The 45,642-nt window shown below is 43.5% G+C and carries 38 protein-coding genes, 2 tRNA genes, 1 rRNA gene and 1 pseudogene; 28 read left to right on the top strand and 14 right to left on the bottom strand.

Features of this window, described 5'->3' with window-relative positions; genetic code table 11:
• From ACVBIO_RS15895 to ACVBIO_RS15880, 4 genes are all read right to left on the bottom strand, one after another.
• Positions 1 to 359 (bottom strand): IS3 family transposase (locus tag ACVBIO_RS15895; protein ID WP_447172968.1); only part of this gene is annotated, 359 nt, incomplete at its 3' end.
• Complete coding sequence (locus ACVBIO_RS15890; protein WP_447169227.1) at positions 296 to 595, bottom strand: transposase; 300 nt, start codon at positions 593 to 595, stop codon at positions 296 to 298. The genes ACVBIO_RS15890 and ACVBIO_RS15895, both read right to left, overlap by 64 nt.
• Before the next feature lie 253 nt (positions 596 to 848).
• Positions 849 to 1,313 (bottom strand): hypothetical protein, encoded by a 465-nt coding sequence (locus ACVBIO_RS15885; protein WP_447163882.1) that lies wholly within the window; start codon positions 1,311 to 1,313, stop codon positions 849 to 851.
• 52 nt (positions 1,314 to 1,365) lie between these two features.
• Positions 1,366 to 1,725, bottom strand: coding sequence for a hypothetical protein (locus tag ACVBIO_RS15880; RefSeq protein ID WP_447163883.1), 360 nt, complete (start codon positions 1,723 to 1,725; stop codon positions 1,366 to 1,368).
• A gap of 343 nt (positions 1,726 to 2,068) precedes the next feature.
• Between ACVBIO_RS15880 and ACVBIO_RS15875 the strand changes: the two genes are divergently transcribed.
• Positions 2,069 to 3,046 (top strand): transposase, encoded by a 978-nt coding sequence (locus ACVBIO_RS15875; RefSeq protein WP_447163884.1) that lies wholly within the window; start codon positions 2,069 to 2,071, stop codon positions 3,044 to 3,046.
• Between the two features lie 176 nt (positions 3,047 to 3,222).
• Here ACVBIO_RS15875 and ACVBIO_RS15870 read toward each other — a convergent pair whose 3' ends face one another.
• Entirely contained in the window at positions 3,223 to 4,206 is a 984-nt protein-coding gene (locus ACVBIO_RS15870; RefSeq protein WP_447168792.1) for an IS30 family transposase, read from the bottom strand.
• Between the two features lie 104 nt (positions 4,207 to 4,310).
• On the opposite strand from ACVBIO_RS15870, the pseudogene ACVBIO_RS15865 reads away from it, so the two are divergent.
• Positions 4,311 to 4,580: pseudogene (locus tag ACVBIO_RS15865) on the top strand (ISAs1 family transposase); the annotation flags it as partial.
• 142 nt (positions 4,581 to 4,722) lie between these two features.
• On the opposite strand, the gene ACVBIO_RS15860 reads toward ACVBIO_RS15865, so the two are convergent.
• The 5 genes from ACVBIO_RS15860 to ACVBIO_RS15840 form a co-directional block, all read right to left on the bottom strand.
• A complete protein-coding gene (locus ACVBIO_RS15860; RefSeq protein WP_447172967.1) occupies positions 4,723 to 5,802 on the bottom strand; it encodes a sensor histidine kinase in 1,080 nt (359 codons plus the stop codon).
• 215 nt (positions 5,803 to 6,017) lie between these two features.
• Positions 6,018 to 7,394, bottom strand: a complete 1,377-nt coding sequence (locus ACVBIO_RS15855; RefSeq protein WP_447172966.1) for a sigma-54-dependent transcriptional regulator — start codon at positions 7,392 to 7,394, stop codon at positions 6,018 to 6,020.
• A gap of 55 nt (positions 7,395 to 7,449) precedes the next feature.
• Positions 7,450 to 9,819 carry an ABC transporter permease gene (locus ACVBIO_RS15850; RefSeq protein ID WP_447172965.1) on the bottom strand — a complete coding sequence of 790 codons (2,370 nt, stop codon included), beginning with the start codon at positions 9,817 to 9,819 and terminating at the stop codon, positions 7,450 to 7,452.
• Positions 9,820 to 9,875: 56 nt separating this feature from the next.
• On the bottom strand, positions 9,876 to 10,589 hold the full coding sequence (locus ACVBIO_RS15845; protein WP_447172964.1) for an ABC transporter ATP-binding protein: 714 nt from the start codon (positions 10,587 to 10,589) through the stop codon (positions 9,876 to 9,878).
• A gap of 13 nt (positions 10,590 to 10,602) precedes the next feature.
• Positions 10,603 to 11,847, bottom strand: a complete 1,245-nt coding sequence (locus ACVBIO_RS15840; protein ID WP_447172963.1) for an efflux RND transporter periplasmic adaptor subunit — start codon at positions 11,845 to 11,847, stop codon at positions 10,603 to 10,605.
• A 488-nt stretch (positions 11,848 to 12,335) separates the two neighbouring features.
• Between ACVBIO_RS15840 and ACVBIO_RS15835 the strand changes: the two genes are divergently transcribed.
• The 19 genes from ACVBIO_RS15835 (at position 12,336) to ACVBIO_RS15745 (ending at position 34,109) form a co-directional block, all read left to right on the top strand.
• The gene (locus ACVBIO_RS15835) at positions 12,336 to 12,479 is read left to right on the top strand and encodes a hypothetical protein (RefSeq protein WP_447172962.1); all 144 of its coding nucleotides are present in this window, start codon (positions 12,336 to 12,338) and stop codon (positions 12,477 to 12,479) included.
• A gap of 204 nt (positions 12,480 to 12,683) precedes the next feature.
• On the top strand, positions 12,684 to 15,506 hold the full coding sequence (locus ACVBIO_RS15830) for a hypothetical protein (protein WP_447172961.1): 2,823 nt from the start codon (positions 12,684 to 12,686) through the stop codon (positions 15,504 to 15,506).
• Between the two features lie 718 nt (positions 15,507 to 16,224).
• A complete protein-coding gene (locus tag ACVBIO_RS15825) occupies positions 16,225 to 18,255 on the top strand; it encodes a multiheme c-type cytochrome (RefSeq protein ID WP_447160860.1) in 2,031 nt (676 codons plus the stop codon).
• Between the two features lie 72 nt (positions 18,256 to 18,327).
• Positions 18,328 to 18,756 carry a rhodanese-like domain-containing protein gene (locus ACVBIO_RS15820; protein WP_447160861.1) on the top strand — a complete coding sequence of 143 codons (429 nt, stop codon included), beginning with the start codon at positions 18,328 to 18,330 and terminating at the stop codon, positions 18,754 to 18,756.
• A gap of 60 nt (positions 18,757 to 18,816) precedes the next feature.
• A complete protein-coding gene (locus ACVBIO_RS15815) occupies positions 18,817 to 19,602 on the top strand; it encodes an FKBP-type peptidyl-prolyl cis-trans isomerase (RefSeq protein ID WP_447172960.1) in 786 nt (261 codons plus the stop codon).
• A 72-nt stretch (positions 19,603 to 19,674) separates the two neighbouring features.
• Complete coding sequence (locus ACVBIO_RS15810; protein WP_447172959.1) at positions 19,675 to 20,388, top strand: tetratricopeptide repeat protein; 714 nt, start codon at positions 19,675 to 19,677, stop codon at positions 20,386 to 20,388.
• Positions 20,389 to 20,450: 62 nt separating this feature from the next.
• Positions 20,451 to 21,161: a 4Fe-4S dicluster domain-containing protein gene (locus ACVBIO_RS15805; protein WP_447160864.1), complete on the top strand. Its 711-nt coding sequence runs from the start codon at positions 20,451 to 20,453 to the stop codon at positions 21,159 to 21,161.
• Between the two features lie 2 nt (positions 21,162 to 21,163).
• The gene (gene nrfD, locus ACVBIO_RS15800; RefSeq protein ID WP_447160865.1) at positions 21,164 to 22,111 is read left to right on the top strand and encodes an NrfD/PsrC family molybdoenzyme membrane anchor subunit; all 948 of its coding nucleotides are present in this window, start codon (positions 21,164 to 21,166) and stop codon (positions 22,109 to 22,111) included.
• A 189-nt stretch (positions 22,112 to 22,300) separates the two neighbouring features.
• Positions 22,301 to 22,765, top strand: coding sequence for a nitrous oxide reductase accessory protein NosL (locus tag ACVBIO_RS15795; protein WP_447160885.1), 465 nt, complete (start codon positions 22,301 to 22,303; stop codon positions 22,763 to 22,765).
• Positions 22,766 to 22,854: 89 nt separating this feature from the next.
• Entirely contained in the window at positions 22,855 to 24,171 is a 1,317-nt protein-coding gene (nosD, locus tag ACVBIO_RS15790) for a nitrous oxide reductase family maturation protein NosD (protein WP_447172958.1), read from the top strand.
• Between the two features lie 51 nt (positions 24,172 to 24,222).
• The gene (locus tag ACVBIO_RS15785) at positions 24,223 to 25,131 is read left to right on the top strand and encodes an ABC transporter ATP-binding protein (protein ID WP_447172957.1); all 909 of its coding nucleotides are present in this window, start codon (positions 24,223 to 24,225) and stop codon (positions 25,129 to 25,131) included.
• A 4-nt stretch (positions 25,132 to 25,135) separates the two neighbouring features.
• Positions 25,136 to 25,960 (top strand): ABC transporter permease, encoded by an 825-nt coding sequence (locus ACVBIO_RS15780; protein WP_447172956.1) that lies wholly within the window; start codon positions 25,136 to 25,138, stop codon positions 25,958 to 25,960.
• Positions 25,961 to 26,289: 329 nt separating this feature from the next.
• A complete protein-coding gene (locus tag ACVBIO_RS15775; RefSeq protein ID WP_447160869.1) occupies positions 26,290 to 27,573 on the top strand; it encodes a winged helix-turn-helix domain-containing protein in 1,284 nt (427 codons plus the stop codon).
• A 513-nt stretch (positions 27,574 to 28,086) separates the two neighbouring features.
• A complete protein-coding gene (gene rbsD, locus ACVBIO_RS15770; RefSeq protein WP_447160870.1) occupies positions 28,087 to 28,506 on the top strand; it encodes a D-ribose pyranase in 420 nt (139 codons plus the stop codon).
• Between the two features lie 18 nt (positions 28,507 to 28,524).
• On the top strand, positions 28,525 to 30,030 hold the full coding sequence (rbsA, locus tag ACVBIO_RS15765) for a ribose ABC transporter ATP-binding protein RbsA (RefSeq protein ID WP_447169481.1): 1,506 nt from the start codon (positions 28,525 to 28,527) through the stop codon (positions 30,028 to 30,030).
• On the top strand, positions 30,027 to 31,004 hold the full coding sequence (rbsC, locus tag ACVBIO_RS15760; protein ID WP_447172955.1) for a ribose ABC transporter permease: 978 nt from the start codon (positions 30,027 to 30,029) through the stop codon (positions 31,002 to 31,004). The genes rbsA and rbsC overlap by 4 nt, the downstream gene beginning before the upstream one ends.
• A 108-nt stretch (positions 31,005 to 31,112) precedes the next feature.
• Positions 31,113 to 32,012 (top strand): ribose ABC transporter substrate-binding protein RbsB, encoded by a 900-nt coding sequence (rbsB, locus tag ACVBIO_RS15755; RefSeq protein WP_447160873.1) that lies wholly within the window; start codon positions 31,113 to 31,115, stop codon positions 32,010 to 32,012.
• A 121-nt stretch (positions 32,013 to 32,133) separates the two neighbouring features.
• Complete coding sequence (gene rbsK, locus ACVBIO_RS15750) at positions 32,134 to 33,051, top strand: ribokinase (RefSeq protein ID WP_447160874.1); 918 nt, start codon at positions 32,134 to 32,136, stop codon at positions 33,049 to 33,051.
• A 53-nt stretch (positions 33,052 to 33,104) separates the two neighbouring features.
• On the top strand, positions 33,105 to 34,109 hold the full coding sequence (locus ACVBIO_RS15745) for a substrate-binding domain-containing protein (protein WP_447160875.1): 1,005 nt from the start codon (positions 33,105 to 33,107) through the stop codon (positions 34,107 to 34,109).
• Positions 34,110 to 34,248: 139 nt separating this feature from the next.
• Here ACVBIO_RS15745 and fre read toward each other — a convergent pair whose 3' ends face one another.
• Together fre and ubiD are read right to left on the bottom strand one after the other, a co-directional pair.
• Entirely contained in the window at positions 34,249 to 34,959 is a 711-nt protein-coding gene (fre, locus tag ACVBIO_RS15740; protein WP_447160876.1) for an NAD(P)H-flavin reductase, read from the bottom strand.
• A gap of 108 nt (positions 34,960 to 35,067) precedes the next feature.
• Entirely contained in the window at positions 35,068 to 36,549 is a 1,482-nt protein-coding gene (gene ubiD, locus ACVBIO_RS15735) for a 4-hydroxy-3-polyprenylbenzoate decarboxylase (RefSeq protein WP_447160877.1), read from the bottom strand.
• A gap of 231 nt (positions 36,550 to 36,780) precedes the next feature.
• On the opposite strand from ubiD, the gene ACVBIO_RS15730 reads away from it, so the two are divergent.
• The gene (locus ACVBIO_RS15730; protein ID WP_447172954.1) at positions 36,781 to 37,335 is read left to right on the top strand and encodes a hypothetical protein; all 555 of its coding nucleotides are present in this window, start codon (positions 36,781 to 36,783) and stop codon (positions 37,333 to 37,335) included.
• A 78-nt stretch (positions 37,336 to 37,413) separates the two neighbouring features.
• Positions 37,414 to 38,004 carry a hypothetical protein gene (locus ACVBIO_RS15725; protein ID WP_447172953.1) on the top strand — a complete coding sequence of 197 codons (591 nt, stop codon included), beginning with the start codon at positions 37,414 to 37,416 and terminating at the stop codon, positions 38,002 to 38,004.
• A 155-nt stretch (positions 38,005 to 38,159) separates the two neighbouring features.
• Here ACVBIO_RS15725 and ACVBIO_RS15720 read toward each other — a convergent pair whose 3' ends face one another.
• Both ACVBIO_RS15720 and ACVBIO_RS15715 read right to left on the bottom strand, forming a co-directional pair.
• A complete protein-coding gene (locus ACVBIO_RS15720) occupies positions 38,160 to 38,684 on the bottom strand; it encodes a GNAT family N-acetyltransferase (protein WP_447172952.1) in 525 nt (174 codons plus the stop codon).
• A gap of 36 nt (positions 38,685 to 38,720) precedes the next feature.
• Positions 38,721 to 39,212 carry a TlpA family protein disulfide reductase gene (locus tag ACVBIO_RS15715; protein WP_447160881.1) on the bottom strand — a complete coding sequence of 164 codons (492 nt, stop codon included), beginning with the start codon at positions 39,210 to 39,212 and terminating at the stop codon, positions 38,721 to 38,723.
• Positions 39,213 to 39,685: 473 nt separating this feature from the next.
• Here ACVBIO_RS15715 and tyrP point away from each other — a divergent pair, with 473 nt between their 5' ends.
• The 5 genes from tyrP to ACVBIO_RS15690 form a co-directional block, all read left to right on the top strand.
• Positions 39,686 to 40,888 carry a tyrosine transporter TyrP gene (tyrP, locus tag ACVBIO_RS15710; protein WP_447163896.1) on the top strand — a complete coding sequence of 401 codons (1,203 nt, stop codon included), beginning with the start codon at positions 39,686 to 39,688 and terminating at the stop codon, positions 40,886 to 40,888.
• Between the two features lie 164 nt (positions 40,889 to 41,052).
• Positions 41,053 to 41,143: transfer RNA gene (locus ACVBIO_RS15705), tRNA-Ser, on the top strand.
• A 657-nt stretch (positions 41,144 to 41,800) separates the two neighbouring features.
• Positions 41,801 to 41,891, top strand: a tRNA-Ser gene (locus ACVBIO_RS15700).
• Between the two features lie 1,058 nt (positions 41,892 to 42,949).
• Positions 42,950 to 44,293 (top strand): NADP-specific glutamate dehydrogenase, encoded by a 1,344-nt coding sequence (gene gdhA / locus ACVBIO_RS15695; protein ID WP_447162716.1) that lies wholly within the window; start codon positions 42,950 to 42,952, stop codon positions 44,291 to 44,293.
• A 1,281-nt stretch (positions 44,294 to 45,574) separates the two neighbouring features.
• Positions 45,575 to 45,642: ribosomal RNA gene (locus ACVBIO_RS15690) — 16S ribosomal RNA — on the top strand; the annotation flags it as partial.

Genomic DNA, 45,642 nt, shown 5'->3' with positions numbered 1-45,642 from the left:
TAACGATGTTTTCTGGGCTGGCTACTGATAAGCCCTGCATCTCTCATTAAACTTGCGGCCTTATAACGGCCAACATTTTCACCTAGTTGATTAAGCTGACCAGCTATCGTTCTAGCTCCCGCAGAGCCGCGACTATCACTATGTATATCAATCGCTTTTTTGAGCAATAATTCACGCTCTGGTTTTATTAATTCACGGTGTTTTAGGTGGTAATGATAGCTGCTTCTCGGGATTTCAAATAAGTCACAAAGTGGTTTAACACTGTTTTGCTCTCTCGATAACGATTCAATTAATGCTATCGTTTGATGCTGTCTTGCATTAAGAGAGCGGTAGCCTTTTTTAAGATGTCTTTCTCCCATTCAATCTTCTTAATTTGAGCTTCAAGCTCTTGAATGCGCCTTTGTTCTGGAGTGATTGCATTCGCAGATGGAGTAATACCTTCAAATTCTTGCTTTAGTTGAATAACCCAACGTCTCATCGCTGTTGGGCCAACACCGGTAGCCTGACAAGCTTCGCGAATGGTATAGCCTTGATTAATTACAAGGTTAGCTGCATCTATTTTAAATTCTGTTGAATAAGTTGGTTGAGTCTTCATTACGTTTACACCGTTCTATATTAAGGGCAGTTTACCTCATATCGGTGTACAAGTTTATTAAACCACAATACTAACGCTTCCGATGGGGCATCCTGCCCCGCGAAAGCTACGCCCACATCCATGTGGGCATCACGACTATTTCATCAACGCACTTCGGCAACTTCGATGGGGAAATGGTGTTTTCTGTTGGTGTAGTCAAAGGTTTGAGAAGAATACTTTTTATATTCAAGAGTTGCTTAATTGATTATCTATATCATTCAGTAGTATGAGTACTTATGATTAACTTAAAGGCTTTATCAATTGGTACTCCTGACGTTGATAGAGCTATAATTTTATCTCTATATTCAGAAACAGGTTTTGTAAGTAAAAATAGATTTTTGTTCTCTTTCCAGTACTCACTCATTAATTTAACTGCTGAATAGGAGGATTTACTTTGTTGATCAAATACTAGCTTTAAGTCGGATAAAGAAAATGCCTCTTCGGAAAGATTGTTGGAGTTATACTCATCAATAGAATCCTCTTTGTGACTAAGTCCTTTAAAGGCTTTTTTTGTCCCATTTACATATTTAATTAGGTAATTGGGAGCATATCCTTCTCCTTTTGTTCCGAAATACACAGCGTTCAATTCGTCTTCACTTGAGTTTTCTATCACTTTCCATAGGTAGTCTAGTTGTTCAATTGTTTTTAGTGTTTCTAATGTCCAAATGATACCACTCATGAATTTGTCCTTTTTTGACAAAAAAATCATTTATATTATTAGCGTAAATGTTTTATTTAATAGACTTATATCGTGAAGCAGTTTTAAAAACGCCCCCATTCAATACAGTCACAGAGTTTTTTTCAAGCTCATATCCCAACTCTTTCATTACCTGTTTAGTCATACTACCTGCTAACTGTTTGAATCTGTCAAAAGTTGCTTTTTCAGCCGATTCAACACGAAAAAATTCAAATTTTTCTCGTAAATAAGGTGATAAAGGCTCAAGTGCAGGCTTTCGCAAAAACGTTGCTGTTTCCATTCGTATTTGATTTTCTGGGGAACATAAAAAGTCCCAAAGAAGTTCAGCCTCAAAAGTTTTTGCTAGCTGAGTAAGAGCTGGTGAGGGTGTATAGTGAATCTCTAAGTTATTCATTTAATGTCTCTTATTTTATGACTGTAGTTAACCTTGTGTATATAATAGGTTTCTTTTGGTGGTATGGTCAATAAGTATTTTTAAAAAAAGAAAGGTTTTATATGAGATAGGTTACTCTTGCGTAGAGCCCCATCATAGACACCATCGTTAATGGCATGTTTGTAGGCCTCTTACTAAGCTTTAGTTATTGCTGAAGTAGGAGGTGGTTATGCCCCGTGCCAGAAGTACGTTAATTAGTTTGGAACCCTCTATTTAACAAAGCCCCATCATAGACACCCGTCGTTAATGGCATGTTTTGTTGCCTCTTACTAAGCTTTAGTTATTGCTGAAGTAGGAGGTTGTTATGCCCCGCGCTAGAAGTACGCTAATTAGTCTTGAAGACACGCCTTATTATCATTGCTGCAGTCGGGTGGTTCGACGGGCTTTCTTATGTGGTGATGATAAGTACACAGGCAAAAACTATGATCATCGGCGTGGTTGGGTAGAGGAACAAATACTCAAGTTAACAGAAGTATTTGCAATTGATGTAGCAGCCTATGCTGTGATGAGTAACCATCTGCATGTAGTGCTTTATATCGACTTAGAATCCGTTAATCGTTGGTCAGATAGAGAAGTAGTTGAACAGTGGCACAAACTGTTTAATGGTACTGATTTAACTCAGAAGTTTGCTAAAGGTGATGTGATAGAAGAATGTATGGTTGCTACACTCAAGCACCTGATAGCGACATACCGCTCACGCCTCTGTGATATCAGCTGGTTTATGAGGTGCCTTAATGAACCAATTGCAAGGCAAGCTAATTATGAAGACAACTGTACAGGTCATTTCTGGGAGGGGCGATTCAAGAGCCAAGCATTACTGGATGAAGCTGCAGTGCTCGCCTGTATGGCTTATGTAGAGCTTAATCCTATTAGAGCTAAGATGGTCAAAACACCTGAAAAGTCGGACTACACCAGCTTACAATTAAGAGTTAATGCGGCTCTAAAAGGTAAGCAGTCTGCTAAGTTACTGCCGTTTATCGGTAACGAGAGACAACACCAAACCAAAGGTATCAACTTCTCTCTTCAAGATTATCTAACACTTGTAGATGAAACAGGCCGAATCATTCGTGATGACAAGCGAGGAGCCATTTCTCATAGTGCAGAAAAGATATTGAATAGACTCAATATTCCAAGCGATAACTGGATAAAAGTCACCACCGAGTTTGGCAAGCTGTTTCATGGCCCCGTTGGCTCGTTGCAGGAGCTAACTCATTATTGCGAACATTTAGATAAGCGACGACGGCACTTCGCTAATAGCTGTCACCATCTACAAGTCGGCTAAGAATTTCTAAACAAATTACTCGTTATACCGTTCTAGTTCGGTTGGATTTTTACGCTCGTTTTTTAGCTTATTTACTCTAAATCCCTCAGTTTTATCCAGTTAATCACTAAATTATTTGCCTGCCATCAAATAATGCTACACCTCATGTTTATAGTTTGAGAAAGGGAACCCCTTATTCAAAGTAGAAGTGCACCACTCATTTCAGTATAGGTTTCAAAAGGTGTCTTGTAATTAAGACACTTTCTTGGCCTTGAGTTTAGTGCATTTTCAATTTTCAAAATTTGATTTTCAGTGATCGTTTCAAAGTCAGTTCCCTTAGGTAAATATCGACGTATTAGTCCGTTAATCTGCTCTACCGCACCTTTTTCCCAGCTATGGTATGGCTGGCAGAAGTAAGATTTACAGTCTAGATACTCATTCACAACTAGATGATGTGCATTCTCGACTCCATTGTCGTAAGTTATTGAATTAACCAGTCCAGGTGGGTGTTCTGAGAGTTTTTTGATAATTGCATTTTTCGTTACGATTGCTTTTTTTGAACTCAGCTTGGTGATGTGAGCTAACCTGGAAACCCTTTCAACTAAAACGTTCAATGCCAATTTACGTCCCTTTGACTCCACTGAATCGCTTTCCCAATGTCCGACTTCAGTTCTATTATCAACTTCAATAGGTCTCTCTAAGATGCTGGTTTTTAAAGTTGCTTTTCTAACATACTTTCGTGCTGGATATTTTTTACGACGCCTCTTATGCTTCCTGGGTAGGTGGCTAATTAGTTCTGGGGCCTGATGGTAAATAAACTGATAAATTGACTCGTGGCAGGCATATGGAGCCTCAGATTTAAGCTTCAGCCGTCCAGAGATTAGCTCTGGAGTCCAACCTATGCGTAGTTTATTTACGACGTAATTCCTCGTTTCACTACACTTTAACCGCTCTCGCGTGACTCTCCTTCTCATCCTTGACTTATAGGCTCTATGAGCAGGATTAGGGTAGTAAGTGGGTACATAATGAGTTGACATATTACGGTCAATCTCACGACTAATTGTTGAGTGTGAGCGATCTAATAGCCTTCCTATTTCGCGCATGGACTTCTTTTGGTAGTGATACCACTCAAATAACCTTTTACGTTCCCACTCTGTTAAGTGGTTATATTGCTGTCCCATAATCCCCTCCTAATCTTTTAAAAAAGTATAGGTGGTGCACTTCTAGGTTGAACGTGGCAACGGTTATATTGTTGATTATTAATGGGTGGCTTTGCTTAAAGCTAGCAGAGCAAGCCGCTAGTGCGGTTAGAGAGCATTGGGGCATTGAATCGATGCATTGGGTGCTTGATGTAAGTATGAATGAAGATGCGTGTCAGATATACAAGGATCATGGTGCAGAAAACCTAGCGTGCTTACGGCATATGAGTCTAAATATGCTTCGAGAAGAGTCAACTAAACTCAGTATCGTCGGAAAACAAAAGCGGTGCATGATGAATACATCAATGCTGGAGGCTGTTTTGAGCGCTGGTTTTAACGGTGCGATTAAAAACTAGTCACTCATGCGGCACCTTGGCCTGATACCCATTCAACCTTTTACCCAAATATCAAGCTCATGTAAGCGGAGAAGAGCCGTATTTCTAATGGAAAGTTAATATTGAATCTAATAGAAATGACTATCTATGCAAATGGAATGATTCAATCTAATTCAACATCATATTGTTCCAATATAGGTAAGGTAATCGTAACTTTTGCTCCAGATTCTTGAGTACGGTTACACAAACTTATTCCACCTTGGTGTAAATTAATTATTTGCAGGCATAAACTTAACCCGATCCCTTGTCCGTCTGGCTTAGTTGTATAAAAAGGAACAAATACGTCTTTTTCGTTAACTAAACCATGGCCGTTATCTTCGAAAGTCATACAAAGTTCATTTGAACGCCTGACAGCAGCTATCTTCATTATCGGATTAGTTACGCAAGCTTGCTGGGCATTAGTCAGAATGTTAATAACGACTTGCTCCATCAAAACCTCATCGAACTGTGCGTACTTAACATCGAAGTGACAGTGAAACTCGATATCACTAAATAATGGTAGTAGTTTTCCAATCAAGGCTTTCAAAGAGTGCCGTTGAATTTGAGGTGTTGGTATACGGGTTAATTCGCTATATCGAGAAACCAATGTATTTAAGTTTTGACTGCGACTGGAAATCAAATCTAACATGAGTTTTTGCTCGGTATCTTGATTAATACTGGACAGAGTTTCTGAGATTGATTGAATAGGCGTTAATGAATTGCGGATTTCATGGCTCAAGATACGAATTTGCTGTTGCCAAGATTCCTGCTGCGTTTTGGTGATTTGCTGACTAATGTCGTTCAGCATGATCAACTGGTATCGCTGACTTCCGTCATCAAAGTGGCTACTTAATAGCTTAATTTGATTATTTGACTCACTGAGCTTCCATTTTTCATCATCATGCATAAAGCCTAATAAAGAAATATGGCTCAACCTTAAGCTGTGCCAATCACGCTGTAAATAGTTACTGAGTGCCGAATTACCGTTAATCAACTGGCCTTTTTCATTAATTAATAATACCGGAGATTCAAGCAATTCGACCAATTGATACACTAATAATCTGTTTTTATCGACTTTATATTTATCTTGCCGCAGTTGCGTATTCAAATGACTCATTTCTTCCATTAACTGAGCGACAATTCCTTCTTTTTCAGTTACAAAAGCATTATGGCTATGTTCTTGATACTTTATGCTATCGAGCATCCCTAATAACTGTATATAAGGCCTAGTAAATTGCTTATAAATAGAGGCTCCAGCTATTAAAAAACACGGTAGGACAAATGAGAATATAGTCACCTGCATCAAACTTGATACATCAAGCAATATTAAAATAAACAGTAAAAAAAAACTGAGTGTTCCTACAACAATAACTAAGCCCGTTATCAATTTATGTTCTAGGCTAGAGTGTCGACCTAGCATTATTGATAGTCCTTCATCGAAATGTCGAACTTATCCAACCTTCGATATAAAGCACTACGACTGACTTCAAGTAATTTTGCAGCTTCATTGGTGTTGCCTTGGCATTGAGTTAAGGCTTTTATGAGTACACTTTTTTCTGTTTCATCGAGGCTCATAATAGAGGTGCATTGTTCTTCCAACACCGTTCCACTCACAGGAAAATCCAAATCTTTGGGTGAAATTTCGTCTGTCTCGGCAAATAAAACCGCACGCTCTAATAGATGATTAAGCTCTCTTAAATTCCCCGGGAACGAGTAATTAACCAAAGCATTAATTGCACTCTGCGATAAATAGATATTAGGTCGTTGATACTCTATTGATAGCTTTTCTAAACAATTCACAGCGAGTTCAGGAATATCTTCTCTGCGCTGCCTTAAACTTGGCACTTCAATTTCTACGGTATTGATCCGGTAATATAAATCCTGCCTGAACAGCCCATCTGAAATAGCACGGCTTACCTGCATGTTACTGGCACTGATTAATCTTAACTGAGCGCGCTGGGTTATGTTTGAACCTACGGCTTCAAATTCACCTGACTCTAATACTCTTAGCAACTTCACCTGTTGCTCAAGTGGTAATGTACCTACTTCATCTAGAAATAAACTGTTGCTTTGCGCCAATTCGAACTTACCAATTCTGTCTTGATAAGCTCCTGTAAATGCCCCTTTTTTGTGACCAAACATTTCACTTTCAAATAGGTTGCTAGGAATAGAACCCATATTGACACTGACTAATGATTTCGACTTATAGCTACTCTGCAAATGAACATAATTCGCTAAAGTGCTTTTGCCTGTGCCGTTTTCACCAAGTAGCAAAATATTGGCTTGCGTCTTAGCCACTCGATCTAACTGCTGCTTTACTTTATGCATGCTCGGCGAGTGACAAACTAATTCTGGTAAAACGTTCTTATCTTTCAGCTGTTGTGAAAGCTTCTTGTTATCTCGCACCAAGCTTTTAACGACTAAAGCTTGTTTAACCGTTTGTAAAATCCGCTGGTTTTTCCAAGGCTTTTCAATAAAATCGGTCGCGCCTAGTTTTAATGCATTGACTATTAATTCTGTATTTGCCCAAGCTGTCATCGCAACCACTGGAAGTTCTGGTTTTAATTGAAGCACTTTCTTTAAGCAGTAAAGCCCTTCTTCTCCCGACGTAGTATCCAAAGAAAAGTTCATATCTAACATGACCATATCGCAGTGATTGTTTTTTATCCAATCAAGAAAGCTGACTGGTGAGTCAAATTCAGTCACTTGATAATCATGTTGTTTAAGTAAGAACTTAAGGCTAAGTCGTACATCAGGCTTATCTTCAACGACTGCTATATTTACGCTTGTTTTCATTATTATTCTTATATTAAGACCGCTCAATAAACATTTTACTGAGCGGTCAGATCCTTTATTGGTTTCTTAGTGCTTCAACTGGATTGTTTTTAAGTAGTGAGTGCAGTGGCTTATAAGCTGATATGAGTGCGACAAGCAATAAAACCGCACTTGCAACCATAAGGCTATCCCAATTAGGCGACGAAAATTCAGCCAACTTTTTACCCAAAACTAGATATCCAACTAAGGCTATTGCAATGCTCAACACAAAACCAAACAACACTGGAGCTAGCCCTTGGGTTAACATCATTATTGTTAAGTTCCTCGGTGTTGCTCCAATCGCCATACGAACACCTAATTCAAACTTACGCAATTGCCCTGAGTAATTCATCACACCATAAATGCCGGTCGCGGCAATAATTAATGCCAACAAACTCATTCCTAATGTAAAGTAAGCTGCAATGCGGTGTTGGGCTACTTGCTGTTTCGCCCGTTCACTTATCACTATGAAATCGCCCATAACTAATCTTGGATCGATTTGTTTAAGCTCTGCAATGGCCTGTTGTTGTGTGATGTTTGAACCATCTTTAAATTTAAGTAACAAATTTAAGCGAAATGTTCCTATTGGAAAATACACTTGCTTAGCGAGATAACTTGCGTGTGTATGCGCGTTAAAATGATCGGCTGCCACACCTACAACCTCATAGGCGTCGCCAGCCATAGTGAAAATGCGTTTCCCTATTGCATTACTGTCACCAAAACGTTCTTTTGCTAAAGCTTCGCTAATCAAGGCTACGTTACTAGCATCTTCGATTTCAGCCTTTGAAAAATTCCGACCAAACAAAATGTCTTGTTCCAATATAGAAAAGTAATTTTCATCAACACTGTTAAATCCAACGGTTATCTGGTTTTGGCTATTTTCATCGGCCAGTCGCAGTCCAAAATCACCTTTTCGAATTGGAGGCATCGTATTTTTTGACACCATAGTGACAGAATCAAGTTCCAGAAAGTGCTGCTTTGCTAAGCTCAACAGTGAAATCTGCTCATCTTCAGTGACACCTTTAGGCGTATACATTTGCACGCTGATGATATTGTCACTGTTGAACCCTAGTGGTTTATTTATCGTCGTCAGTGCTTGGCCTAAAATCATTGAGCTAGCTAGCAGTATTAAACTGGCAAAGGTCACTTGTGAACCAGTAAGTATCTGTCTGGTTCTTTGGTTTGCCTGTTGAGATATCCCCTTACCACTACTAGATATATGTTCCTTTAAGCTTAGATAATCGATTTTCCTACTGCTTATGAAAGCTAATAGCATGGCTAAAACGAGACTAACGACAAAACTAAACAAAAGCGTTATCGAGTCTAACGCAAGTTCATCCAATCGAGCGAAACTATCTGCTGCAAAGGTTTGGATCAACCGAAATAACCATGCGGCTGTCAGCAATGAAAAAATCAATGCAATGCTAATCAGTACACTACTTTCTACTAATAACTTAATGAACAAATTGTTTGGTGATGCTCCCAAACATGCATGCACGGCTAAAGAGTATTTATTTGCCTCAGTATGTGAAAGATACAAATTACTAATATTGGCAAAAGCAATAAGCAGCAACATACCTGCGCCAGCTAGAATCATCCAAGTAACCTTATCTTGATCACCTTTAACCGCTTTTGCTAGCGGTGTTAGGAGGGCTTTAAATTGAATATCGCCATAGACTCCTTTAGCTTCTGAGTTCTCCATAAATCGACTAATAATTTGACTAAGTTCAGTTTCAACATCGTCTACTGACTGACTCGGATTTAATTTCAATAACGAACTGAATGAGCGACTGGCATTTCCCCACTCTGTTTTATTTAGCCCAGAAAAAGCAAAGGGTATTATTACTTGAGTGTCACCAAATACGGCAAAAGGCTTAGGTGTTTTTGTTTGCTCTGCGGCCAATACGCCAACGATACGATAAAATTGATCTTCTATCTTCACCGATTGCCCAAGTATATCATTACGCTGTGAGAACAATTCTTGCCATGTTTTATAGCTGATTACGGCTTCAGCTTTGGCTTCGGTGAATGTGTCGTTTCTATCTAGGCCATGTCCCAATGCAAACTTAGGTGCTAAAAAGTTAAAATACTGCCCTGTAGTATAAAGCGTAATAATACTTGGCTCTTGCGGGTGGTTTAATAACCTTCGTTTGTCTTGAAAAATAGGTACAGCATTAAGTTTACTGTGTTCATGAATCGCAAGTTGCGCCCCTTCGATTTGAGCTCCTGAATTAACTTTGTCTCCCTTTATAATTGATTGCTGTATATGGAATAATTGATTGGATTCTGGATAAGGTAGTGGTTTTAATACTATGGTTTGATGCAAACTAAACGCAGCAATCAAACCTCCCAAAGTAATCGCTATTGTAAAAATAAAGGTAAAACTGAAACCTTTAGCAGCGCTCAACCCAGCGAAAGCTTGCTTGCACTCATAAATGATACGGTTCAAGGCTAGACTTGCCATCAGCTTGCCTCCTGCATCGATAGGTTCGCTTTCTCAAGCTGACCGTCCATCAAGTAGTATTTTTTATTAGCAAACTCTGCGTATCTTGGATCATGAGTCACCATGCAAATACTGGTACCTTGCTGGTTTAACTCAGCCAATAAGTTCATTACCGCATCACTATTTTGCGAATCTAAGTTACCCGTTGGCTCATCAACTAATAAAATGGTTGGTTTATTGACCAATGCGCGTGCAATCGCAATGCGCTGTTGCTGTCCACCTGAAAGTTGATTAGGTTTATGGCTTGCCCTATGTCCCATATCGACTAATGATAATGCCCAATCGACTCTTTCTTTTATCTCACTTTTAGCCATAGCCTGTTTTTTGTATCGCAACGGTAAAGCGATGTTGTCAAAAACATTAAGCTGATCAATAAGATTAAATGCTTGGAATACAAAGCCTATTTTTTCATTTCTAACGTGAGCTTGTTCCGTTAAATTAAGATCAGTGACGAGGTTCCCATCGAGTTTGTATTGACCCGTTGAGGCTTGATCTAATAAACCCAGAATAGAAAGTAATGATGACTTACCGCAACCTGAAGGCCCTGAAATAGAGATAAACTCACCTTGATGTATCGTTAAATTCACATCTCGAAGCGCATGGCTTTCCAGTGTGTCTGTGTAAAAAACTTTACTTAAATTAATCAATTCAATACATGGTGTTATATTCGTCATAGTGTTTCCTTACTTAGATCGATTTTATTATTATTTCAGATGAGTCATTGTCTAAATCATCAAGAATGATGGTTTGTCCTAAGCTCGCACCATGTTTTAGCTCTATGTATTGGTTACTTATTTGACCAAAATGAAGCGTAGACAGTGTAGCTTGGGTACCATTAGGTTGTAAAAGATAAAGCCGATATTGTTTGTTAGCTTGTAAGCGAGATGTAAGCGGCAAATACAAAACGTCTTTTAATTGAGCCAGTTCAATACTGGCCTCTATGTTCAATTCTGGTTTGGCGTTAGATGGGAGCTTGCCCATCAGTTGCAATTCAATTTCGATATTTCCTTGATCAACTGTCGGGTTAATACGGCTAACAACGGCATCGGCAATACCTCCACGGGTATTCACTTTAGCCAACATCCCCTGTTGAACACTGTCTGCAATGCCTTGGGGGACTTTAACTAAAGCGATTAACTTATTTTTACCACCAAGTTGGACCAATTGCTGGCCTTGAAGCACGCTTTGTCCGAGCTTGACGGGTAACTCTTGCAGTGTCCCTTTAATACCTGCCTTTACGGACAACGCATTTATTTTCTTTTGTGCTAGTTCAACTAAAAGCTGTTTTTGCTTGATCGTTTCTTTTTCAATATTCATCGCTTCTTCATGAAGGTTTTGTATTTGCTGTAATCTTTTCTTCTGGCCTCTAAGTTTAGCGGTCACCTTTTTTAGTTCAGCTTGGCTTTTAAGAAACTCTAATTGTGAAACAATCCCAGCAGCGGCAAGCTTTTCTTTGGCTGAAAATGTCTTTACTAACACCTGATGATCTAGCGTCAATTCATCAAGAGATTGTGTTTCATCTAGCCATTCCCTTGCTTGCTGCAATTTGAGTTTTCTTAGGTTGGCTTGCTGTGATTGAAGGTTAATCTGAGAGGATGAGAGAGCTTGAGTCAAATCTGGATTGGATAAGGTTAATATGACACTTTCTGCAGTAACTTCAGCGCCAGGCATAAGATGAATATTCTCAACAACACCTCTATCTTGTGCTGTTATAAATCGCTGATCAGCAGATTTAAGTTTGCCAAAACCATTAATCAGTTGTGGTAAATTTCCCTTTTTAACTTTTACTAAGGTTAATTCACTTCTTATTTTCTCATCTGGTGCATTCCAATAAGCGGTTGTTACTCCAATACCAATAACAGTAGCAGTTAACATCCCAATCACTAGATTACGATGCTGACCTTTTGATTTTTTAGTTCGTAGTTGATCCATGGTGAGTCACTCATAAAATGTTTCTTTATATATGACTACTCAAGCTTTGTGCCAAAATCTATAATTCTGTTTTATAACGTTTTTTTGAATTCATTAATCTACTCTTTCTCAATAACACAAAAGTGGTTTTCGAAAATGGGATTGATTAATCGCTAGCTTGGACCGAACCATGGACACCCATCGTTAATGGCATGTTTTGTTGCCTCCTACTTAGCTATTGCTATTGCTGAAGTAGGAGGTTGTTATGTCCCGTAGATATGTAGGGGTGAGTAAGATCGTTATTCAGGGCTAATTCAGCACACAGAACTTACAGAAAACACCTAATTCCCCATCGAAGTTGCCGAGGTAGCCTTAGGTGAGCCATGGTCTTTCTCGTGCATCCATGCACTTCAAGACATTCAGGCTTCCTGCCTATCAGATGGCGAATATGAGGCGATAGCTATTTTCGAAAATGAATGAGGATCAACAACTTCGTCGGGGCGGCAGGGGTGATCCAAAAGGGGATTGCTGTTGATCCCCTCTTGGCCGAGTGTGAGCTGGAAGCTCACGACTTTGGTCAGGCGCAGCCTGATGCATTACCAATGTGGGACGAAGCGGCACGGCTTTCTTCGGCCGATATGTCGCACTGTTAGGTGTAGCCTCACGACCTTTATCAAGCGCAGCTTGATTGCTTAAAACAAAGTTCGTTAGACCTAGCCTAACGTCAAGGCGAAACCTGATCTGTGACACCTCCCCATATCCCATCACTTTGATTCGCATTCCCCTGTGCTACGGAGTACTCTTCTCTCCATCTATCTATTTGTTTTATAGTTCTATTCAATCGCCAAGGATGTTGTATGGCCCAGTTTGATAAGTATGTTGCTATCGTTGTCGATCCTAATTCTCCCGAGAGTATTACCAATGCATTAGCCGAGTATCGTCAGCGTCTAGCAGACGGTTCGGCGTTTCGCTTAACCATGAACCTGTTGCTCAATGTGCAATTTGTTAAGTCTGATGGCAGTACTCTGAGCTTGGACGATGCTGGCGATAACCGTGCTTTGGTTGAGCGGGCCATTAATACTTGCCGCTTTGACGAGAAGCTGAGTTATATCTCCGAGCCAGTTTTGTTTGGCGCAGCACTGAACTTCCCTGAGTTAATGCCTGCGGTGGCTGAAACGGTTACAGCTTTGGTTGAGTTTTCTCGTAGCCGCAATGATTCTAACGATCTTTGGATAGATGATTACCACGCATTCGGTATCGAAGCCTTGTATATGCTGATTGCAACCGAGGTTAGTTATAGCCCGATGCTCGCTCGTTTCCTGGTACCTTACTGGGATACGCAAACCATGGCGGCGCCGCTGTACTTACTTGCTGGTTTAGTTGCTAAGCATGGCTGGACGCAAGACCTGATCAAGGCTTATGTCTGGTGCGATAGTGCTGAGGTACGCCGTTATTTTTATGCAGAGACGTCGTCTGAAGAAGCGGATGCGGTGCAACCAGACTTATTGTCGCACCTGCAATCCAATCCTGACGATTATCGCTATTTTAAAAACGAGCTTTTAGCGCGACTGCAAACCAGTCCTATTTTAGCGCTTGCGGACGCAACGAACTCACTGACGCAGATGCTGTTTGAGTATTACGACAGCATGGGCGCTTGGCCTGTGGGATGCGATCGCTGGCAGCTTGAAGACGAGGCTGAATTCTCAAAAGAGGAATGGCAAGACAAGGTTAAACAACAGCTTATTTGTGGCGCTAAGGTTGAAGATGAGATTATCGCCTTAGCGGCAAGCCTTACAGAAACCCGCAGCGAATCGGATTTTTTTGCTATAGCCGAAGCGCAGCGCAATGGCGTTGATAACGTTTATCAAGCTTGGATGCAGCCCGCTGAGGCTGAGCAAGAGATTGATACTGCAGCAGAGCCAGAAGTTGAAGCAATCGAGTGGGATGAAGCAACTGGGCGTAGATTCTTTACCTGCTTGAACCCAAGAACAGATTTAATCAGCCAAAATCGACTTGAACGTCTCAGTGATGAGCTTGGCTATCGTGACGGCCAAGAAATCATTGAAGCCTTACCTTATATGCCGTTGCATCTGGGGAGTAGTACTTATCTTGCGCTACGGTTGCTTAATAACCCCAGTCTTGCCGAGCGTACAGCAATTGAGCAATGGCTTGAGCAGCACTTAAGTAAGCTACTCACTGACTTTGTCCTTAAGTATTGCGAAGTACCAGAAGAGGCTCGCGAGGCACTGCATCAGTGGCTTTGCTGTGCTGAGTTTGAAGCAGTTTCTGGAGCTGACTCTCAAGCTGACAATACAGAGAGTATTGACGCAGAAATGATCGAGATTGTGCGCGCAGGTATGGCAAAAGATGGGGGTAAGTCAGGGCCTGAAATCAGCGCTAAACAAGCGGCTTATTGGACCCTGTTTACCCATGATGCGGGTCAGCGCTGCATGTTAACCACCTTGTTTTTACAAAGCGCAAGTAAGCAAAATCAGGCTGAAACGAGTCAGCTCGATCCCTCTAGTCAGGTTGTACTGTTAGCTAAAAGGCATTGGCAACTCTGGCTGTCGCTAGCGCCCCAGCGAGTGATAAATCGCATTGTGAAGTTTAAGGCCGATTATTCGCTTTACGCGGCGATTGATGCTCAAGATGCCGAGGCCGGTTTATTCGATTTATTGCAGCAACACGGTGTAACAGATGCCATGCTTGAAGCCTTTACTTTAATGGTAGATCAACAAGTCGCTGACTATCGTCCTGCCGATCCCCGCTTTGCCCTGCGTTATGCTAGCAAGGTAGCGCAATATGCAGAGTTAGAACCAGCTGATACCTCTATGATAGGGCGTCAGCAGTGGCTGCAATTCGAGGCCTTATTGCAGCAGCTTGAGTACTGCCGTGAAGATCAAGTGCTGGAGTTTTTACAGCATATTAATGCTATCAACCCAGATATGCCGCTGCCGATAGTCCCCATGTTTGAGACCGCCTTGCTCAATACCTTAAAAGAGGATTTCGATGACGCGAGTGCGCAAACTCTGTATGACAAACTGATGGCCTATCTTGCCAGCGGTGAGGGATTAGAGACGTTGAGCCCAGAGGCGTTAAAAATGCCAAAACTGCAGGGCTGGAACCCATACCCAATGCACCGCAGTAAACTCGGGCCGGCTGATTTTATCTGGATGCTACCAAGCGAAATGGCGCAGCGCCTAGCGCTGTTTTTAGCGCAACTAGGTAAGCGTGGCTTACATTGGCTAGGAAGGAGTTCAGTAGAGAGCGCCTATGTTGCCTGTCTTATTCAACGTGGTGAGCTGCAAATGGCAGAGCGCTGGAGCCATTGTGAAGTTGGCAATGAGCGTCACCGAGACAGTGAGATGGGCGATGCGCTCGATATCGCCAAACAAAGCTGGGCACTCAACTGGCTTGATAACGCCGGCGTACCAGAGGCATCTTTGGTGTATTTCGCCGTGCATGAAGGCTATGAGCAACAGGCGTTTGTATGCAGATTAGCGGCAGAAAACCGCTTGCCGGATATGCAGAATTGGTTGACGGCTAATGAGCGGGGACAATTACTTGCGATGCTGCAAGGGGCTGGAACATTGCCACAGGCCACCACAGAAGGTTTTTTGCAAGATTGCTCCAGCGCTGTGAAGCAGTTGGCTAATAAGCTGTTTGGTAACCGAACTTAACAGCAATAGAACTGGGTGGCTGTGTTGCTGCCACCCTTACTCCTTTTTGCAAAGTAAAAGTGCAAGTTTAAAGTGCAAGCTCAAAGTACAAGCTCAAAATAGAAAACATTTTTCAAAGTAGAAGCTCATTACTCATTACTCATTGCTCATAACGGTTTTACACGTCGTATCTAAGCCAATTAGTCTAGATTCCAATTCTTAAAAATAGCCCCTTAAAAATAGCCCCTTAAAAATAGTCCCTTAAAACACGTTTTAAAGCCCTTTACCCTGGACTTGGGCGCTAGAGGGAGATCCGTTTATCATTTTGCTGCAATACACCAACATCAACCTACTCCCTTTATGATTATAACTGCGCTAGGCCTTATACCGCCTAAGCTTGCGAGACGTCCTTATTAATCGCTGCTTGGTTTTTAATTGCTGCTTTGTAACTTTTTTGCGCTTTAAGAAACGTTTAACGTGCATTTTTATATCTAAAAACATCTCTCTGGCTGTATTTATCTTTCTGTTTTTTAACGTAAATGTTGTTTTCACATCTAATCGCTTCTAATGCTTTTTTTAGTGTGCTGTAGCTCAGGTTTTTACTGTTTTTTATATGGAAAATAGACATCGCTCAGTTGTTTAGCTCAATCGGTGAACGGTTAGTTTTTAAAAAAGTGTGCTTATAAAAGCATGCAAAAACAGTGATAAAAAATAAAATAATGATAAGTAGGAGTGAATGATGAGACGGTGGAAACACAAGGTAGCATTAAGCATGCTGTTTTGTTTTGGTGCCATTGCCAATGCGAACGCTGCTGGAAAATATGACAGTATTCCCCAAATGGGTAAAACCGCTAAAGGGGCAATAGCTGAATACAACGGTATGCAACAAGTCAACGGCGTAAAAACGCTGCAAGACTATATTGTTCAAGAAGAAGAGTTATTTGATTATCTATTCGAAAACCACCCAGTATTCAAATATCAGCAAGCCGGTAATTTAATTGGTGATTACCATATTAGTGACCGTGGTGAAGAGTATTTAGATACAGGTAAGAGCCCAGATTATAGTGAACGTGTTGGCGCGCCTCGCGCAGTTCAATACCGTCTAGGTGCTAAATCAATTCTAGATTATCCAAACAACTTCGTTGGCCCTGAAAAGTGTGCTGAATGTCATGCGACTCAATATGAGAAGTGGCAGCGTTCGCGTCATGCTAAAACAATTCGTTTCCCTGGTGAACACCCAGAAGTGGATAACGATATTGAAAAAACCATGTACAACACTAAAGATACCTCAATCTTACCAGACGGTATTACCCCTGACATGATCTATGCAACTGTTGGTACACCTCGTACCAAATACGGTTTCATCGATGCGTGGCTTGTACGTGGTACTTACCACATCAGAGACGGTTTATTACGTGACGGTACCGGTAAAATGGTAGCGGGTGCTAACCAGTTCTCTCGTGGTTGGGCTGAATGGTTAACGCCTGAAATGTCAAAGAAAATTAACGATGTTATTCCTGAGTTCCCAACAACCCTTGAAGGTTTTGGTGGTTCAGGTTCGCACCAGCAAGGTATGAGCTCATACGGTGCTAAGTACGAAAAAGAGATGTTGTTCCAACCAGCAAGTTCTTACTGTGAAGTGTGCCATACGTTTAAGTTTGACTTCCAAAACAAGCAAGAGTTCTTCGATGCATTAGGCGATCCTAAGAAGCTTCAAGAGCACACGATTTCTCGTGGTATCGCTTGTGAAGAGTGTCATGGCGCGGGTGGTCACTTAGATGGTGGTACTGGCGGTATGCAGTCTAACTGTGAACGTTGTCACCAGCGTTTCCAGTATGACCCTACTCTTGCTGACACGCCTCAAGCACAAGAAAAGCGTGAGTACGCTTTCGGTGTGAAGATGAAGTCACTCTGTCCATCATGTGGTACTGAAGGTTCTCAGATGTATAACTCTGAGCACTACGAGAAGGGCATGCGCTGTACGACTTGTCACGATCCGCACGAAGTGACTGATGGTTCTTGGCAGTCTGGTTTCACTACACCAAAGCTGAAGAAAGACTGTAAAGACTGTCACGAAGCGCAGACTTTGATTGCTGAAAACTCAGATACACACAATAAGCAAACATGTCAAAGCTGTCACATGCCTAACATGGGTAGCTGTGAAAACTTCAAGGCACTGCAGTTCCCTGACCAAGCTGGTTTCGACGCAGTACGTAAGTCTCATATGTGGAAGATTCAAGTCGACCCAACGATGAAGACGCTAAACCCACCTGAAGGTGAGCCACGTACTCAAGGTCCTAAAGCGGGTAAAGGTTGGACTGTTGCTAAGAACGAAGAAGGCCGCTCATACCTAGACTTAATGTGGTCTTGTGCTCGTACCTCTATCTCTGACCACGACGTGGTAGAGAACAAGGGTTGTCACAGCCAGTTCCAGTCTGAGCTTGAAACAGGCTTACATTACGAAGACCAGTTAGAGATCTACGGTGAAGTAATGAAGATGCAAACACCTGTTAAAGAAGTGTTCGCGAAAGTTGAGCAAGCTCTTGTACGCATCGACCAGCTATTAGAAGTCACTAAGTTGTCTACTGAAGACAAGACTCAAGTGCTAATGCTAGCTGAGAAGGCTGCAGAGACTGTTGATCTAATCAAGAAAGACGGTTCTTGGGGGGTGCATGGCTTCCGTTATAGCCAGAAGCGTCTAGATGCTGCACTTACTTATGTTACACAAGCGCAAAACATCTTAGATGGAACAGGTTACGCAGCTAAATAAGCCGCCTAACTCGTTAACCGCCTCGGCATGCATTGCAGCGTAATAATTGCCGAGGCAATAAAGAGAAAGATTATGAAAAAAGCACTGGGTCAAATTCTGGTAAGCCTCACGTTAATTGCAAGTTCAGCTAGCTGTTTCGCTGGTGGTGGTTCTGCGATGGCACCTGCTCATCGTTACGAACACCAGCTCAACACCATCAGCATGATGGAAGCTGAGACCTTAATCGGTAAGGAAGGTGTTTACTTTTTCGATGTGAATACGCTTGAACTTTGGGCTGAAGGGTTCATTCCAGGTGCTATTTACTTCAACGTTAAAGATTGGAAAAAATTACTGCCAGCTAAGAAAGATGCAGTGATGGTGTTTTATTGCGCTAACCGCCTATGTAATGCCAGCGAGATAGCGGCACATGAGGCGATGAAGATGGGCTACAGCAATGTTTTACAGATGCCAGATGGAATTTATGGATGGCGACTTTCAAATAGAGTCACAGAAAAGCCATAACAGCAGGATGTTGGGTAACAGAAGTTAAACGCAACTAGTTTATTTAAAGAGATGATTATTATGAAAAAATTCACAAAAACTACCCTAGCTGTTGTGACAGGTTTGACCCTGTTTATGTCTGCAAATTCAATGGCTAATACTGAGCTGACATCTGATGTTGAAAAAGAGTCTTACAGTATCGGTGCTTCTTTAGGTAAATATATCTCTGGCCAAATTTACAGCCAAACAGAGCTGGGTGCTGAAGTGGATGTCGACCTCGTCATTGAAGGCGTTGTTGATGCGCTGAAAAATAACCCACAGTTTTCAGATGAAGAAATCCTGACTTTCCTAAATCAGCGCGCAGAGACGCTCAATACCGCACGTGAAGCCGCTGAAGCAAAGCTTGCACTCGCTAACGTGACAGCAGGCAATGAATACCTGGCTGACAATAAAAACAAAAATGGCGTAACAGAGACGGCTTCAGGTCTGCAATATGAAGTCATTAGTGAGGGAGAAGGCCGTAAGCCAAACCCACAAGATGTCGTCACAGTGCACTACAAAGGTTTCTTAATCGATGGCACTGAGTTTGATGACTCTCACAAGCGTAACGAGCCAAATCGCTTTGCACTAATGAGCGTGATTGACGGCTGGCAAGAAGGGATCCCGTTAATGAATGAAGGGTCGACGTATAAGTTTGCTATTCCTGCAGCACTAGCCTATGGCGACAAGCAAGTTGGCATTATCCCACCGCAATCGACATTGGTGTTTGAAGTCGAGCTGGTGAAAGTTGAAGCACCTGGTGATAACGCACACGGCATGGGGCTCAGTGGTATGGGCATGGGTGGCATGATGGGCGGCGGTCACTAGTTTTAGTTGATGGCGTTATTGCCAAGGTTTTAAGTTTATTGTTTTAGTTAGTTTGGTTTGTAGAGAGTCACTATGAATAGTTTAGCTATCGGCATTACTGTCACTTTATGTGCAGTTATCACTTTAATTTGGCGTCATCATCACTCTTGTCAAAAGCAAGGTGTTACGCCGATAGCTAACTCTTTTAATGATGATAGCAGCAATAAAGAGGGGGATTTTAAGGTTGCGACTGGGATGGTTGTTGTACTTGTCAGTGTGACCTTACTTATGTACTCACAATTAGGCCATTTCAATGATTGGAATAAAGGAGTGGTAGACGAAAATATTGATTACCTGATCACCGCAGAAATCAATAAAAATGCAAAAAAAGTCAATGAGCAACCTAGTAATGAAATTGCATTATTAAATCTGGCTCAATCCTACGTTGATGGCGGCCTGTATAGCGAGTCGGTGCAAACTTTCGATGAGCTACTGAAACTCACGGGTGATGATGCAGGTATTTTAGGGATGAAAGCCAATGCCATGTATTACCGCGATAACCGTGAAATGAGTCTAGACATTGATTTGGTTATCGCCAGAGCCTTAGTGCTCGACGAATATGAGCCTCAATCTCGCCTGTTACTTGCGACCCACGCTTACCTTAATGGTCAGTACGACAAAGCCATCGAGCAATGGCTGACTCTACTTAAAAGCGATAAGCAAAACGTTAACCGAGCCTCAATTAATAATGCAATTTTAAGAGCAGAGCAAAAAATAGCTAATCGTTCAGTGGCTGCATCTGAGTAAAGTCACGTAAAACCTAATAAGTATAAATATATCAGCAAAATAGCTGATAGCTGGAGGATGCTGTGAGTGAAAATATAGAGAGACGGAGGTTCCTTAAGTGCTTAGGAGCCAGCTCTTTGATAATAGCGCCCTTAGGGTGTAGCTCTGTCAAAGAGGGTGAGTCAGATGCAAGCAAGCCCCATTATGCGATGGTGTTTGATCAAAATAAATGTACCGGCTGCGGCGAGTGCAAAGAGGCCTGTAATCTAGCCAATAACTTACCAGCAGGTAAGTCTAGATTGTTGTTAGAACAGCACTCTGGTGGATTAGAGGGACAGCCTTGCCCACATTGCGGCAAAACAACCGAATGTGGCTGTGAGCGTAAGTTTGTACGCGTCTCTTGTCAGCAGTGTAAGAATGCCCCTTGTGTGACCGTTTGCCCAACTGGCGCAGCGCACCGAGATGAGAAAACCGGCATTGTCACTATGGACGCGTCTAAGTGCGCAGGTTGTAAGTACTGCATTGCAGCTTGCCCATATGATGCGCGCTTTATTAATAAAGAAACCGATGTCGCTGATAACTGTGACTTCTGCCTTAATAGCAAACTTGCCATTGGTGAGCTACCTGCTTGTGTGCAGAAATGCCGTTATGATGCACTGATTTTTGGTGATATCAACGATCCGACATCCTATATCAGCAAGCTTTTAAGAGTAAAAGATTCTGTGCGAATTAAGCCAGGATTTGGAACTGAGCCAAGCTTGCGTTACATCCCTATTGTAAAGCTAGGAGTATAGATATGGACGGTAATATTGAGTTTACAATGGGGTTATCTGAGGGCCTAGCATGGCCCTGGCCTATTGCTGTGTACTTGTTTTTTGCAGGGATCTCCGGTGGTGCGCTAGCCACTGCATTATTCCTGCGATTCTACAAAAAGCAGACAACCAACACGCCATTTTATAAAGCGGCAGCATTAATCTCATTTGTGACGATTAGCTTAGGTATGTTATGTCTGGTTTTAGACTTAACTAACCCACTATTCTTCTGGCGAATTCTGGTTTTCTATAACCTAAATTCAGTCATGTCGATTGGTGTTATCGCACTATCGGTGTATATCCCGTTAGTGGCTTTGATTGCACTATTTGCCTTTGAAGAAGAGATCCGCTCAGTACCCGCACTTAAGGTACTAGTACCTGTGGTTGAAAAGCTAAAAGGCATTCGCCGCCCATGTGAAGTCACCGTATTAGTATTGGCACTTGCTGTCTGTGCTTATACTGGTTTCCTTATCTCGGCACTGGTTCGTTTTCCTATCATCAACACCTCTGTTTTACCAGCACTCTTTATTGCCTCTGGTATTTCAGCGGGCGCAGCAGCAGCCAAAATGCTTGCCGTGTCGATGTTTAAAGAAGACTTACACAGCCAAGATATGAAAGTGCTTCATGGTGCTGAGTGGCCAATCATGATTGCTGAAATGCTATTTATCTTCATGATCGTGACTTCACTTATGACGGGTAATGCTGGGGCACAAAGTGCATTTGAAGCGTTCCATACCGGTGAATGGGCAGCGGTGTTCTGGTTTGGTGTGGTTGGCCTAGGTTTTGGTGGCCCGCTATTACTTAACTTTGCTACTGGTAAGTCGTTTAGTCATTCGGCTAAAGCGTTCTATTTATCGGGTGTGTGCGCCGTTGCTGGCATGATGTGTCTGCGTATGTTCATCCTATATGCTGGTCAAACCTTTGCTATCTAGCCATAAGGCAAGCTAGTTAAGTGAGTTGTTCGCTCCTAATGCTTCGTCCCTGCAAGGTGAGTGTTAGGAGTTGAGCAACAATTGGTTCAACACTCACATCTTGTTACCTCATCTGTAAAAACAAGCGGTGAGTTTTCCTATCTTTCTGTTGTAGTTGGAAGTCGAATGAAAAAATTGATGTTCATCTTGATGTTAGTCCCATTTATGTTTGCTTGTAGTCAAGGTGATGCCGCTGTGCAGTCGACACAAGCTGAACCGATTCATGATCACGACCGTTGCCACTTGTGCGGCATGATGATCACTAAATACCCAGGGCCTAAAGGGCAGTTGAGATTAAAGAATGAATCCATAGTGCCAAAGTTTTGCTCGACACGAGACATGTTTAATTTTGCGCTACAACCAGAGAATAAGCGCCAGATCACCCAGCTAAAAGTGCATGATATGGCGCAGACTGATTGGCAGCAACCTGATGATCAGAGCTTTATTGATGCGACCTCTGCTTGGTATGTTTATGGCACTAGTAAACAAGCGGTGATGGGGCCTGCTGTTGCCTCATTTTCGAGTAAAGAAAGTGCAACCCAGTTTGCCCAAGAATTTGGTGGCGCGGTACTGACTTATGAGCAGATCACGATTGAACTGCTCGCTGGCGAGTAAGTGAGTCATTTAAGGCTTAGCTAATGCTCGCTGGCTAATACGAGCCACCTTCTTAATATTGGCGTTAGAATTTGCTGGAACGGTATCTTATGAGTCGCTCACCTTTACGAAAAGTGCTGGCGCAGAACGTCAGCATATTACGTTGGCTGCTAGTGGTATATGCAACCTTCTATGCCACTGGCTGTAATGGCGCCCATTTAGCCGTATCTAACAGCCAGGAGCTACAGCTGGCGTTAACTCATGCTAAGGCTGGCGACAGAATTGTTCTCGATGCTGGGCGTTATCAAGGCCCACTAAAAATCCATCAATCGATTATATTATCAAGCCTTGGCGACAGCATTATTGATGCTAATAGCGTGGGCAGCGCAATAACGGTGTTTGCTGCTAATGTTGAGATCTCAGGGCTGAGAATTGAAAACTGGGGCAATGATCATTATGAGCGCGATGCCGGTATTTTAGTTGAGCCAGGCAGTGATGGCGTAAAAATCCATAACAACAGTTTGCAAGGTAACGGTTTTGGTATTCGCGCCGATGAGCTAAACGATATCAAAATCCACGATAACGTGATTGTGGGTAACAACACCTTATATACCTTGGACCGCGGTGATGGCATTCATTTGCAGCACGTTGTTGGCGCCGAGATCTGGGGCAATACTATCTCGCAGGTCAGAGACGGGGTTTACCTTGAATCTGGCAGTAAAAGTAGAGTGTACGCTAATCGATTATTTGACCAGCAGTACGGTATTCATTACATGTACACCCAAGACGATGAAGCCTTTAATAACCAGAGCTATCAGGTCGATGGTGGTTATGCCTTGATGGACTCGAAACGCATTCACCTCCACCGTAATCAGGTATGGGAGGCCATCGATTTCGGTATTTTGCTGAACATGACCAAAGACTCGCTGGTGGAATTTAATCGAGTCGAACAGATCGTTAACCGCAGTGAAAACCAAGTACAAGGCCAAGAGGGTAAAGGCATATTCGTTTACGGTGCTCGAGATAACACCATTATCCATAACCACTTTGCTCATAATGATATTGGCTTTTATATGGCCATGGGAGGAGAGGGGAATCACATTTATGGCAACCAGTTTATTGATAACTTTTCTCAGGTTAAGTATGTCGGTGATGCATTATTGGAGTGGAGCCATGCTGGCCGAGGGAACTACTGGAGTGGATACCTCGGCTGGGATCACAATTTAGATGGTGTGGGCAATACGGCCTATCAGCCCAATGATAAGATTGATAAATTATTCTGGCTTTATCCTGAAGCTAACTTCTTGATGGGTAGCCCAATTGTTGTCGTACTGCGCTGGGTTCAACGTCAGTTTGAGATCACAGCCCCTAGCGGGATTGTCGACAGTTACCCGTTATTAGAGATGAACCCAGCTTTTAGTTTTTAGGCGGACGAGATGATGTTTTTAGTCAGCAAATAACCGCCTTTCGGAGAATCGATGAACCCTGCTTTAGCGGTATCAGCTAACCATATTCGACACCAGTTTGCCGATTTTACTGCAGTTAATGATGTGAGTTTTACGGTTGAACGCGGCCAAACTATGGCGTTACTTGGCCATAATGGCGCGGGTAAATCGACTCTGATTAAAATCCTCCTAGGCTTGATAAAACCCACTGCGGGTAATGTCTGTATTCTTGGGCAAGATCTGTCGTGTCTAACGCGCAGTGCAGACTTAAAAATTGGATATTTACCTGAAAGTGTGAGCTTTTATGACAAATTAACGGGTAAAGAAATTTTAAGTTACTTTGCCGCTTTAAAGGGCGTCGGCCAGGCGCGAGTCAGCCAGTTGCTTGAAGAGTTTGGCTTAGAATATGCCCAAAATAGAGCGTTAAAAACCTACTCTAAAGGCATGAAGCAGCGCCTGGGTTTTGCTCAAGCTATTTTGAGTGAACCTGAGTTGTTGCTACTTGATGAGCCAACGGTTGGGCTCGATCCTGTGGCCTCTAAATTTTTGTACGGCAAAATTGATGAGCTTAAATTGCAAGGCTGCGGGGTGATTGTGTGCACCCATGAACTATCACTAATTGAGCATAATATCGATATCGCGCTTATCTTAGCCAAAGGGCAGGCGCTGGCATCGGGCAGCGTAGCGCAGTTAAGCCAGGCTAGCGGTCTTAAAACTCGACTGACCTCGCCCCAGCTTGCAAGTGTCATCTGCGGGCAACCGAAATTAGCTGCACTTTATGCTGACAATGCCTTGCTGTTAGATGAGCAGTCTAAGACTGAGGTATTGCAGTTATTAACATCTGAGTGCCAGGTGTTTGATTTTAGTCTTAAAGAGCCTGCATTAGCTGATATCTATCATTTTTATATGGGTCAATGCTCTCAAGTTGCAGGGGTAAATTAAGGTTATGCTGACATCTCCTGTGTGTGTTATTGCTAAAAAAGAGATCCAAGATAGCCTACGTAATCGCTGGGTGTTGTTTATCTCATTAATATTTTTAATCTTATCGTTGAGCGTAACCTTTGCGGGCAGCGCCGTAGCCGGGCATCTGGCTTTGCCTCAATTGGATGCGTTGATATCAAGCCTGTCGACGATTTCGGTGTTTATCATTCCGCTCGCGGCGATGCTGGTGAGTTACGATGCGTTTGTGGGGGAGGATGAATCCGGTACTTTATTGCTGTTATTGTCTTACCCAATCACTCGTTTACAAATTTTAATGGGCAAGCTGTTAGGCCATAGCCTGATTATGAGTGTCACCATTGGCAGCGCTTTTAGTTTGACCGCATTATTATTGCTTGTATGTGGTGATTATGAGGTTGCTAAGACCTTAACTCAGTTTGGCCAATTTATAGTGAGCAGCATTTTGCTCGCCATCGCTTTTATTTTATTGGGTTATATCGTCAGTCTTAAATCAACAGAGAAAGCTAAAGCCGTTGCCAGTATTTTATTCGTTTGGTTTGTGTTCGTTCTCATTTATGACTTACTGTTATTAACAATATTAGTTGCAGATCTCGCCTTTTTTAATCAGTATATAATCAACCTCTTAATTGCACTTAATCCAACCGATCTCTATCGAGCGATAAATTTAATCGGTACAGATGTTAGCGGTGGAAGTTTAGCGATGATCTCTTCTGTTACATTGGGAAAGTTGGCGCTTTATGGCGTGATGTTGTTGTGGGTTGCAATATTAGTGTTTATCGCTAATCAATTATTTAAACGCCGAGCTTTATAATGTAAAAGTGGGTTTTAGTAGTTTAAATAAATTAAGTGGTAAAGATGTGTCCTCGATATTACAGAACTGATATTCGATGATTGATATTCGATGATTGATATTGAAGGCTTGATAATAAAGCTATGTTGAATAAAGCGTTTAAAGTGATTCAGCACAATTTAAATGTCTTCAACCGTTAAAATGTTAGATATGTGAGCATTAACACCCTGTTCTTCGATGGCTGATTTGATTTCAGGGTAAAGTCACGTTTTTAAAACCATTTTTTAGTAAACTTGCATTAAGTCGTATTAATGTTCGAGTTGCAGTGAATTGATTTGTAGAGGTTTCGGGTGCTAAAAGTTACTCCATATTTGGAGCTGGATGAAGAGGCTAAACAATTAGTCGATCATGCAAATAATAAAACCATAACTCTGACTGTATCGGAGTCGGCGGTTTTGCATCAATTAATACTCTCAATGAGTTCGGTATGCACTAAAGAAGATCTATTAGCGGCTGGTTGGCCCGATCGGGTTGTGGCTGCAACCTCGCTAACTCAATGCGTTAGTACCCTCAGAAAGAAGCTAGAAGCTTATCCCGAAGTCATGTTGCGCACCATAGCTGGCCGCGGGTATCAGCTTAATGTCTCAACACGTTCTCACATCAAAATGCTGGCAGTGAATGACCCAGAATCGGTGCGCGCTGCCATTGTTGATGTGTCATTATTGGTCAAAATAAGCGGTATTATTATTGTCGCGCTGATCGCTTTGTCTGTTTGGTACTTCAGTGATTATCACGGCGTAGTAAAAGCTAAGAACAGTTGGGATGCAGAGAAAAATATTCAGTTAAATATTGGTGGCGTTAAGCAAGATGTTGCGCTTATCCATAAAGATAATGTCGCTCATCTGCACCCCTCTATGTGGCAAAAACATCTGGCCCCGGAATCGAACCACTTAAGTGATATCAGCAAGTTTAAAGGTTACGCTGTCACCGATGGTAACTACTATTCGATGGCGGCATGCCCCGAGGCAGATACCTATGGCTGTTCGGGTAAAGGTTTAATTAATATTACCGCGATTGACTTAACGCCAGCGGGTTTGAATATGAAAACCTTTACCGAGTTAACTCATATGATGGAACAGCGCATTCGTTATAATCGCGTCATCATCCCTCATGATGAGCCCGGCACCAGTGGCTTTATTGAGCATCATTATCACGCAGATGTGTATTTTCCTGTTCAAGGTAATATGTTGGTGCGCTCAGACATCAGTCTGTCACTTATCTATGATGATGAAAACACAGGTAAGTTTTATTCTGCGGCGTGCGTAACCGATGAAGAGTGTAAGACCACTCCGATAAAATATAAGATCAAAGGTGATTTTACTCAGTATCAGGAAAAAATTAATGACTTAGATGTGGATGTATTCCATGTCAAAGTGTCGCAAAAAGAGCTAATCAAGCCGGATCAAGTCAGCCCATCAGCGATGCACTTTTATCGTGAGATCCGTAAGCACGAGATCATCGATAGTGACCTGTATTTCTACCGCATATACAAAGATGCAGACACCGCTGTGTGGATAGTGCCTATTTTAGGTAACTTGGTCGCCTGGTTTGAATATGACAAGGTGAAGCTTTAATAGCTGTTAAAAGCAGGTCCTAGGATTAAGAGAAGGTTCTAGGAAAAGCAGGTTAGAGCTAAGACGGTATAAGCTAAGACGGAAAACAAAAGATAACGGTGTGCCTTCTTTTGATTGTATAGCAGGACGTAGTCCGCTCTAGCCGCGCAGCGTTCTAGGTTCTAGGAAGAGTAGGTTCTAGCAAAAGCTAACAAGCGGAAAAGGCGGTGCTTTTGTCTTTTGCTGTTCCTAGTAGGGCGTAGCCCGTCCTCGCAGCGAAGCGCCCTAGGATCTAGCCCCTTCTTTTTACCCTGTTTTGCCTTTTTTTGTATTGTTTGACCGAGTGCTAAACTCAGTACTTCCGCTTCTAGTCACTCCTTTACTCATCACTCTCTCCACTGATCGCAGATATTTCTGTTAGATCCTTCACAGATCTTAATGCTGCTTCAAGTATTATCGAAACGTTTCGATTATGCTCGCTGCATTGCTATCGAAACGTTTCGATGTTGTCGCCATAATCATTTAGGTTGATAGATGAACAAGCACGCTTTGCTCAATGCAGATATGAATTACCTTGCAGCCACGCTGGGGCATACCGATGAAGTGACTATTTGTGATGCCGGACTACCGATCCCAGCGGCAGTACAGCGCATAGATCTGGCTTTGACTCATGGGGTACCTAGCTTTATTGCCACCGTTAAGGTCTGGCTAGCGAGCTCGCAAATCGAGGGTGTGGTATTAGCGCAAGAGTTTGCCGATGTCAGCCCCGAGTGCCATCAAGCACTATTGGCTGAGATTGAGCTTGAGCAGCAAGCAACAGGGCGTGTTTTTTCGATTGAGTACATTAGCCATGAAGCGTTTAAGCAACGAACTCAACATAGTCGTGCGGTGATCCGCACCGGTGAGTGCACGCCTTATGCCAATGTGATTTTTAAAACTGGTGTTGTATTTTAAGCTTACCGGAGTCACGTTATGACCCAAGCAATATTACAGTTACAAGCGATAGAAAAGTCTTTTCCCGGGGTAAAGGCGCTCGATAAAGCTAGCTTAAATGTTTACCCTGGCCAAGTGATGGCATTGATGGGAGAAAACGGCGCGGGCAAATCGACATTAATGAAAGTGCTCACCGGGATCTACAACTTAGATGCAGGCCGTATTGTTTACCAAGGTAAGGCGCGCAGTTTCGATGGCCCGCGTGATTCACAGCAAGCTGGCATTAGCATTATCCATCAGGAGCTGAATTTACTACCTGAGCTCACCATTGCTGAAAACATCTTTTTGGGACGTGAAATCACCTCTAGTTTTGGCCGCATACTTTGGGATGAAATGAACTCCCGAGCAGCGGCACTACTAACACGCCTATCGGTAACCCATGCGCCGCAAACCTTGGTCGGTAAGCTGAGTTTAGGCGAGCAGCAGATGGTGGAAATAGCCAAAGCCATTTCGTTTAACTCAAAAGTCATCATCATGGATGAGCCTACCGACGCCCTCACCGACGTTGAAACTCAATCGCTGTTTAAAGTCATTAATGAGTTGCGTGACCAAGGCTGCGGTATCGTTTATATCTCTCACCGCATGCAAGAGATCTTTGCCATTTGTGATGCGGTAACTGTGCTTAGAGATGGCGGTTTTATTCATGAGTGTGCGATTAGCGACATTAACGAAGATCAACTCATTGAGCGCATGGTGGGCCGTAAGCTTGCGGACCAATATCCACGCATTGCGATTACTCATCAAGGCTGCAGATTGGCAGTAAATCAACTATCAGGCCCTGGGGTTGAAAACGTGAGCTTTAACCTTAACCAAGGAGAAATTTTAGGTTTTTCGGGGTTAATGGGTGCCGGGCGCACCGAACTGATGAAGATGATCTTTGGCGCAAGTGCTAAAACCCAGGGGCAGCTAACCCTGAATGGCTGTGATATTAAGATTAATAATCCGCAGCAAGCACTTGATGCCGGTATTGCTTATATTTCAGAAGACCGTAAAGGCGATGGCTTATTGCTAGACTTGTCGGTTAAAGAAAACATGTCTATTTGCGCATTAGCCAAGTTAAGTACTGGGCTACAACTGCGCCACAATGATGAAATGGCCGAAGTCGACCGTTTTATTGATGCCTTTAATATCAAAACACCTAACCGTGATGCCCGTATTGGTAATTTGTCGGGTGGTAATCAGCAAAAAGTGTCAATCGCCAAAGGCTTAATGACTCTGCCGCAGGTGCTTATTTTAGATGAGCCAACTCGTGGTGTAGATGTGGGCGCGAAGAAAGAGATCTACGATCTTATCAACCGCTTCAAGGCGCAAGGTATGAGTATTATTTTAGTGTCATCGGATATGCCTGAGTTACTGGGGATGTCTGATCGTATTTTAGTGATGCACCAAGGCCAGATCAGTGGCGAATTTGATGCCGCGATAGCAGATCAAGAAACCATTCTTGCTTGCGCCGTTGGTAAAACATTAAACAAGGATATTGCATGAGCCCGTTAATTACAGTCCAGCCATTCTATAAGAGAATTAATAAAGAGTGGTTGATTGAGCAAAAATCGCTTATCGCCCTGTTTAGCCTAATTTTTGTGGTGTCGCTACTGAGCCCAAACTTTTTAACGGTAGATAACTTACTTAATATTTTACGCCAGACCTCGGTTAACGCGATTATTGCGGTAGGGATGACAATCGTTATTCTGACAGCGGGTATCGATTTGAGTGTCGGGTCGGTTTTAGCCTTAAGTGGCGCAATCGTGGCGACTTTAATCGGTATGGATGTGCCTGTGATGGTTGCTTTGCCTGTAGCATTAATCGCGGGCGCGGCGCTTGGGGCTATCAGTGGCATTATTGTTGCCAAAGGTAAGGTGCAAGCCTTTATCGCCACCTTGGTGACCATGACACTGCTACGCGGTGTGACTATGGTGTACACCGATGGTCGCCCTGTACCTACAGGTTTTACTGACACCGCCGATAGCTTTACCTGGCTAGGAACTGGCTATGTGCTGGGCATTCCTGTGCCGGTGTGGTTGATGGCGGTGGTGTTTGCTGGCGCTTGGTATTTGTTAAATCACACACGCTTTGGCCGTTATATTTACGCTGTGGGTGGTAATGAGTCAGCGGCGCGTTTATCAGGTATTGCGGTTGATAAGGTCAAGATCGCGGCCTATGCCATTTGTGGCTCAATGGCGGCGCTCGCTGGTATTATCGTGACCGCACGTTTATCTTCGGCGCAACCTACGGCAGGTATGGGTTACGAGCTTGATGCGATTGCCGCGGTAGTGTTAGGTGGCACAAGTTTAATGGGTGGTAAAGGCCGCATTATGGGCACCTTAATTGGGGCATTAATTATTGGCTTTTTGAACAACGCCTTAAACCTGCTCGATGTGTCGTCTTACTTCCAGATGATCGCCAAAGCCAGCGTGATTTTGCTGGCGGTATTAATCGATACTAAGCAGAAGTCGAGATAGGCAGAAGTCGAGATAGGCAAAGGTCTAGATAGGAAAAAGCGTAAGTATTGATAAGCTGTGCGCCCAGCGTGCTGCTTGTGTACATTCCCTGTATTAAAAAGGTTTACCATGAAGCGACTTGCTAATCAAAAAGTGTCAGTTCTGTTGTCAGTAGCATTGTTGTCAGCGAGTGCGCCTTTTAGCGCTAGTGCCCAGGATGCGATTGCTATCGTGCTGTCGACAATGAACAATCCATTCTTTGTCAGCATGAAAGATGGCGCCGAAGCTAAGGCAAAAGAGCTAGGTTATAAGCTGATTGCACTGGACTCGCAGAACGACCCAAGCAAAGAGCTCGCTAACGTTGAAGACTTAACCATGCGCGGCGTAAAAGCGATTTTGATTAATCCAACCGATGCGTTAGCTGTGACCAATGCTATCGGCACGGCTAATCGCGCTAACATTCCGGTGCTGACACTAGATAGAACAGCAGAGCGCGGTGATATCGTCAGCCATATTGCCTCTGATAATATTGCGGGTGGCGAATTAGCTGGGCAGTTTATTGCTGATACCCTCGGCGCTAATGCCAAGGTCATTCAGCTTGAGGGTATTGCGGGTACGTCAGCTGCCCGTGAGCGGGGTGAAGGTTTTAGCAATGCCATTAAGGCTCACGGCTTAAACCTGTTATCGAGTCAGCCCGCGGATTTTGACCGCTCAAAAGGCTTAAACGTGATGGAAAATATGTTAGCGGCAAACGGTGATGTGCAGGCGGTATTTGCTCAAAATGATGAAATGGCCTTAGGTGCATTACGCGCCATTGAAGCGGCAGGTAAAGATATCATGGTGATTGGTTTTGATGGCACCGACGAAGGCATTGCCGCGGTAAGACGAAACCAGTTATCGGCGACCATTGCTCAGCAGCCTGAGTTGCTCGGTGCTACGGCTATTGTGATGGCCGACAAGATCTTAAAAGGCAATCAGGTCGAAAAATCGATACCTGTTGCGTTAAAAATCATTACTGCAACACAGTAATTTATTCATAATTTGTCACACTAGTGTGCTGCGTTTTTGAGCTTGATTCAAGGCGCGTTTCACTCTGAGCCCAACATTAAAGAGGTTGGCAGCGACTCAGAGAACATCAAGGAATAGGTAAATGTCTCAGTTAATCGTTTTAGGCAGTGTCAATGCCGACCATGTACTTCAAGTCGCTTCTTTTCCGCGACCAGGAGAAACCTTGCATGGCTACAATTATCAAATTATCCCTGGTGGTAAAGGCGCTAACCAAGCGGTTGCTGCTGCGCGATTAGGTGCTGATACCGGATTTATCGCTTGTGTGGGTGATGACGGTTTTGGTAAAAATATCCGTCATAGTTTTGAGCAAGATGGCATGGATGTATCTGCTGTACACATGATGACAAATACCCCTACGGGCATTGCGATGATCCAGGTGAGCGACAGCGGTGAAAACAGCATCTGTATTGCGGCTGCGGCAAATGATGCGCTGACAGCAGAGATCGTTGAGCAACATAGCGGCCAAATAGCCGCTGCTGAATATCTACTAATGCAACTTGAAACCCCGCTAGCAGGTATTGAACTGGCGGCGAGCATCGCTAAAGCGCAACACACCAAGGTGATATTAAATCCCGCTCCAGCACGCAGCTTACCTGACTCGCTATTGTCGATGCTTGATATTATTACCCCAAATGAAACCGAAGCTGAGCTCCTAACTGGTATTAAGGTTGATGATGCTAACAGCGCTGCCAAGGCTGCCAACGTACTGCATGATAAAGGGATTGCGACTGTGATGATCACCTTAGGTGCAAAAGGCGTGTATCTAAGTGAGCAGGGTAAAGGTAAAATTATTGCTGGCTTTAAAGTACAAGTGACCGATACTACCGCTGCAGGCGACACCTTTAATGGTGCCTTTGTTACGGCAATACTTGAAGGTCAAACTATTGAGCAGGCGGTGGTGTTTGCTCACGGTGCTGCGGCGATTTCAGTGACCCGCTTTGGCGCACAAACCTCGATTCCAAGCCGTGCTGAAGTTGAGCAGTTTTTAGCTACGCACTAATTTGTTATAAAAACAGTTAATAACATCGTTATTTAGATAGGAAGTTAACCCAGATGGCCACCATGAAAGATGTCGCTAAACTTGCGAGCGTTTCCACTTCAACAGTGAGCCATGTGATGAATGGTACCCGCTTTGTGAGTGAAGACATTGCTAAGCGGGTGCAAGATGCAGCGCAACAGCTCAATTATCACGGTCCTTCTGCGGTGGCTCGCAGCCTTAAGCAAAACTGCACTAAAACCATTGGCATGTTGGTGACGACCTCTACTAACCCATTTTATGCTGAAGTGGTACGCAGTGTTGAGCAAGCCTGTTATCAGCAGGGTTACAACCTTATTTTGTGTAATACCGAGGGTGACGCCCAGCGCCTAAAGCGCTCCTTAACCACGTTAATTGAGCGCCGTGTCGATGGCCTAATTATGATGTGCGCTATGCTCGAGGGTGATGATGCACTGATTTATCGCCGCTTAGAAGCGTTACCTGTAGTGGTCATGGATTGGGGCCTGGTGGATTTTCCTTGCGATAAAATTCAGGGGCATTCTCGTCAAGGTGGCATATTGGCAACTCAGTATTTAATTGATAACGGCCACACTGAAATAGGCTGTATTACTGGCCCGCGTAACCGCCAGCAGGCTGACTTACGTTATCAGGGGTTTGTCGATGCCATGCAAGCGGCAAACTTACCGATTAATCCTAAATGGGTGGTCGAGGGCAACTTTGAAACCGAAGGTGGCAAGGCGGCGTTTGCCAAGCTGCAAGCGACGGGTGAATTGCCTAGCGCACTATTTGTGTGTAATGACATGATGGCCATTGGTGTATTGCATGAAGCCCAGCGGACAGGGGTGAAGATCCCTGAGCAGTTATCCGTTATCGGCTACGACAATATTCAATTGGCAAAATTTATGACGCCCGCGCTAACCAGTATTCATCAGTCTAAAGCACGTTTAGGCGCCGCGGCGGTGCATGCGTTAATCGCTAGATTACAAGACCCAAGCTTGCCACAGCAATTTATGGATATTGAGCCAAGAGTGACAGTGCGCGCTAGCGTGAGCCAAAGATAAAGCGTGGGTAAAAAGTAACAGCATAAATAAAAAGGCGAATGAATTAGCTTTCATTCGCCTTTGATCGTTTTTACTTAAGCGCTTTTATTTAAGCGCTTTACTGACAAGTTGGTACTGGGCTATGCCAGTGGTATTCGGTTTACTTAATAAACGCGAATGCGTCACCGTAAAGGTGATCTTCTTCAACGCCCATGGTACGGAACACTTCACGTGCTGCGCCAACCATGTCGAAACGACCCGCTATATAAATGTCGTAACCGCTTAGGCTGTCAAAGTCGTTTTTAATCTGCTCTAGCAGATTGGCTTCTTTACCTTTCCAGTCAGCATTGGCTTCTTCAATGACTGGAACAAAGTTGAGCCACGGATGCGCTTCATGCCACTGGCGAGCAATGGTCTCAAAGTACATGGCTTCCTGGTTACGGCAGCCCCAATAAAACGTGGTTTCAACTTCCTGGCCTAAAGCAATCTTTTGTTCAACGATACTCTTGATGTAAGAAAAACCCGTACCGCCAGCAATCAGTAAACGTGGGCGTTGACTGTCTGCACGTAGATGCGCGTCGCCGCCAGGCACTTCGATGTCAATGCTGTTACCTGTGGCTAAGCATTCTTTTAAACGCTCTACTACTTGCATAGGGTAGCTTTCGCTAACAGCTGCACCGATATGTAGCTCAATATGTTCAGCATCGGGTGCAGAGGCAATGGAGAATGGACGTTTGTCTTTCTCACCCATCACCACACAAAGGTATTGACCTGCTTTAAAATCAAATGGAGTACTAGGCTTTAAAATGACCTGATATACGGCATTATTAAACGGCGCTACTTTTTCAATCGTACAGCTAATAGTGTTCATCTTTATTCCTTGATGCGCCTCTCTTTGGAAGCTTATTCGATATAAATTTACGCGCCTGCAGAAGCTCTGCAGGCAATATAAAGTCTAGCTAATTGTGTGGCACAGTGATTACAGCGTCGGTGCATCATCGATACCGAGCTCATCCCAGATAGCATCTACTTTCTGCTTAACGGCTTCATCCATCACGATAGGAGTGCCCCATTCGCGGTCGGTTTCACCTTGCCACTTATTGGTTGCATCCATTCCCATTTTTGAGCCAAGACCCGCCACCGGAGAGGCAAAGTCGAGGTAATCAATTGGGGTGTTTTCAATCATAACCGTATCGCGCTTTGGATCCATGCGAGTGGTAATTGCCCAGATCACATCGTTCCAGTCACGGCAGTTTACATCTTCATCGACCACGACAATAAACTTGGTGTACATAAACTGACGTAGGAACGACCATGCTCCCATCATCACACGTTTGGCATGTCCTGGGTATTGCTTACGAATTGAGATCACCGCCATTCGATACGAACAGCCTTCTGGCGGCAGGTAAAAATCGATAATTTCAGGATACTGTTTACGTAAAATAGGCACGAAGACTTCGTTCAATGCCACACCTAGCATCGCTGGCTCATCTGGTGGACGGCCGGTATAGGTGCTGTGGTAAATCGCATCTTTTCTGTGGGTAATGTGCGTCACCGTAAACACTGGGAATGAGTCGGTCTCATTATAGTAACCAGTGTGATCGCCGTAAGGGCCTTCTTCTGCCATCTCATCGGGGTCTATATAACCTTCTAAGATGATTTCGCTGGTGGCTGGCACTTCTAAATCACAGCTTAGGGCTTTACACACTTCAGTTCGTTCACCGCGCAATAGTCCTGCGAAGGCATATTCGCTCATAGCGTCGGGCACGGGGGTAACAGCACCTAAAATGGTCACCGGATCGGCACCTAATGCAACCACGACTGGGTAACGCTCACCTGGGTGTTTTTCTTTAAAATCTTTAAAGTCTAATGCGCCGCCGCGATGGTCTAGCCAGCGCATGATTAACTTGTCTCTACCCAGTAATTGCTGGCGGTAAATACCAAGATTTTGGCGCTTTTGACGTGGGCCTTTGGTGATAGTGAGTCCCCAAGTCACTAGCGGCGCAACATCGCCTGGCCAGCAGTGCTGGATCGGTAACTTAGTTAAATCGACCTCTTCGCCGGTTTTAACCACTTGTTGGCAAGGCGGGTTACGCACGGTTTTAGGCGGCATGTTTAGCGCTTGCTTAAACATGGGGATCTTTGAAATGGCGTCTTTAAAGCCACGAGGAGGTTCTGGCTCTTTTAGAAATGCCAGCAGTTCACCTACATCGCGCAGCGCGAGCGGATCTTCTTTACCTAATGCCATGGCGACTCGTTTGGGCGTACCAAACAAGTTAACTAAAACGGGCATGTCGTTGCCGACTGGATTTTCAAACAACAGAGCCGGGCCTTTGGTGCGTAACACGCGATCGGCAATCTCTGTCATTTCCAAATGAGGATCAACGGGATGACTAATACGCTTAAGCTCACCATTGGCTTCTAAGTGGTCTATAAAGCTGCGTAAATCCTTAAAACTCATAGGGGAATTCTCATCGCTATAAACTGTGATATGGCGCGCACTATAGCACTATTCCAACGTGCGTTAAACGCTTGTTCGTCAATGCGTGGCCTCAATATATTTCAGGCTTTACTGATACAATTCCCTTTGTAGGTAAGTGCTTAGTCAGCGAGATTGGTTTAAGGCATATTTGAGCGTAAACTTAACTAAGTAATGCTACGTTTGTTGGCTTGTTACAACAGAGGAGGAGGGATGAAGGCACTTAAGTTTACAGCCTTGCTTGGCTTATTTACTGGGTCGATAACTATCGCGATGGCAGATGGGGCGGTATCGATAACCCCTGTTGCTGCAAGGGCTGTGGTTTTGGCACCGGTGGCGGCATCACAAGTGTTGAGTAATGTTAGCGTTGGCCTTGGGTGGAGTAATGTTGATTACCGCGATCCTTGGCGCTGGAACGTGGGGGTATCTAACAGTTGGTACGGCTACCCTTATCGCAATGGTTATTACAGACCCGGTTGGCGTCCTGGTTATAACTGGGGAGTCGGCTCTCGCTGGCGCTACCCATACAGCTACAACAATCGCTATTACTCGCCTTATCGTTATGACAGGCAAACTTACCAAGCTCCAAAGCCAAAAGTCGTTAGGCCTCCAGAGCGAGTGACGACCAGCGTAAGCTATTCAACAGGGCTAAGTCGGTTACCGGATAATGCGCGGGTGATTCAAAAAGAGGGACGCACTGTGTATGAATGGCAAGGTGTGGAGTATGTGTTTGATTGGAACACCAATACCTATCAGAAGGTTAAGTAGTGTTGGCGGTTTTATTCTGCTTGCGGATCTTGTTACTCTGTTGCCACAAAAAGTGGCGGCAACATGGAAGCAAGCGCAATGAGTTGGATGCAATTTACCATTGAGTTAATCGACAAACTGATTTGGCCTACCGTGCTGGTATTTGCTGTGGTGAGTTTAAAGCGGCCGATATCGACCTTGATCCCTTTAGCCAAAAAACTGAAGTTTAAAGATTTAGAGGTGGAGTTTGGTCAAGGATTAAAAGCTGTGACTCAGCAAGCAGAAGGTGTATTTCCTGAGTTAAAGACCGATAAAAAGACGCGACTCATAGCCTCTGCGAATCACTTACCCAATTCAGCCATTATTGAAGCTTGGGAACAGGTGGACCTGGCCGCCGAGCTGCTGATTAAATCTCACTGCGATAACATTACCTTAGATAAGAATACTCGTTATAAACATATTGAGAATATCTTGATAAGCGAGCAGCTAATTAATACTAAACAAGGAAAGCTGTTTAGTGAATTACGCCAGTTACGTAATAAGGTTGCCCATGCGGTGAGCTATGAGGTGGGTAAAGCGGAAGCGATTCAATATATTGAACTATGTTTTAAGCTTATTGAGCATTTACACGGTTTAACTCCATCTGATATTCGCAGCTGTAATGCTGGCATTCAAGAGGTCGCGAGTTAGGGCTGTCAGTATAGTATGTTGCTTGTTGAAAGCTAATCTGCAAAGCGCAAAGTCTACAAAGCCCAGTTAATCGTGCAGACTAACAGGGCTTTATTTGTGGCTTTTGGCTCGATTTAACGGCTCAAGTTGAGATTGTAACTCAATTTTTATTAGGGCTAATTCTTGGCTTTTAGGTACATGTCGTAGCGTTGAATGATAAACCCTAGATCTTGAAACTTTTTGTTGAACGTCATACCGAGCTTTTTGAGTACATTAATTGAGGCGTGATTTCTCTCAACGACATCGCCGACAATATAATCTAAATCCATATGGTTTTTAGCGTATTCAATACAGGCTTGGTTGGCTTCGGTGGCATAACCTTTACCCCAGTGCTCAGGCGCAAAGCGATAACCAATATCTGTCTCATCAATGCGGTAATCGTTTTTAAAGCCACAAAACCCAATGACGTTATTGGACTCTTTTAATACTACTGCCCAGCGAGCATAACCAAACTGCAGGTATTCGTTCAACCAAATGTCGCGGATGACGCGCTCTGCATCGGCAAGTGATTTAACAACGCCTGCATCGCCAGTATAGAGATTGACTCTCTCATCTGCGTTGAAGTCGTAGACGGCTTGTACGTCATCGAGGTTAAACTCTCTAATAATTAACCTTGGTGTTTCGGTAATGAGTTTGCTCATTGGCTTTCCTTGTCTAATCTTTTGCGGCAATCGCTATTACCACACTACTGCAGTGATCGCGTTCTCAGTCTCACCAATAATGGTTTTAACCACTTTATTACCAGCATCTAACAAGATCAATCTTGGAATGCCACTATTGGCAAACTGTGAGTAGATCGCTCTGTCAGTATCGGCGACTAAGGGGAAATTTAATTCATACTCATCTGCAAATTTATCGAGTGAGGCAGGTGTTTCTTCACGGCCAATGCCTATGATGTCGACATTTGGACTGAGATGAAGGTTAGAGTTAACAAGATGCTTCATAGTGCGTTGTGAGTCGTGGCACCAAGTTGCAAATAGAATTATCAGCTTATTGTTGTTTGATTCTGCAAGATCAATGGTATTGCCCTGAGTATCGACGAACTGTGTGACGGGAACATTTTCGCCCGCTTTTACATAGGTAAGGTATTCGGGTTGGCTTTCGGTTGTGGCGCAGCCTGTTATGGTTAGTATGAGTAAACTGGCAAAAAGTCGTTTAAGCGTTTTCATTAGCATCCATTCTTTTTAATTGGTTTCTTATAGTGGTTTTAGTGCGATTGAACATGCTGACTTGTTAATCTAACAGACGTGTAATCGAATGTATAAGCTTGGCTTGCAACAGCATGTGACTGAACATGCTCTATTTAGGGGCTAGCGAGTGATAGACGAGTAAAGCTTATAGCGCCTGCTTTTAATAATAAATCACTTATGTTTGTTGACAGCCGAACGAGGACACCCTATCGTGGAGGCTTACCTATTAAGCTGTTAGCTAACTCATTGATTAACAGTGACTACCAAGGATTTTTACGTGTTATTAACACCGATCGAGGCTTACTACTATCTATAGCCACAATGGCGTAGATAGAGGTTATAAACTCCCCCTCATGTTTTAAATCACTCCATTGTGGCAATTCCATCTTTCGGAAGCTGGCCACTATCTATGCCCGTTCCGAAGCCTTTCTCTTTAATTTGGAACACCATAAATGAATAACAGTAAAATCTTCGGCAGCATGCTAATTATTGCGGGTACCACTATTGGTGCTGGGATGTTGGCATTACCCCTCGCGGCGTCTGGGCTTGGCTTTGGCGTGGCCAGTATTATCATGCTATTGATTTGGTCTTTGATGACCTATACCGCCTTGCTCATGATTGAAGTGCATCAGTTTGCACCTGTCGATGCCACACTGCACACACTGGCGCACAAGCTATTGGGAAGAAAAGGGCAGGTGATTGCGAGCTTTGCAATGATGTTTCTTTTCTACGCGCTATGTGCTGCTTATATCGCTGGTGGCGGTGAGCAGATCCACAGTAAATTAACTCATTGGTTCGAATTAGAACTGCCCATGCAGGCTGGGGCGATTATCTTTACCTTGCTGATCGGTACTGTGGTGGCAATAGGGACTCGCTCGGTCGATATGATTAATCGAAGTCTGTTCTCACTTAAGCTCATCGCGTTAGTGGTGATGCTGTTTTTGCTACTGCCTCATGTTTCCGTCGAGAATCTAGTGGCTTTACCTGTGCATCAAGGGTTGGTGTTTGCTTCATTGCCTGTAATATTCACCTCTTTTGGCTTTCACGGCTCCATTCCATCAGTGGTGCGCTACTTAGGTAAAGATACTAAGGCACTGCGCTGGATCATTGTTGTGGGCTCGGCATTGCCACTAATGATATATGTGGTATGGATGCTAGCGAGCCAAGGCGTGTTACCTCAGCAAGAATTAATGACGAGCCAAAGCTTAAATGGCTTTATCGGCTCTTTGAGCCGGATGTTACACAATCCAATGATTGCTAATGCGGTATCAATCTTTGCCGATCTGGCATTGGCGACATCATTTCTTGGGGTGAGTTTAGGTTTATATGACTTTCTTGCAGATCTATTTAAACGTAGTGCTAAACCAAGTCATAGAGTGCAAGTGGGCTTAGTGACATTTCTACCGCCACTGGGTTTTGCATTGTTTTACCCACAAGGCTTTATCACCGCCTTGGGCTACGCAGCCTTCGCATTAGTTATTTTGGCGGTTTTTCTGCCAGTGGCTATGGTTACGGCGCAGCGTAAACAGGTGGGATTGGAAGGATATAGAGTTAAGGGGGGCAAGGCGGGATTAATCATTGCTACATTGGCGGGGGTATTAATTATTAGCGTACAACTAATGCAGATTTTTAATCTACTGCCAGCTGTTGGCTAGGTTTAACTAGAGCTGATGCATTGAGCTGCAACCAGTTTTAAGTGAGTAATTGACTGAAAAATAGCTCATTAAGCTGTAATTTTCGATATCGGATGATTTTTTGGTCACTTGAATCAAATTGGGCTTTACATTAACGTCGAGGAGCCCTATTATCTGCGGCGTTCGGAGGGATGGCAGAGTGGTCGAATGCACCGGTCTTGAAAACCGGCATGGGTTTATAGCCCATCTAGGGTTCAAATCCCTATCCCTCCGCCACATTTAGATGAGGCCTCAGCAGAAATGCTGAGGCCTTTTCGCATTCTGGAAGCTACACTTTGAACCCTAGGCTTCCTATTAGTTTAAAGTCAGCTATCCTCCGCCACATTCAAGACGAAAGGCTCATCAGAAATGATGAGCCTTTTTTCGTTTAGCGCAATGATTTGATAGGGATTGGAACCCTAAGGGGTCCTGTTGTTTAAAGTCAGCTATCCCGGCGCCACATTTAGATGAGGCTTCAGCAGAAATGTTGAGGCCTTTTCGCATTCTGATCTAAACAGAATTGAACCCCAAGGGTTCCTGTTGCTTAAAGTCAGCTATCCCAGCGCCACATTTAGATGAGGCCTCAGCAGAAATGCTGAGGCCTTTTCGCATTCTGATCTAACCAAAATTGAACCCTAAGGGGTCCTGTTGCTTAAAGTCAGCTATCCCGGCGGTACATTTAGAGAAAGGGCATGAATTTTTGAATAAAGAATGGGGGAGCCTTATACGTTCAGTTAAAAATTCGGTCTAAGGCTGTTGCGCTCGATAATTGGTTGTTTTCTGCCAGAAGCCACTAAGGTTTGAGTAAAATTGCAGAAATGATTCAAAATTTAGCCATTCGAATCAGATTAGGCTTTACATTGCAGTCGAGTATCCTTATTATCTGCGGCGTTCGGAGGGATGGCAGAGTGGTCGAATGCACCGGTCTTGAAAACCGGCATGGGTTTATAGCCCATCTAGGGTTCAAATCCCTATCCCTCCGCCACATTTAGAGAAAGGGCTTCCAGTAATGGAAGCCCTTTTTCGTATATCCAGAAAAAGCTGATTAGAACCCCAGGTTCCTATTGTTTAGAACCGGCTATCCCAGCGTCACATTTAGATGAGGCCTCAGCAGAAATGCTGAGGCCTTTTCGCATTCTGGAAGCTACACTTTGAACCCTAGGGTTCCTGTTAGTTTAAAGCCAGCTATCCCTCTGCCACATTTAGAGAAAGGGCTTCCATTCTTATAATAGAGAGCGGAAGCCCTTTTTCGTTTCGGATATAAAGCAGATTAGAACCCTAGGGTTCCTATTGTTTAAAGTCAGCTATCCCGGCGCCACATTCAAGATGAAGGGCTAGTCGAAAGACTAGCCCTTTTTCGTTTGGGTAATTTAAGCTGAACCCTAGGGTTCCTATTAGTTTAAAGTCAGCTATCCTCCGCCACATTCAAGAGGGAAGGCTCATCAGAAATGATGAGCCTCTTTTCGTTTCGGATATAAAGCTGATTAGAGCCCAGGGTTTCTTTTGCTTATAGTGAGTTAAAGTCAGCTATCCCTCCGCCACATTTAGATGAGGCCTCAGCAGAAATGCTGAGGCCTTTTCGCATTCTTGAGGCCACACTCTGAACCCCAGGGTTCCTGTTATCAGAAGCCGCCTATCCCTGTACTTTATTAGAGAAGGGCCTCCGTTCTTGAATAAAGAGTGAAGCCTTTTTTCGTTTGGGTAGTCAGTGTGGAACTTTTTATTAGTATCATCTATACACCTAGTTCCAGTTGCAAATATTAGTAATTTTTGTCTCTTAATATATGGCTAAGCTTGCTGTTACTGAATGAGTTGTTTGCTGTAAATTGATGAATTCTCATTTTATAGAGGTATTTATTAATGAATTCATTCTGTTGGGTGGATATGTTTAATTTTCTTGAGGAAACACACAGGATTAATGATGAATTGTATTCATTAACTATCAATTCCTGATATAAACCTACCCACACAATAAACTGCGGGTTTGCGATCGCAATCCAAGCAGTAGCAATCATCATTCTTTGTATACCCTGGAGCACCACAATGAGCTGCGATTTGACTCTCGATAGTTTTCTTTCCACTGTTGCCGTTCGTAACCCTAACCAGCCTGAGTTCTTGCAAGCCGTAAAAGAGGTGCTAACTTCTATTTGGCCTTTTGTTGCAGCGCATCCTGAATATTTAGATGCTGGGATTTTAGAGCGTTTAGTTGAGCCGGAGCGTCTGATCCAGTTCCGTGTATCGTGGGTTGATGACCAAGGTAAAGTTCAGGTGAACCGCGCGTTTAGAATTCAGCATAACTCTGCTATTGGTCCTTTTAAGGGCGGTATGCGTTTCCACCCTTCAGTTAACCAGTCGGTACTTAAGTTCTTAGCCTTTGAGCAAACCTTTAAGAACGCCTTAACTACTTTACCAATGGGCGGCGGTAAAGGCGGTAGTGATTTTGACCCTAAAGGAAAAAGCGATGGCGAAGTCATGCGTTTCTGTCAGGCATTAATGTTTGAACTGCATCGTCACTTAGGTGCAGATACAGATGTGCCTGCAGGCGATATAGGTGTGGGAGCTCGCGAAGTCGGCTACATGACCGGTATGATGAAAAAGCTGACTAACAGTGCTGAATGTGTGTTTACTGGCAAAGGGCTAACATTTGGCGGCAGTTTGATCCGCCCTGAAGCTACGGGTTATGGTTTGTTGTACTTTGTTGAAGCTATGCTAAAAGCCAAAGGCGAAACATTAGAAGGTAAAACTGTTACCGTATCGGGTTCTGGTAATGTTGCTCAGTATGCAATCGAGAAAGCGATGGAGATGGGGGGGAAGGTCATTACCGCATCTGACTCTAGCGGCGTAGTATTCGATCCAGAAGGTTTCACCACTGAGAAACTTGCTAAGTTGATGGAAGTGAAAAATGAACGCCGTGGTCGCGTTGCAGATTATGCCTATGAAATGGGGCTAGAGTATGTGACTGCTGGTACGCCTTGGCAATTTGCTGCTGATGTTGCCCTACCTTGTGCAACACAAAATGAGTTGGATAGCGAACATGCGGCAATGCTTATTGAAAATGGCGTTCAGATTGTTGCTGAAGGCGCCAATATGCCAAGTACTGCTGAAGCCATTATCTTGCTGCACGAAGCTAAAGTGTTATTTGCACCAGGTAAAGCTGCTAATGCGGGGGGCGTTGCTACTTCAGGTTTAGAAATGAGTCAAAACGCACTGCGTCTAAACTGGAGCCGTGAAGAAGTGGATATGCGTCTGCGCGATATCATGTACTCAATCCATGCAACATGTGAACAATATGGTCGTGAAAACGAGCATATCAACTATGAGCTTGGGGCTAACGTAGCCGGCTTTGTCAAAGTGGCAGATGCAATGAAGGCGCAAGGCGTCTACTAACGTCATTAAATAAAACCACTAAATAGAGTCATCAAATAAAGTGTAAAAGGACCTTTCGGTCCTTTTTCATTTTAAGTTGTAGATTAATACCATTAGAAAGTGACAACCCTCTTGCTAGCTTAGCCAAGGCTAGACTGAAACATCGACCTAAACCTCGACTTAAGTGACTGTTTGGGTATCTCTTATATAGTGGCCGATATAAATAAGCCGTAAAGTGTTACTGAAGTCGTGCTATCAGCCTCATGCTGCATAGCTCTTTATATTCTCCATCTACTTATAGTCACATCTGATATCGCGACATTCTGTATGCTAAATTTTATAGAAGCAGGCAGGTTTATGGATTTTCCAAACTGCGGCGTTATTATAATAGCCGAAAGCGATATCGATTCACTTATCGCTAGCCCCATCATAGCGATAGGTTAACTATATAGAAGTGGTCACCTGTATAAGTTAGTGGCTATAGGTGAGTGGCGCCTTTATGGGTTAATTCACTTTATCGTTTAAGCATAGTTAAAAGCGGCCGTTTACTGCTTGATGAGCCAGCAAGTACCAGCGTACTAGTGTCAGTGAAGTAAATATAGGCGCGATCCTCTCTATGTTTCGCTCAAACGAGTAGTGCCAATTCATCATTAATGACTCGTTTTACACCTATTTTGTGTATAACTCTGTGTGTAAGCTGTTGCTTTGCTGTGCTTTATAAAAGAATGGCAATTAAATGTATTTTTATTTCAAAAAGCGCTTGCGCTGATCTGAAAACTCCCTATAATGCGACCCCACTGACACGGCGCAGCAGGCCACCTACCCAGCGTTAAGCTAGATAGCACGGGACTTGCAGCAGTGTTAGAGAGTTAAAACTCCTAGGAGATTTGATTCAGGTGACAAACGCTTTAAGAGCTTCGAATGATGGTTGTTAACACGAGAGTGTATAAGAAATCATCGCTTGAAAAACTTCTTAAAATAAGCGCTTGACGCCGCCACTGGAGAGTGTAGAATACGCCTCCTCAGCCAAACGACCTAAGCGTCTAAGGCGGCATCTGAAAGATTGGTGTCACGCTCTTTAACAATATGACAAGCAAATCTGTGTGGACACTCACAGAGATTAAGTTATTCGAAATTGTCTCTCACGAGACAATCAAAAAATTACTTAATGAATGAGTGTTCATAGCAACTTTGGTCTTCACTTTCTTATAGAAAGTAAAATCAAAGATAATTTATGTAATACAGAATTCGTTGAGCCGCTGATTTAGCCTTACTTGTAAGGTGGAAGAAGCAAAAAAACTTTAATTGAAGAGTTTGATCATGGCTCAGATTGAACGCTGGCGGCAGGCCTAACACATGCAAGTCGAGCG

This window comes from Shewanella sp. 0m-8, from assembly GCF_052977265.1.
Note: the sequence above shows the minus strand (reverse complement) of the source record. Positions and strands in the feature narration are given on the sequence as shown.

Coding starts and splice junctions, on each gene's coding strand:
- ACVBIO_RS15855 (WP_447172966.1), bottom strand. CDS start 7,394: ATGAAAACAAGCGTAAATATAGCAGTCGTTGAAGATAAGCCTGATGTA.
- ACVBIO_RS15830 (WP_447172961.1), top strand. CDS start 12,684: ATGGCCCAGTTTGATAAGTATGTTGCTATCGTTGTCGATCCTAATTCT.
- ubiD (WP_447160877.1), bottom strand. CDS start 36,549: ATGAGTTTTAAGGATTTACGCAGCTTTATAGACCACTTAGAAGCCAAT.
- tyrP (WP_447163896.1), top strand. CDS start 39,686: ATGAATAACAGTAAAATCTTCGGCAGCATGCTAATTATTGCGGGTACC.
- nosD (WP_447172958.1), top strand. CDS start 22,855: ATGAGTCGCTCACCTTTACGAAAAGTGCTGGCGCAGAACGTCAGCATA.
- ACVBIO_RS15885 (WP_447163882.1), bottom strand. CDS start 1,313: ATGAGTGGTATCATTTGGACATTAGAAACACTAAAAACAATTGAACAA.
- ACVBIO_RS15780 (WP_447172956.1), top strand. CDS start 25,136: ATGCTGACATCTCCTGTGTGTGTTATTGCTAAAAAAGAGATCCAAGAT.
- gdhA (WP_447162716.1), top strand. CDS start 42,950: ATGAGCTGCGATTTGACTCTCGATAGTTTTCTTTCCACTGTTGCCGTT.
- ACVBIO_RS15840 (WP_447172963.1), bottom strand. CDS start 11,847: ATGGATCAACTACGAACTAAAAAATCAAAAGGTCAGCATCGTAATCTA.
- ACVBIO_RS15785 (WP_447172957.1), top strand. CDS start 24,223: ATGAACCCTGCTTTAGCGGTATCAGCTAACCATATTCGACACCAGTTT.
- ACVBIO_RS15720 (WP_447172952.1), bottom strand. CDS start 38,684: ATGAGCAAACTCATTACCGAAACACCAAGGTTAATTATTAGAGAGTTT.
- rbsB (WP_447160873.1), top strand. CDS start 31,113: ATGAAGCGACTTGCTAATCAAAAAGTGTCAGTTCTGTTGTCAGTAGCA.
- ACVBIO_RS15730 (WP_447172954.1), top strand. CDS start 36,781: ATGAAGGCACTTAAGTTTACAGCCTTGCTTGGCTTATTTACTGGGTCG.
- ACVBIO_RS15715 (WP_447160881.1), bottom strand. CDS start 39,212: ATGAAAACGCTTAAACGACTTTTTGCCAGTTTACTCATACTAACCATA.
- ACVBIO_RS15845 (WP_447172964.1), bottom strand. CDS start 10,589: ATGACGAATATAACACCATGTATTGAATTGATTAATTTAAGTAAAGTT.
- ACVBIO_RS15820 (WP_447160861.1), top strand. CDS start 18,328: ATGAAAAAAGCACTGGGTCAAATTCTGGTAAGCCTCACGTTAATTGCA.
- fre (WP_447160876.1), bottom strand. CDS start 34,959: ATGAACACTATTAGCTGTACGATTGAAAAAGTAGCGCCGTTTAATAAT.
- rbsA (WP_447169481.1), top strand. CDS start 28,525: ATGACCCAAGCAATATTACAGTTACAAGCGATAGAAAAGTCTTTTCCC.
- rbsK (WP_447160874.1), top strand. CDS start 32,134: ATGTCTCAGTTAATCGTTTTAGGCAGTGTCAATGCCGACCATGTACTT.
- ACVBIO_RS15880 (WP_447163883.1), bottom strand. CDS start 1,725: ATGAATAACTTAGAGATTCACTATACACCCTCACCAGCTCTTACTCAG.
- nrfD (WP_447160865.1), top strand. CDS start 21,164: ATGGACGGTAATATTGAGTTTACAATGGGGTTATCTGAGGGCCTAGCA.
- ACVBIO_RS15725 (WP_447172953.1), top strand. CDS start 37,414: ATGAGTTGGATGCAATTTACCATTGAGTTAATCGACAAACTGATTTGG.
- ACVBIO_RS15795 (WP_447160885.1), top strand. CDS start 22,301: ATGTTAGTCCCATTTATGTTTGCTTGTAGTCAAGGTGATGCCGCTGTG.
- ACVBIO_RS15815 (WP_447172960.1), top strand. CDS start 18,817: ATGAAAAAATTCACAAAAACTACCCTAGCTGTTGTGACAGGTTTGACC.
- rbsC (WP_447172955.1), top strand. CDS start 30,027: ATGAGCCCGTTAATTACAGTCCAGCCATTCTATAAGAGAATTAATAAA.
- ACVBIO_RS15825 (WP_447160860.1), top strand. CDS start 16,225: ATGAGACGGTGGAAACACAAGGTAGCATTAAGCATGCTGTTTTGTTTT.
- ACVBIO_RS15870 (WP_447168792.1), bottom strand. CDS start 4,206: ATGGGACAGCAATATAACCACTTAACAGAGTGGGAACGTAAAAGGTTA.
- ACVBIO_RS15745 (WP_447160875.1), top strand. CDS start 33,105: ATGGCCACCATGAAAGATGTCGCTAAACTTGCGAGCGTTTCCACTTCA.
- ACVBIO_RS15810 (WP_447172959.1), top strand. CDS start 19,675: ATGAATAGTTTAGCTATCGGCATTACTGTCACTTTATGTGCAGTTATC.
- ACVBIO_RS15890 (WP_447169227.1), bottom strand. CDS start 595: ATGAAGACTCAACCAACTTATTCAACAGAATTTAAAATAGATGCAGCT.
- ACVBIO_RS15860 (WP_447172967.1), bottom strand. CDS start 5,802: ATGCTCGATAGCATAAAGTATCAAGAACATAGCCATAATGCTTTTGTA.
- ACVBIO_RS15875 (WP_447163884.1), top strand. CDS start 2,069: ATGCCCCGCGCTAGAAGTACGCTAATTAGTCTTGAAGACACGCCTTAT.
- rbsD (WP_447160870.1), top strand. CDS start 28,087: ATGAACAAGCACGCTTTGCTCAATGCAGATATGAATTACCTTGCAGCC.